We start from the raw sequence: 55060 nt of genomic DNA on the forward strand, positions 1-55060 counted from the left end.
GTGCGGATCAAGGGGCCGGACGCGGCCGGGCTCTATATCAACCTGATCCCGGTCTTCTCGGCGGCGCTGGCCTGGCTGCTGCTCGGCGAGGCGCTGACCCATGGCCAGGCGGCGGGGGCCGCGCTGATCCTGCTGTCGCTCTGGCTGGGGCGCGAGCGGCGCCGCCGCTAAGATTTCCGTTGCGGAAATCTGTTCGGAAATCAACCTCCGCTTGCTAGCATCGGGCGAATCCATCCGCAGGGAGGGCCGCCGTGAAACTCGCAGCACTGCTCGACAGCTGGCAGAAATGGCTGACCTTCATCGTCGCGCTGGCCTCGGCCTATTACGCGGCGGGGAATTTCATCTCGGGCCGCTTTGCCACCAGCAACCAGGCGATCCAGGCGGCCGAGAGCCGGATGGACCTGTTCCGTACCCAGCCGGGCTATGTGCTGACCTATCTGGAGAACGCCTATCCCGGCTATGCCTATTGCGCGGCGCTCTCGGCGGTGCAGGCCTGCATGAGCGCGATCGGCACGGCGACCGATGTCAGCCCGAGCTGCCACCAGTCGGCGAACACCTTCACCGGCGAGCAGGACGGCACCGCCGCCGACGGCACCGACCGGGTCACCACCTCGCCGATGGCCGGCGAGCTGATCGCCCAGGAGATCGACGCGATCGCCCGCAAGGTCGGGCTGAGCGAGGCAGTCCTGGCGGAGAAGGCGCGGAAGATGTCGGAGCAGCCGGAAGGCGGGGGCGCCGGCGCGGGCTCGGGCTGTTCGGGGGACCTGCTCGACGATGGCCTCGCGGTCTGGGAAGCGGGGCCGCCGCCGGCAAGGCCGCACATTCCGGCGCCAACGACCAGCACGTCGGTCACGCCGTCGCGCCGGGGCACCCAGGACTTGGCGGGCAGCTCGAGACAGGCCAGGTCTTCGGCCAGGCGGTCTTCCAGCGCGGCGAGGCTCATGCGATCGCCTTCGCCTCCGAGACATGGCGGAAGCGCGCGGTGCCCGGGTCGCAGACGTAATCCGCGGCGCGGGTCCCGGCCTCGCGCGCCAGCGACGCGACGCCCTCGAGGATGCGGGCGACCTCGTCCCCGGAATGCAGCCAGCTGAGGTTCAGCCGCACCCAGCCGGGCTTTTCCATCTCGTGGCCGGCGCTCAGCCGTCCGAAGAGCTTGTCCGAGCCCTCCTCGTCTATGCCGAGCAGCTGGTGGGCATAGGGGCCGGCGCAGGCGCAGCCGCCGCGGACCTGGATGCCGTGGACGTCCGACAGCATGCGGGTGAAGAGCTGGTGATGCACGTAGCCCTGGCTGCCGCGGATGCGGAAGGACAGGATCGGCAGGGCTGGCGCCCCGGCCGGGCCGAGGAGCTCGATCTGCGGCACCTGCCCCCAGGCCTCGAGCGCGCGGGCGCGCAGCTCCCCGTCGATCGCGTGGAGCCGGTCCGCGGAGCGGCCAGCGGCGGGCTCCGCGTCTCACCTGACCGTGCCGATGTCGAATGCCGGGACCTCGTCGCGGGTGAACCAGTCCGGGCGGTCGTTGCTCCAGCAGAGGCGCCGACCGCCGCCGCCGCGGCGGGCGCGAAGCTGGTAATGCGCGCCGTAGAGCGGTCGGACCGCGCCGTCTCCCCCCGCCGTTCCGGGATGATCCGCCCGACGATCATCCGGGCATGGCGCCCGTCGCCCTCGTCTTCGATCGCGAGGACCTCCGCGAAATACCGCCGGAACGGGGCGCGCTGGCGGAAGCGCTTCAGCTGGCCGAGCACCGTGTCGCGGCCCTCGAAATGCCTCAGGGGCGCGCAGCCGCCCGAGATGTTTTCGGCATAGGTGGCGGCCCGCAGGCCCATGCCGTCCTGCTCGACCGCAAAGGCGTAGCGGACGCAAAGTTCGGGCGTCCCACGGTTTCGGGCGGCCCGGAAGGCAAGGAAGCCCTTGAACTCGCCGCCATTGTCGGCAGGGTCCCTGCTCAGGGCCCGCCAGAGTCTCGGGCCGCCGCGTTGAAGGAGCCGCCATGACCGCCCCCGCCCTCGATCCCGTCCTGCTTGCCCGCCTTGCCGATGTCGCCGTCAAGGTGGGCCTCAACCTCCAGCCGGGACAGGATCTGGTGCTGACCGCCCCCGTCGAGGCGCTGCCGCTGGTGCGCGAGATCGCCGCCTCCGCCTACCGCCATGGCGCCGGGCTGGTCACGCCGCTGCTGTCCGATGACGAAATCGCCCGTGCCCGGTTCCGCCACGGCGCGAGGCGAGCTTCGACCGTGCGCCGGGATGGCTCCACCAGGGCATGGCACAGGCCTTCTCCGAAGGCGCCGCTCGGATGGCGATTGCCGGAGCGGACCCGATGGCGCTGGCCGCCGAGGATCCCGAGAAGGTCGCCCGCGCCAACAAGGCCAATTCGATCGCCTACAAGCCCGCGCTGTCGAAAATCGCCAATTTCGAGATCAACTGGACGATTGCCGCCTTTCCGACGGTTGGCTGGGCGCGGCAGGTCTTCCCCGGCCTGCCTGAGGACGAAGCGGTCGCCAAGCTGGCCGATGCGATCTTCGCCGCCTCGCGGGTAACCGGAAACGACCCGGTCTCGTCCTGGGAAGCGCATAATGCGGCGCTCCGGACGCGGACCGAATGGCTCAACGGCGAGCGTTTCGACGCGCTGCATTTCACCGGGCCGGGCACCGACCTGACCGTCGGGCTGGCCGACGGCCATGAATGGCAGGGCGGCGCATCCGCTGCGCAGAACGGCGTGACCTGCAACGCGAACATCCCGACCGAAGAGGTCTTCACCACGCCTCACGCGCATCGCGTAAACGGCACGGTGCGCGCGACCAAGCCGCTGTCCTACAACGGCGCGCTGATCGAGGAGATCGAGATGCGCTTCGAGGACGGGCGCGCGGTCGAGGCCCGCTCGGCCAAGGGCGCAACGGTGCTCGGGCGGATGCTCGACAGCGACGAGGGCGCGCGGCGCCTCGGCGAGGTCGCGCTGGTGCCGTTCAGCTCGCCGATCTCGCAGACCGGGCTGCTGTTCTACAACACGCTGTTCGACGAGAACGCAGCCTGCCATATCGCGATGGGGCAATGCTATTCCAAGTGCTTCCTCGACGGCGCCTCGCTGTCGCCGGAACAGGTCGCGGCGCAGGGCGGCAACAGCTCGATGATCCATGTCGACTGGATGATCGGCGGGCCGCAGACCGACATCGACGGAGTTCGGGCCGACGGCACGCGCGTGCCGGTGTTCCGCAACGGCGAATGGGCGCGGTAACCCCGCGGGCGGGTCGTCTGCGGACATGATCGACGGGAGGGCGGCGACCGTCCTCGAGGCTGGCGTCGGCCGTGCCCCGCGATCTGCGCAGGGCCTTCGGAAGCGGCCCTGCCGGTCCGGGGCGCGGGAGGACTGGCCTGATGCTCCGAGCCGCGCTCGAGGGCGGCGGCCAGCGACAGCAGCTCGCCCGCCGCGACCCCCTCCGCCGGAACCGTGTCGGTCAGCGCAGGCTTGCCCTCGGTCAGCGTCCCGGTCTTGTCGACGACCAGCACCCCGACCTTGGAGAACCGCTCCAGCGCCTCGGCATCGCGGATCAGCACGCCCGCCTGCGCGCCGCGCCCCGTGGCCACCATGATCGACATCGGCGTCGCCAACCCCAGCGCACAGGGGCAGGCGATGATCAGCACCGAAACTGCGGCAACGAACGCGTAGCTCAGCGCCGGGGACGGGCCGAAGAGCGCCCAGACCAAGAAGGCCAGCACCGCGACCGCGACCACAGCGGGCACGAAATAGGACGCCACCCGGTCGGCCACCGCCTGGATCGGCGCGCGCGAGCGCTGCGCCTTCGAGACCATGCCGACGATCCGCGCCAGGGTCGTCTCGGCCCCGACGCTCTCGGCGCGCATCACGAAGCTGCCGGACTTGTTCAGCGTGCCGCCGGTGACGGGCTCGCCCTCGGTCTTTTCCACCGGGACCGGCTCGCCGGTGATCATGCTCTCGTCCACGGCGGAGCGGCCCTCGGTCACCACCCCGTCGACCGGCACGCTCTCGCCCGGGCGCACGCGCAGCAGGTCGGTCCGGCCCGCCGAAGGCGCAGTTGGTGGTGCCGAGGCCGCGCGGCGAGCGCACGACGGCGACGGGACGTCCCAGCGCGTCATGCACCCAGACGAGCCCCATGCCGGTCTGGCAGACCACCACGCCGTTCGCCGCGGTCAGCGCCAGCCCGTCCGGCCCGGCACGGCCGCCCGAGAACTGGATGAAGAGCCCCGCCTTGTTCACCCGCCCCGAGGCCGCCAGCGGCAGCCGCCAGACCGCATTGGCGCGGGTCACGGCGAGGAACAGCACATGCTCGTCGAGATCGAGCACCAGCCCGTTCGGGCTCGGCACCTTGTCGATCAGGCAGTCGAGCCGCCCGGTCGCGGGCTGCCAGCGCCAGACCCGCCCCGAAGGGTCCTGAAGGCCGGTCTGGCCCTGGTCGGTGAAATAGAGCGCGCCGTCGCGGCCGAAATGCAGGTCGTTGCAGCCCTTGAAGCCCTCGGTATCGGCATCGCGCAGCGCGGCGGTGACCGCGCCGGTCTGCGGGTCGAGCTCCATGATGCCGTTCTGGTAGTCGGCGAGGAAGATCCGGCCCGACGCGTCGATCTTCAGGCCGTTCGGCTGGCCGTCGAATTCGGCGACCTGCGCCACCTGCCCCGAGGGATCGGCGCGGAACACCCGGCCGAAGGGGATGTCGACGAACCACAGGTTGCCCGCCCGGTCGAAGGACGGCCCCTCGATGAAGCTGTCCACGGTCGCGCCGCGGCGGTTGCGGTCCGCCCAGTAGGAGCGCTGTCCGGTGCGCCGCAGCGCCTCGGGCAGCTCCGCGAAAGGCTCCGCGTCGATCACCGCCGGTTCGGGGAAGGGATAGGTCTGCATGGGCGTCATCCGATGGTCAGCGAGGGCAGGAAGAGCGCGATCTGCGGCGCCGCGATCAGCAGGAGCAGGAAGCCCAGGATGATCGCGAAGAACGGCATCGTGCCGAGGATCACGTCCTCGATCGACACCTTCTTCGAGGCGCTGGCGACGACGAAGAGGATCACGCCGAGGGGCGGGGTCAGCTGGCCGAGCTCGACCAGGATCACCACGAAGACCCCGAACCAGATCGGATCGACATCGAAGGCCAGCAGCGCCGGGAAGATCACCGGCACGATGATCGCGATCATGCCGAGGCCTTCCATGAAGCAGCCGAGGATCGCGAAGACCGCGACGAGGATCAGCAGGAAGGTCAGCCGCGAGACATTGGCGCCCGCCAGGTAGTCGACCAGGTCCTCGCCCACCCCCGACAGCGCCGTCGCATAGGCGAAGATCATCGAGGTGAAGACGATGAAGAGGATGCTGCCGCTCATCAGAACGGTGCGGCTGACCGCGTCCGAGAGCAGCTTCAGGTTCAGCCGCCCGTAGAGCCCGGCGACCAGCATCGCGCCGATCACGCCGACGGCGCCGGCCTCGGTCGGGGTGGCGAAGCCGCCATAGATGCTGCCCAGCACGATGACGATCAGGATCAGGAAGGGCAGGATGTCGCGCAGCGCCGAGACGAGTTCCGCCGGGGTCGCCTTGCGGGTCTCCTTCGGCGCCAGCCCGGGGTTCAGGGTCGCGCGGACGGCGATATAGGCCATGTAGCACAGCGCCAGCAGGATGCCGGGCAGCAGGCCCGCCGCGAAGAGCCGCGCGATCGAGGTCTCGGTGAAGGTCGAATAGACGATCATCGTGATCGAGGGCGGGATCAGGATGCCGAGCGTGCCGCCCGCAGCCAGCGAGCCCGCGACCAGGCGGCGGCCGTAGCCGCGCGAGGTCAGCTCCGGCACCGCGACGGTCGACATGGCGGCGGCGGTCGGCGCGCTGCCGCCCGAGATCGCCGCGAAGATGCCGCTGCCGGCGATGTTGGTGTGGAGAAGCCCGCCCGGCAGGCGGCGCATGAAGGGCGCGACGCCGTTATAGAGCCGCGACGACAGGCCCGAGCCCAGCAGGATCTCGGCCATCAGCACGAAGAGCGGGATCGCCGCCAGGGTGAAGCTGTTGGCCGCGCCCCAGCTGACCAGGCCGAGCGCCTTCCAGCCTGCTGCGCCCTTCAGCAGCCAGATGTAGAAGAGCCCGGCGCCCGCCACCGCGAACTGGACCCACATGCCGCCGAGGATCAGCCCGATCAGCAGCCCGAAGGCAAGGATGGCTTCCATCTCAGCGGTCTCCGTTCTTGCGGAAGCTGACGATCAGCTTCTCGACCAGGAAGAGGCCCAGCACGGCAAAGCCCGCGGGCATCAGGAGCTGCGGGATCCAGACCGGCGTGCGCAGCACGCTGGAGGAGACCTTGCCGCGGTCGAGCGAGCTGGCCATCGTGCCCCAGGTCTTCCAGACCAGGATCGCGCAGATCGCCAGCCCCAGCAGCGCAAAGCCGCGCAGCGCCCATTTGCGGGCGCCTTCCGGCAGGGTGTTGTAGAGGAAATCGACGCGGAACAGCGCTTCGCTGCGCAGCGCCAGCGCCGCGCCGAAGAAGGTCAGCGCCACCACGAGATAGCCGGTGACCTCCTCGACATAGCCCAGCGAGTGGTTGAAGAGGCCGCGCAGCGCCGCCTCCCCGCCCACCAGGATGACGAGCACCACCAGCACCAGGCCGGTGGCAACGCGGACGGCCTTTGCCAGGCCGTCGAAGAAGGGACCGGCAGAGGCCGGTCCGGTCGCATCTGCCGGTATCATCGTCACTTCCCGATTGCGTTGCGCACGACCGAGAGCGCTTCGACGTATTCCGGGCCGTTCTCTTCAGCCCAGGATTCCCAGAACGGCGCCAGCTTGGCACGGGCCTCGCCGGCATCGCCGTCGCGCGCCTCGGTGATCGCCATGCCGGCCTCCTGCTGGGAGGCCTTCTGCACCAGCTCGTCTTCCGAGAATTCCCCGGTGATGCGCGGGCCTTCCTCGGCGACGATGCTGCGCAGCGCGGCCTGGCTGGCCTCGTCGAGATCGCCGAAGGCGTCCTCGTTGGCGATGATCACCGAGTTGCCGTAATTCACCGCGAAACGGTAGTTGTAGGGCAGGAATTCATGCCAGTTCTTGGCGCCGCCCGCGCTGGCCGTCACCACGCCGTCGATCACGCCGCGCTCCAGCGAGGTCGGCACTTCGCTGCCCGACAGGGTGATCGGCGCGCCGCCGAATTCCTCGACGAAGCGGCCCTGCTCGGGCGAAGTCACGCGGATCTTGTGGCCCGAGAGGTCCTCGAGACCGTCCATTTCGAAGGTGGTGAAGAACACCTGCTGCGGGTAGCGGTAGCCGCCGAGCAGCACCACGCCCTGTTCGCCGAAGGCCTCGGCCAGGGTCGGCTCCAGCGCTTCGTAGGCCTTGGCCCATTCCTCGTCGCTCTCGATCAGCATCGGCAGGTTCAGCACGCGCGCCACCGGCACGTTGCCCGAGAAGAAGAAATCGGCGGCGAAATCGACGATGCCGTCGCCGACTGCCTGGGTGATGTCCGAGGAGGCGATCTGCAGCGTCTTGCCCAGATGGATGTCGATCTCCAGCTCGCCGCCGGTTTCTTCCGCGACGCGCTCGGCGATGCGGTTCATGCCCTTCACGGCCGCCGTGGTGGAGACCGAGGAATAGGTGTAGCCGGTCCAGTCGGCGGCAGCGGCGGCGGAGACGGAGGCCAGCAGCAGCGCTGCGGCGGTCAGGGTGCGGGTCATGTCAGTCACTTTCTTTGATCTTGATGCGGATCCGGCGGCCGCGGCCGCCGGACGGGCGGATCAGTCGGCCGGAACGGCGGCCGGATCGAAACTCGCAAGCTGCGCGGCAACACAGTGGCGCAGCGCCGTCATCGCCCGGGACACGCCCTCGGTGCCGATGACGAAAGGGTTCGGCCCGTCGGGATCGTCGTCCATTTCGGCGATCTTGACGAAGGTCGAATCGAGGCTCGGGTGGTTCGACAGGAAGACGTCGATGCCCTCGGGCCCGGCCAGGCCGGCGAGGCGGCGCTGGCTCTCGATCATCGCGACGAAGCGGTCGGAGACGGGGCCGAAATTCAGCCCGTTGCCGCCCCAGATCACCGCCTTGTGCATCTCGTCGCCGTCGCGCACCGGCAGCACCGCCGAGATCGTGCCGTCGGTATGGCCGGGGGTGACGAGGATCTGCACGGAGGTGTCGCCAAGCGTCACCAGGTCGCCGTCATTGACCGTCACGTCGCGCTCGGGCGCCGGGCCCCAGAGCTCGTTGTCGAATTGCAGCTCGCCCGTCTCCATCGCCGTCCAGTCGATGTCCGACAGGATGATCTCGGCGCCGTATTTTTCCTGCAGGTAGACCGCGCCGCCGTAATGGTCGCCATGGCCGTGGGCGACGACGATCTTGCGGATGTCCGCCGGATCGCGGCCCAGTTCCTCCAGGCCGTATTCGACGAAATCGCGGATTTCCTCTTCGTTGTTGAGCGCGTCGAAGAGGATGATGCCCTCCGAGGTCTCCAGCGCCCAGGCGCTGACCCAGCCGGTGCCGAGATAGAACAGGTTGTCGAACACCGCGGTCGGCAGCGGCGCGCCCTTGCCGATCAGGCCGGTCAGCGGGTTGCCGCCATCGACCGGCTGCGGCGGCGTGAAGGACTTGCCGATCTTGGCGCAGTGGCGCAGTGCAGGTTCCAGGTCCTCGCCGGCCGCGGCCTCTGCGGCGGCGACATGGAACGCGGACAGCTCGGGATCGCTTTCGGCCAAGGCCGGGCCAGCGAAGGCCACCGTCGCGCCAAGCGCCGCGGCCCGCCAAGCGGATGCGTGTTTCATCGGTATTCTCCTCCTCGGGGTCTTCCATCGCGGCGGGATGTCTCCCCCGCCGCGGTCTTCTTCCCGGTTACTTCCAGGGGGTCTCGTTCCAGATGGACGCGGCCACTTCGGACTGCGCCGCCGCGATGGCCGCGTAATCCGCGCCCTCGGCGAAGACGATCGGGTTGCCCTGTTCGGCCATCATCTTCTGGAAGTCGGGGTTTTCGTTGACCGCGGCCAGCGCCGAGGTCAGCGTCGCCGCGACCTCGGGGTCGAGCCCGGCCGGCGCCACGACGCCGCGCAGCGAGGACATCGTCACGTCATAGCCGAGCTCGGCCGCGGTCGGCACGTCGGGCGCGAAATCGGACCGCTCCCGGCCCTCGGCTCCGGCCACGCGCTCGCGCCAGAGCGCCAGGCAGTCGAAATGCGCCGCGATGGCGCCGTCCGAGCCCCAGAGCGCCAGCATCGGCACGCTGCACTTTCCGGTTTCGGCATCGTCATGCGCGATGTCCTCGGTTGCCGCCGCGCGGTAATCCTCGCAGGCACCGCGGATCGCCGCCGGGTCGCGGAACGCGTCGAGATATTCCTCGAGCGCGGGGCGCGCGAAGGGCGCCATGCCCGCCGAGGCGCCGCCCACCTTGGAAAGCCAGAAGAAATCCGGGTCAGCCCCGATCAGCCTCTCCGGGAAGGGCGCCGGGCGGGTCAGCCAGTACCAGTGCCAGTAGTCATGCGCGAAGCCCGAACGCGCCTCGCGGTACATCTCGCGGGTCGGCGCGATGTCGAGCGCGACGAAGGCTGCGACCCGGTCGGGGTGGTCGGCGGCCATGCGGTGCGCCACCCGCGCGCCGCGGTCATGGGCCAGGATCAGGAAGCGGTCATGGCCGAGCCGGTCCATCAGCCGGAAGAGATCGCCGCCCATCGCCCGCTTGGTGTAGGCCCCCGGCCCGGGATCGGGCTTCCACGACCGGCCATAGCCGCGCAGGTCGGGGCAGATGACGCGGTAGCGGTGCGCCAGCTCCGGCGCCACGCGGTGCCACATCGCCGAGGTCTGCGGATAGCCGTGCAGCAGCAGCAGCGGCACGCCCGCCCCCTTGCTGCGGGCGAAGACCTCCACCCCGTGGCCGAGATCGTGCAGCGCCGCCTCGAAGCCCCGGAAGAACTCCGGCGCCTCCGCCCTGCGGGTCGGCGGCCCGGTTGGCGCGGCCGCGGGAGGTCTCGATATCCTCGAGCGCGCGCATCGCGGCGCGCAGGTCGCCGATCGTCATCGACTCTTCCAGCCCCGAGCCGTCGCGGCCGCGCCGGATCGCCGCCTGGGTCACCGCCAGAACGAAGACCAGCACCGCGGGCAGCAGGTCGATCGCGATCGCCCCGGCCCAGGAGGGCACGAAATTCCCGGCATAGCGGATCACCGCATCTGCCGAGCTGATCGGCGTATAGGTCGTCTCCACCGGCTCGGGCAGGGCCAGAACCTCGGCGGCGGCGGCCTCCAGGGACTGCGCCCTTGCCCCGAGCGCGCCGAGGATCTGGCCGAGCGTGCTCTGCTGGTCGGCGCGGATGTCGTCGGTGCGGCCGTCGAGCTCGGGCAGCACCACCGAGGCCGACAGATCCTGCGCCGCGCGCTCGACGAGGGGCGCCACCGACAGCTGCCTGAGCGATGTGATCACACCGGCAAGCCGAACGGATTCCTCGGAAAACGTGACCGAGCGCGCCTGCACCGAGCCCTGCTCGACCAGGAGCGAGCGCATCCGTCCGAGAATGGCGTTGCCCTCCTCGAAGGCAACGGCGATCGGTTCCTCCTGCGCGGCGATCTGCGCTTCGAGCGCGGCAAGCTCGGCGGATTTCTGGGTCAGCAGCCGGAACACCGCGCCGCGCCCGGCGGTGCCCGAGAGGTTGCCGGCCTGCTCCTGCGCGCCGAGGTCGTCGAAAAGCTGGCGGGCGCGGGCGACGTCGCGGCCGAGACCCTGGGCCAGCACGGCGTTTTCATGGGCGCGCTCCAGCGAGGACTGGTAGTCCGGCCTGGCCCAGCACCCGTGCGAGGAAGCCGCGCGTTCCGCCGCGGCCAACCGCCTCCAGTTCGAAGACCGCGGCCTTCCACAGCACCACCGCCAGCGCCAGCACCGACAGCGCCAGCAGGATCGCCACCACCGGCCCGCCAAGATCGACGAGCCCCGAAAGCCGCTCTGCCGCTGTGCCGATCATCCCAGAAGCTCCACGCCCTCGAGCCGCGACCGGACCTCCGGCAGGCCGCTGCAGGCCCCATCCGCCGCGGAGCGGCAGGTTTCCATGCCGTTGATAAGCACCCGCGGCAGCGACGCGCAGTCGAGCCCGGCCAGATCGAACTGGCGCACCCGCATCCGCCCGGCGGGCAGGTCGCGGAAATCAAGCAGCGTCATCTGCGCCACCGCGCCCCCGGCATCGAAGATCACGGCCTCGAGCACCAGTGCCTCGAGCCCCGGCGCGCTCTCGGCGGCAAAGCTGGCACGGCAGGCGCCCTCCACCTGCTCGAGCGCGTTCAGCTCCACCGTGGCAGGGGGCGTTCCGGCCAGCGCTGCCGACGCGGCCAGCAGAAGCGGGATCGGAAGCGTGCGGATCATCGCGGGTTCTCCGTATCGGTCAGTTGGCGTGGCGGCGCGCCCTCGCGGTCGGAGCGGCCGAATTTCAGCAGGCAGCCATGGGGATCGGAGAGATAGAACTCGTACATGCCCCAGGGGCGCAGCGTGAACGGCCGGAAGCCCGGCACGCTTTTCGCCTGCCATTCGTCATGAAGCGCGTCGATCCCCGCGCCGCGGATGTAGCAGCAGCTTTCCGTCGGGCGCCCGTCAGCGAAATCCGGCGGGCAGAAATGGAGCTCGATCGCGTCGCGGCGCAGGAGCAGGTAGTCCGGCCCCGCCGTCTCGGCGGAAAAGCCGAGCTCCCCTGTATAGAACTGCGCCGTGGCGGCCAGATCCGGCGATCTCAGGATCGGGATAGTGGTGATGTCGGTCATTCGGCGGCCTCCTCGGGCCGGTGAGCCGCCGCCTGGGGAAGGATCCAGGGCCCGCCCCGCGGCGGCGGCGTGTTGATCCGCAGGCGGCAGCCATAGGCGGAGGACAGCGCCGCATCGGTCAACACCTCGCCCGGCGTGCCCGCCGCCGCCACCCGCCCGCGATCCAGAAGCGTCACCCGGTCGGCATGCATGGCGGTCAGGTTCAGGTCGTGCAGCACCGCCACCACGCCGCCCCCGGCGCGGGCATAGTCGCGCGCAATGTCCATCACGACCAGCTGATGGCCGATATCGAGCGCCGAGACCGGCTCGTCCAGGAACAGCCAGCGCGGCTCGTCCGCCAGCAGCGGCTCCCAGATCTGCACGAGCACGCGCGCGAGCTGGACGCGCTGCTTTTCGCCGCCTGACAGGTCGTGGAACCAGCGCCCTTCGAAGCCGCCGAGCCCGACCCGGGCCAGCGCCCGCGCGGGCAGGCTTTCGGCTGCGGTGCCGTCGCCCGGAACACCCGCGGAGGACGGCGCGCGGGCGCAGGAGGCGGATGACGCAGCCGCGGTCGCGGCGACCGCCGAGGTGACGCTGGCCTATGTCCGCACCGGCGAGCCCCGCGTCGACGAGGTCACCCGGGCGGGGCTGGCGGGCCTGTCGGACGTGCTCTATGCGCGCACCTCGATCGAGCCGGCCGATCCGACCGAGGTCGATCTGGAGACCGACGAGCTGAGCTTTTTCCCGCTGATCTACTGGACGGTGACGGCGGACCAGCCGCTGCCCTCGGCCGGGGCCTATGTGCGGCTGAACCGCTACCTGCGGACCGGCGGCATGATCGTGTTCGACACCCGCGACGCCAATGTCTCGGGCTATGGCGGTCCCACGCCGGAAAGCCGCCGCCTGCAGGAGATCGCCGCCGGGCTCGACATCCCGCCGCTGGAGCCGATCCCGGAGGACCATGTGCTGACCCGTGCCTTCTACCTGATCCAGGATTTCCCCGGCCGCTTCGCCGGGCGCGAGGTCTGGGTCGAGGCGGCGCCGCCCGGCGCGGAAGCCGTCGAGGGCATGCCGTTCCGCGACCTCAATGACGGGGTGACGCCGGTGGTGATCGGCGGCAATGACTGGGCGGGCGCCTGGGCGACGGATGACCGCCGCCAGCCGATGCTGCGCGTCGGATCGGGTCTCGGCGGCGAGCGCCAGCGCGAGGTCGCCTACCGTTTCGGCGTCAACCTCGTGATGCATGTGCTGACCGGCAACTACAAATCCGACCAGGTCCATGTGCCGGCCCTGCTCGACCGGCTGGGGAACTGAGCCATGGACCAGATCGTCTTCGCCCCGCTGGTGCCGCTTGCCGTCGTCTGGGTGCTGGGCGCCGCCGCGCTGGCGCTGGTGGCCTTCGCCGCCGCGAACCGGCTGTCGGGCTGGTGGCTGGACATGGCGGATATCGGCCAGCCCGGCCGCGCGCCGCGGCGTCCAGCCCCCGGCCCCGATCAGCCGGCCGCCGCGTTCCATCACGTAATAGGTGCCGCAGGCCAGGAGCTTCGGCTGGGCCCGCGCGATCAGCGGCAGCGCCAGCACCATCACCGATGGCGGATAATCGCCGCGCAGCAGCCGCGGATAGCTCTGCGCCAGCAGCGCATCGAGCGCCGCGAGGTCATCGGGCCGCGCCACTCGCAGCGTTCCCGTGACAGCCATGCAAGGTCCCCCCGAAACGACAAGAGCCGCACCCGAAGGTACGGCCCTGTCATCCAGCGGGAAAGGCGATCTTACTTGATCTTGCCTTCCTTGTACTCCACGTGCTTGCGAACAACGGGGTCGTACTTCTTGATGACCATTTTCTCGGTCATGGTACGGGCGTTTTTCTTCGTGACGTAGAAATGCCCGGTCCCCGCGCTGGAGTTCAGGCGGATCTTGATAGTGGTCGGCTTCGCCATGTCATGTCTCCTTCGGGGGTGCGGGCGCAGGGCCTGCACCTTGAAAAGCTGAGGCCCGCAAATGGACCACGCGCCCGCCGGAGTCAAGCACGGAAATTTCAAAAACCTGCATCTTGCGGAGGAGGCCGCAAAATGCTGCCCTCTGTCAACAGGAACAGGGAGATCCGTGACCCATGACGCTCAGGGCTTTCGGCGGCGCCGCCGTGCTCATCCTCGCCGCTTTCGCCGCCTCCGCCCAGCAGGCCGCCGATGCAGTCGCTCCGGAACCGGCCGCCCCCGCCCCGGCGGCCTTCGCCGGGCTCGGGGCGGCGCCAGCGGCGGCGCCGGCGGCGCGGTCGATATCGCCCTGAGCGACAGCACCATCCGGACCGGCCAGGCCGGCGGCGATGTGACCGACGCTTTCGGCATCCTTGCCCAGTCGGTCAGCGGCGGCGGCGGGTCCGGCGGGTCCTCGGTGGCCGATGCATTCACCGTGGCCGTTCCGACCGGCGAAGACGTGTCGTTGGAAATGAACGTCACGACCGCCGTCGGCGGCAGCGGCGGCTCCTCGCATGACGCAGAGGCAGTCACGCTGACGCTCGACGGCAGCACGGCGGTCTCGACCAGGGGCGTCTCCTCCCACGGGATCATCGCGCAGTCGGTCGGCGGCGGCGGCGGCAACGGCGGCTCGGCCTCCACCATGTCCGCGACCGCCGGGGACGAGAACACGGTCAGCGCAGATATCGGCGTTTCGGTCGGCGGGTCCGGCGCGGGCGGCGGCGCGGGCGGCACGGTCGACGTGACGCTGGCGGATACGGCATCGGTCACCACCGCAGATGACTATGCAAACGCGATCATCGCGCAGTCGATCGGCGGCGGCGGCGGCAATGGCGGCGCGGGCAGCGTCAACAGCAAGCAGATCGGCAGCGGCTTCAGCCTGAATGCGAATGTCGGGGTCGGCGGGTCGGGCAGCGGCGGGTCGGACGGCAATGCCGTCACCGTCGCGATGGGCGATGCGACCCTGCTGCAGACGGGCGGCACCGGCGCGCCGGAAGGCTAGGAATGGCGGGTGGATCGCGCCACCGCGACCAGCAAGACGGAAAACCATTCCGGCAGCCCGACTATTTCAGAAGCCTGCTAGAGGCTCACCGGCGCGGAGGCAACCTCATAGGCACCCTCGTCCCAGTCATTGCGCAGATTCGCCTCGCCATCCGTGCGCCGGTCCTTCAACAGCTGCAGGGGCGCGTCGGCGATGACCCAGCCGGGCTTGTCCATCGCGCCGATCGCCAGCACGCCATCGGCCGGAAGACCGCGGTCCGGCGGGGTGTAGATGCCCGCCTGCCCGGTATTGACGTCGATCAGCGGGCAATAGGTCCGGCCCAGCAGCGTCGCATGGACGGTGACGCACTGGCCTTCGAGCGCGCGGGCCTGGGCGGCGATTCGCAGCCGCCCCTGCCCCGAAGGCGCATCCGTGCAGGAGGGAATCAGCAGCACGTCGCAGTCGAGCGCGCGCACCAGGCGCGGGAATTCGCTGTCATAGCAGATGACGATGCCGATCCGGCCCCAGGGCGTGTCGAAGGCGGCCAGGCTGTCGCCGGGCACCATCGCCGTGTTGCTGCGCTCCCAGGGCGTCAGCTTGCGCTTGTCGACCGGCTCCATGCGGCCGTCGGGCAGGCAGAACCAGGCCCGGTTGCGCAGCTCGCCGCCGACCCGCTCGGGCGCCGAGCCGGTCACGATGGCGATGCCATGCGCGCGGGCAAGCTTGGCGAGATGGTCGCGGTAGCCGGTCACCGCGTCGGCCGCGGCCTCCAGCCAGTCGGCGTGTTCGGGGCTGCCGACCATCGCGGGCTCCATCCCGGCATATTCGGGAAAGACCGCGATCTCCGCGCCCTTTTCCACGGCCTCGCGCACCCACGCGTCCAGCTTTTCATGCAGCGCCGCGGTGCTTTTCAGCGCCTCGACCGGATAGGCCGCGGCCGCGAGCCGGATCACAGCTTTTTCAGCCATACCTGCAGGTCCTTCACAGTTTCCCCGGTCTCGCCGAGATCGGTCCAGCTGAACCGTTCGATGGCGCCGTCGAGCGGGGCATAGCCGCGCTTGCGCCAGAACGGGTCGAGCGGGCGGTACTCCGCCGGCCTCATCGGGTGGTCCGCCGGGCGGATCACGCCCGCGAAGCAGGACCAGGCAAAGCCCGCCGCCCGCGCCTGCGCCTCGCGGTAGTCGAAGAAGCGGTGGCCCAGCCCCCGGCCGCGATACTCCGGCAGCAGCACGGATTCGGCACAGTAGAAGATGTCGTCGACCGCCGGCGCGCCCTCGGGCCAGCGTCGCAGCGCAGCACCGGCGTCGCCACTTCGGCGGCGGGCATCGCCCGGAGCCCGGCGATCAGGTCCTCGACGAACCAGGCCGGGGTCAGCGGCGCATCGCCCTGCAGGTTGACCACGATGTCATGGCCGCCGCCGAGGGTGGCGAGCGCTTCCGCGCAGCGCTCGGTCCCGTTGCGGCAGCTCTCGGAGGTCATCACCACCTCGGCGCCGAAGCCTTCCGCGTGCTCCCGGATACGGTCGTCATCGGTGGCGACGACGACGCGGTCCACGCCGGTGACGGCCATGGCCGCGTCCCAGGACCGGCGGATCAGGCTCTTCGGCTCTCCGTCCGGGCCGCGCAGCTCGACGAGGGGCTTTCCGGGATAGCGGGTCGACGCGTAGCGCGCCGGGATGATGATGATGGAGCTCATTCAAGCCTGCTGAAGTTCGATCCCCGGCGCGTACGCGATGAAGAACGGGTTTGCGTAGTCTTCCTTGCCATATCCCAGCGGCGTGTGGTCGTCAAAGCGCACGACCTTGCCGCCCGCTCCCGCCAGCACCGCATGGCCGGCCGCGGTGTCCCATTCCATGGTGCGGCCGAGGCGCGGATAGAGGTCCGCCTCGCCGGTCGCGACCAGGCAGAATTTCAGCGAGGAGCCCGCGCTCTTCATGTCATCGACGCTGTATTTTCCGATATAGTCGTCGGTGGCCTGGTCGCGGTGCGATTTCGAGGCAACGACGCGCAGCGCAGCCACATCCGGGGTCGACACGCCCATCGGCACGGTCTCGCCGGCCGCGTCCAGGCTGCCGCCGGTTTCCTCGACCGACTGGCCGTCCGCCTTGGTGTAGAACAGCCGCTCCTTGGCCGGGGCATAGACCACGCCGCGGACCGGCACACCGGCCTCGACATAGGCGATGTTGACGGTGAAGTCGCCGCGGCGCTTGATGAATTCCTTGGTGCCGTCGAGCGGATCGACGATCAGGAAGTTGCCCGCCGTCTCGGTATGGGTCGAGGCCTGTTCCTCGGTCACCAGCAGCACGTCCGGGAAGGCCGCGCGCAGGCCTGCCGAGATATGCGCATCCGCAGCCTTGTCGGCCTTGGTCACCGGGCTTTCGTCATCCTTCGCCTCGACGGCGAAATCATCCTCGCCGTAGATGCCCATGATGATGTCGCCGGCCTCGAGGGCGAGACGGCGCATGACGGTTTCAAGCTTTTCGTAATCCATCCGGGGCACTTTCCACACTGCACAGGGTCACATGTCGAAGCGACCCTAGCGCCGCGTTCCGCGGCACGGCAAGCGCTTGCGCGCGCGCGGGACGACAGGTCGCGCTAAAGGAGAAACCACGATGCAGCCGCACCGCGCCGCAAGCCTGTCCCGCAGCCTCGGCCAGCTGCTGTCGGTGATCTTCGCCGTGACCGTCCGCAAGGTCCGCAAGAGCCATGGCAATGCGGTCATCGCGCTGTTCCTGGCGGTGATGCAGACGCTGATGCTGGTCGCGGTGTTCTACGTCATGTTCACCGTGATCGGCATCCGCGGCGCGCAGATCCGCGGCGATTTCCTGCTGTTCCTGCTGTCGGGCATCTTCCTCTACATGACGTTCAACTCGGCGATGGGGGCGGTGATGTCCGCCGACGGGCCGACCTCGCCGATGATGCTCCACGCGCCGATGACCACCATGGTCGCCATCCTCGGCAGCACGCTGGCCTCGCTCTACATCCAGATCCTGTCGCTGTCGCTGGTGCTCGGAGTCTACCATCTGGCCTGGGGCCCGGTCACCATCGAAGACCCGCTGGGCGCGGTGGCGATGCTGCTGCTGTCGTGGTTTTCCGGCACCTGCGTCGGGCTGGTCTTCGCCGGGCTGCGGCCCTGGGCGCCCTTCGCCGTCAAGCTGGTCCACCAGGTCTACAGCCGCGCCAACGTGATCGCCTCGGGCAAGATGTTCCTCGCCAACACCATGCCGGGCCATATCCTGGTCTGGTTCGACTGGAACCCGCTCTTCCACACGATCGACCAGGCGCGCGGCTTCACCTTCATCAACTACAACCCGCATTACAGCTCGGCGGCCTATCCCGTCGCAGTCAGCCTCGTGCTGATGGTCTTGGGCCTCATGGCAGAGTATGTTGCCCGCAGGAACGCCTCCCTCAGCTGGTCTGCCGGAACCTGACATGATCAAGACATCCATCGCGCTCGCTCTGGTCCTCGCGCCGGGCCTTGCCGCTGCCGAGACCGGGCCGCTGCCTGCCCGCTACGACGTGACCGAGGATGCCGCGCTGCATGCCGCACCCGATGCGGCGTCGCCGGAAACCGGCAGTGCCGGTGCCGGAAAGCGACTGGAAATCCTCGGCTTTTCCGAAGACGGCGCCTGGGCGCAGACCGGCCGCGGCGAAGGCGCCGCCTGGCTGCCTACGGGCAAGCTCGCCCGCGTCGAGGGGACGGCTGACGGGCTGCCGCTGCGCTGCCACGGGACGGAACCGTTCTGGGGGCTCAACCTGGCCTCCGCCTTCTTCGCCGAATACGAACGCCCCGAGCACCCCGAAGAGCCGCTGCAGGTCACCGGCCGGGACGACGCGCTGGCCTATTCGGGGCGCGCCCGGCTCTGGACCTTCGTCGGCGACGGGATGCGCGGCCACCTCGTCGTGCGCAACGAGGCCTGCTCCGACGGGATGAGCGACCGGCCCTACGGGTTCTCGGCCACGCTGTCGCTGGCCGAAACCGCCGGGGCGGTGCATCTGCGCCTCGGCTGCTGCACGCTGACCGGCAACTGAGCCCGCCCGCAAAGGGGCGCTGTTGCGCAAATCAACTGACGACCGCATTTCCCCTTTCCCCGGACACACTCGGGCGATGTCGCCGCAGCGCAGGACATGACCGACGGCGACCGCCAGGCGATGATCCGCGGCATGGTCGAGGGGCTGGCCGGACGGCTGGCCGACCAGGGCGGCAGCCCCGAGGAATGGGCGCGGCTGATCGGGGCGCTCGGCGTGCTGGGCGAGACCGAGCGCGCGCAGGACATATACGGAGAGGCCCGCACCGTCTTTGCCGCCGATCCCGAGGGGCTGGCCAAGGTGGACGCCGCCGCGCAACAAGCAGGTCTGGACCAATGATCACCGACGACATCGCCGAATTCGCCGCTGCCCTGCCGACCTTCGGCGCCGTGGCGGGGCTCGACCTCGGCACCAAGACGATCGGCGTCGCCGTCTCCGACACGATGCGCGGCGTCGCGACCCCGATCGAGACCGTCAAGCGCAAGAAATTCACGCTGGATGCCGAAGCGCTCCTGAAGATCATCCGGGCGCGCGACGTCAAGGGGATCGTGCTCGGCCTGCCGCGCAACATGGACGGCAGCGAGGGCCCGCGCGCCCAGTCGACCCGCGCCTTCGCCCGCAACCTCGCGCAGCTGACCGACGTGCCGATGGGATTCTGGGACGAACGGCTGTCGACCGTGGCCGCCGAGCGCGCGCTGCTCGAAGCGGATACATCGCGGCGGCGCCGCGCCGAGGTGATCGACCATGTCGCGGCCGGGTTCATCCTGCAGGGCGCGCTCGACCGGCTGCGCCACCTGAAAGGAGGCTTCGATGGCTGACAAGGTGAAATCCCCCTGCACCGGCGTCTGCACCGTGCATCACGAGGCACGGCTCTGCATCGGCTGCCTGCGCAGCGTCGAAGAAATCTCGCGATGGAAGTTCTTCAGCGATGCCGAGCGCGAGGCGGTGATGGCCGAGCTGCCGTCGCGCGCCGGACGGGTGCCGCAGCGGCGGCGCCGCCTGGACCGGCGCGGACCATGACCGCGCCTGCGCGGCGCTGGAGCAGGCCTTCAGCGGCGATCCGGCCGAGTTCACGGCGAGTTCCGGCGGCAGGCTCTGCGATGTCGGCCTGTTCCCGCTGGAGCGCTCCGGAGAGCAGGTCACCGCCGTGCTGGCGCTGACGGCGGAGCTTTCGGGCGATGCCGCCGCGGCCTCCGAGGCCGCCGCGGATGCGCTCCATGCGATTTCCAACCTCTCGGCAGTCAGCGTGTCGAGTTCGCGCATCCTGCGCCGCCGCGCCGACGATGATCCGATGGCAGAAGAGCTGGCCCGCGGGCTGGAAGACGCCGCGGCAAAGGCAGAGGCTGCCGTAACGGCGCTGAAGCGCGACATCCTGTAGGCCGTCCTGAAACGCAACGGACCGGAGGCACGGCCCCGGTCCCTGATCCTGGATTGCAGCCCCTGTCAGCGGGCGGGGCTGATCAGCGGGCGAGGCCGAGCGCGGCGAAATCGCCGCCCGTCGCCGCATAGAGATCTTCGGTCGAATCGTAGAGCAGCTCCAGCGCGTAATGCGGGTTGTGGACATGGATGCCGTGATCCGCGTTCACCGCCTTCCAGTTATAGGCCGCCTTCAGCAGCCGGGGCGTCCAGGCATCGTAGCGCACGGCGCGCCCGTCCTGCTGGTCGGCCAGCCCGTCGCCATTGGCATCGGCGAAGAAATACGGGTAATGCGCGCCGTCATAGACCACCGGGACGCCCGCCACCTCGGCGGCATAGCGTTCGATGGCAGCCATCAGCACGGCGGAGTTCGCCTTGATGTCCTCATAGATGCCCTTCGAGGTGTCGCCGCTGCCGTCATGGCTCTGGCGCGAGATGCGGATCGCCTTGTCGTCGCCGGTCTGGTGGCAGATCAGGCAGGTATCTTCGGTGACCTCGAGGCTGTGCGGGTCATGGCAGCTCAGGCAGTCGGCGACCGGCTTGGCGTGCAGGAAGCGGCCGGTATACTCCTTGCCGTCATACTGGTAGCCGAGCTTGCCGTAGCTGCCGAAATTCGAGGCCGCCGCGCCCGCGTAATGCGGATTGACGAAGCTCAGCTCGGGGTCGGCCTCGTCCTCGGGCAGATCGCCCACGGCCCGGGTCACGCTGGCGCCCGAGGTCCGTGCCTGGTGGCAGGTCACGCAGGCCGCCTCGGCCGAGGAGGTCACCGGATGCATCACCCCCGAGGGCAGCGCGACCTCGGTGATCTGCCCCATGCCGGGATCGTGGCAGGTGGCGCAATCGACCACGCCGCCGACCGGCACCGGGTTTTCCGGCAGGCCGGGCTCCGAACTGTCGAGTCCATGATAGCTGCGGAAGCCCGCGCCGGAATGGCAGACCGCGCAATTCGGCGGGATCGCGCCCTCCTCGTCCCAGTGGACGAAGGCCTCGGAGCTGGCATCGGAATGGCCCGAGCGGATCCAGGCGGCGATGGCGCGCGCATTCGGAATGGCGATCCGGTCGGGCGAATAGGGCCCGCTGCGCGGCATGACGAAGGTGGAGATGCCGGTCCCGGGGGCGGCCTCCGTCTCCTGCGCCGTTGCGGATGCGGAAACAAAAAACCCGGTGAGGGCGGCGGCAAAAAGCGGGAGAAAAAAGGTCCGGACCGTCATGGCAATATCGCTTGATCCCTCTCGGTTGGGAAGTGTTAACATGCTCGCATCGGTCCGGAGTCGTTTCAAGATGTATCTAAGATACGGATTTAACGTCGGAAAAGCCGAAGTTTGAATTTTGCCGCGTGGCCGGGGGATGTCTGTGCCGGGGTTTTGGCCAAAGGGTTTGACTGTCGCGCCGCCGGGCGTTCCCGGGGATGCCGAACCGGAAACGGTTCTGACCGAAGAGGCCTCTTTCCTGGCCTCGCTGTCCGAGGATCTGCGGGTCGAGCCGCTGGCCGCCGAGGGCGCTGTGCTGGCCCAGGGTGCGCCGCTGCTGCGGCTGCGCAAACCGGCGGGCGTGGTGCTCACCGCGCCGATGGCGGGGCGGATCACGGTGCGGGTGGGGACGCGGTCGGCCAGCATCCCCATCGCGATGCCGCCGAGCGCCAGCCCGGCCATCCCCGCGGTGTTGATGAAGGCGATGCCGCCGCGGCTCCAGCCCTCGGCACGCTCCAGCGGTTCGAAGAAGGCGGACAGCCCGTTGACGAGCTGTCCCATGGCGATGGCGAGCATGGCCGCGGCGGCGGCCGCGATCGCCCAGCGGCGGGAAGAGGTGTCAGCGGGCATGTCCCTGTCTCCTCACGCGGCCGGGCGGCGCGGATGCAGCCAGGCGGGCAGGAAGGCATAGGCATTGCCGATCCCGCTGCCGTCCATCTGCAGGCCGGCGGCGTCGAGCATGGCCTTCAGCCGCCCGTCATTGAAGGCGTCGAAGGTCTCGGTCGCGCCGCCGACATGGGTGCCGCCGACATAGACCTGCGGGATGGTCGCCGCCCCGGTCATTTCGGCCAGCGCCTTGCGCATCTGACTGCCGCGGTTGTCCTGGCGGTAGTCCGGCCCGTCCAGATCGACCGAGCGGAACGGGATGCCCGCCGCCTTGAAGAGCTTGCGCACCGACCAGCAGAACTCGCACCATTCCAGCGCGAAGAGCACCACCGGCTGGTCCGGGTCCGAGATGATCCGGCCAATCTCGGCCAGCGTCGCTGGATCGGCAGGCGCGGCCGCCGCTGCAGGCGCCGCCGCAGGCCCCGCATCGAAGCGGAAGCGCGGCGTCGAGGCGGCGATCGCGGTCTCCTCCTCGTTCATCGCCTCGCCGATATCGGCGAAGAGCGGCGTCGAGAGATAGCGCTCGCCGGTATCGGGCAGCATGGCGAGGATCTTCGTGCCCGGCGGCGAACGCCGCGCCACCTCAAGCGCGGCGGCGAAGGTTGCCCCCGAGGAGATGCCGCAGAGGATGCCCTCGACCCGCGCCAGTTCCCGCGCGCCCTTCAGCGCATCGGCGCCGGGCACCGGGCAGATCTCGTCGATATAGCCGGCATCGATCACGTCCTGCACCAGTTTCGGGATGAAATCCGGGGTCCAGCCCTGCATCAGATGCGGCCGGAAGGCCGGGTGGCTGGCGGCGGGCGAGCCGTCCGGATGGACCGCCTGGGCGATCCCGGAGCCGAGCAGCGGCGAGTTGTCGGGCTCGGCGGCGACGATCCGGGTGCCCGGGCTCTTCTCCCGCAGCCTGCGTGCGACGCCCTTCATCGTGCCCCCGGTGCCGAAGCCCGAGACCCAGACATCCGGGCCGGTGCCGCCGAAGGCCGCGAGGATCTCCTCGGCGGTGGTCTCGCTGTGGATGTCGGGCCCGGCCTCGTTGTCGAACTGCCGCGCCAGGAACCAGCCATGGGTCTCTGCGAGCTCCTGCGCCTTGGCGAGCATGCCCGAGCCCTTCTCCGAGGCCGGGGTCAGCACGACCTTCGCCCCGAGGAAGCGCATCAGCTTGCGGCGCTCGACCGAGAAGCTTTCCGCCATCGTCACCACCAGCGGATAGCCCTTGGCGGCGCAGACCATGGCGAGGCCGATGCCGGTATTGCCGGAGGTCGCCTCGATCACGGTCTGGCCGGGCTTCAGCGAGCCGTCGCGCTCGGCCGCCTCGATGATGCCGAGGGCGAGCCGGTCCTTCACCGAGCCCATCGGGTTGAAGGCTTCGAGCTTCACGTAGAGTTCGACCCCCTCGGGCACCAGATGGTTGACGCGGACGACCGGCGTGTTGCCGACGGTGGAGAGAATGTTGGCGTGGGTCATTGGGGTGGTTTCCTTGGATGATTGGCGTTCGGAAAGCGGGCCGCGGCATCGGCGCGATGCTGCGGGAAAAGCGTCGTTCAGGCGCTCCGGCGCGCGGCGGTTCCGGCCCCGGCCTGCATGGTCGCGGCGACAGCGGTGTAGGCGGCGATCCAGGCGGCGCGGGCGGCACGGCGGCGCTCGGGGTGCTGGCCGACGCCGCCGGCATCCGGCTGGTCTTCGGCCTCTGCTCGGTGCTGCCGGTGCTGGGCGTGCTGACCGTGTTCCTGCCGCGCCGCGCCGAGCTCGGCTGAGCCGGTCAGCGGGTCTTGCGGGGGGCCATCACGTTGCGGATCGAGAAGCTCGAATGGATCCGCAGCACCCCCGGCAGGCGCGACAGCACCTCCTTGTGGATGCGTTCGAAATCGGCGGCGCTCTCGGCCTGCACGCGCAGCAGGTAATCCGCGCCGCCGGTCATCAGGTAGCATTCCTGGATCTCGGGATGCCGCCGCACCGCCGCCTCGAACCGGTCGAAGACCTCCTCGGTCTGGCGCTCCAGCGTGATGTTGATGATCACCGCGATCGACGGCTCGCCGGTCACCGTGCCGGTGACGATGGTATAGCCGAGGATGATCCCCTGCTCCTCCAGCAGCCGCACCCGGCGCAGGCAGGCCGAAGCCGAGAGTCCGACCGCCTCGGCCAGCTCGACATTGCTGATCCGCGCATTCTGCCTCAGCAGCCTGAGGATCTTGCGGTCGATCTGGTCCATTCCCGACATGCGGAACCTTGCGTAAAAGCCGCACGATCTGCGGCCACGGCACGGTAATTGAAACGATCCGTCGAAGAAAGGCGTCTTCTGCCAAATCATCCGTCATAGAGTCCTCTTGTGCCGCCCGCGGGGCGGCGGGACCTCCCCGGTGCGCCGGGCTTCAGCGGGTGATGCAATGAAAGTCGCAATTCTCGGTGCCGGCGTGATCGGCGTGACCTCTGCCTATTACCTGGCCCGCGCGGGCCACCAGGTCACGGTCATCGACCGCCAGGACGGTCCGGCGCTCGAGACCAGCTTCGCCAATGCGGGCCAGGTCTCGCCGGGCTATTCCGCGCCCTGGGCCGCGCCGGGCATCCCGCTCAAGGCGATGAAATGGCTGATGATGCATCACGCCCCGCTGATTCTGCACGCGAAGAACGACCTCGCCACCCTGCGCTGGCTGGGCGACCTGCTGGCCAACTGCACCTCCGCCGCCTATGCGGTGAACAAGTCGCGCATGGTCCGCGTCGCCGAGTACAGCCGCGACTGCCTCAAGGAGCTGCGCGCCGAGCTGGACCTGCCCTATGACGGCCGCCAGCAGGGCACGCTGCAGCTGTTCCGCAAGCAGGCACAGGTCGAAGCGATGGCAAAGGATGTCGCGGTGCTCAAGGCCGACGGCGTGCCCTTCGAGGTGCTCGACACCGAGGGCTGCATCGCCGCCGAGCCGGGGCTGGCCGCGTCGCGCGGCAAGATCGTCGGCGGGCTGCGCCTGCCGGGCGACGAGACCGGCGACTGCTTCCTCTTCACCAACGCGCTGGCGAAGGAATGCGAGCGGCTGGGCGTCGAGTTCCGCTTCGGCACCGGCATCTCCGGGCTGGAGACTGCGGGCGACCGCGTCACCGGCATCCGCACCGAGGCCGGGCTGATCGCCGCCGATGCCGTCGTCACCGCGCTCGGCAGCTATTCGACCGCGCTGCTGAAGCCCTTGGGCATCGCCCTGCCGGTGCGCCCGGTGAAGGGCTATTCGATCACCGCGCCGGTCAAGGATGCCGCACGCGCGCCGGAATCGACCGTGATGGACGAGACCTACAAGGTCGCGATCACCCGGCTCGGCGACCGCATCCGCGTCGGCGGCATGGCGGAGATCGCGGGCTTCGACCTGTCGCTCTCGGCGCGCCGCCGCGAGACGCTGGTCCATTCGCTCGAGTCGCTGTTCGGCGGCGCGGCGGATCTGGCCAAGGCCGACCTGTGGAGCGGGCTGCGCCCGATGACGCCAGACGGCACCCCGGTGATCGGCCGCACGAAATTCTCGAACCTTTGGCTCAACACCGGCCATGGCACCCTGGGCTGGACCATGTCCTGCGGCTCGAGCCGCGTGCTGGCCGACATGGTCTCGGGCCGCCGCCCGGATATCGACGCCACCGATCTGGGGCTGGAGCGCTACCAGCGCCGCCGCACCCGCCGGGCTCCGGCCCTGCCGCAACAGGAAAGCCTGGCCTGAGCCCGCGCCCGGAACCGGGCGCCACGGAACCGCAACCTTTCCGCAGGGGCCGCTCCGGCCCCTGCCGTGTTTTCTCCCTCCGACGGAATGCTGCAGCGCGCCTACGACCAAAGTCGTAGTGCGACCTTCTGCCTGCGTCATTGTGCGACAGCCGATCCGTGATAGCGTTTCCGTGAGGGAGGAGAAAAACATGCTGAACTTCATCATCGGGCTCGGAATTGGCTTCCTGATCATCTCGCCGGTCATCGCCCTGGTCCTGATTGCCGGACTCATGTCCCGCAAGCCGAAGGACCTGCCCCGCAAGGCACCTGCGGACGTCCTGCAATTCGATCTGGCGCGCAGCCGCGCCAAGATGCACGGCAAGGCAGGCCTGACCGCCTGACCATCCTTTGCACCGCGGCCCCTGCCCGGAAACGGCGGGGCCGCGGCTGCGCGCATGCCGCCGGTCCAGTCCGCGCAAGGCCGCCCGGGGCGCCGCTTCGCGCGCCTTCCATCGTCAGGAAAACGGCCCGCACGGCCGTAAATCCGCTCTCCCTTTGCGGCAGCATTCAATCGACACGATTCACCTATGAGGGTATCCTCTGCCCTGCAGCCCCCTGCAGGACATCGAAGAGGAGGAATTCGCATGACCGAGGAATTGCGCCCGGGCTTCCAGATCAAGACCGCCGTGCTCCAGGCGATCGAGGACGACGATGCCGTCGCCGAGATCGTCCAGCGCACCCTTGCCCAGCTCGACATAGGTCCGCCGCGGGACCGGGGCACCGATGACCGCGCGCCCGATCCCGATGACTGCTTCGATCCGGGCTACGACACCGGCGGCGACGGCTGGAGCGACTTGTTCTGACGGCGTGACGGGCCCGGCGCTCAGGCGCCGGGCTGCCGCCACGCGCCGGGCAGGGCCGCACCGAACCATATCGGCCCAGTCCGCGATCCGGGGGCAAGCTCAAGCTGCGCGGCGGCGACGGCAACGACCTCCTCCTCGGCAGTGCCGGAGCCGACGTGATCGACGGCGGCGGCTGGCTGAACGACACCGTGGACTACTCGGCCTCGTCCGAAGGCGTGGTGGTCTTCCTGAACCGGGGGGACAGCGACGCGGGAACAGGCAGCGGCGGCGATGCCGAGGGCGACCTCATCTTCCGCACCGAAAACGCCATCGGCACGGCCTTCGGCGACGAGTTCTGGGGCTCCGACGGCGCCAACACGTTCCATGCCGGCGATGGCAACGACACGCTCAACGGCCGCGGCGGCGCAGACAGCGTCTTCGGCGAGGGCGGCGACGACCTGATCGTCCATGGCTATGGCGGCGGCCGGCTCTTCGACGGCGGCACGGGCAGCGACACCCTCCGTCTTGCCGGAAACACCGGGAATGACCTGCGCGACGAAACCGTGGTGTCGATCGAGAACATTGAGGTCGGGCTCAACACCGGCCGGAACGGCGGCATCCGCTTCAATGCCGACCAGTTTCCCGTGCTGACGTCGATCGCCTCCCTGAACGCGGCGAACTCGGTCTTCGTCGATGTCCGGACAGGCACGGAAACCCTGATCGATTTCTCGGCGGAGGCGGTCGAGATCCGGGGCTTCGACGACCCGGGCGACGAGTTCCGCTTCTTCGGCGATGCCGATGCCGAGACCTTCAAGGGCACCGGGATCCGCGACGAGATCTACGCCGGCGCCGGCGACGACACCGTCGAGGGCAATGGCGGCAACGACGTGATCGAAGGCCAGGACGGCAATGACATTGTCGACGGCGGCGATGGCGACGATACCGTGAGCGGCCAGAACGGCGATGATGTCGTGCAGGGCGGCGCAGGCAACGACCGCGTCTCCGGCGATGCCGGCAACGACACGCTCGATGGCGGGGCCGGCGACGACGTCCTCTCCGGCGGCGACGGCAACGACGTCCTCTCCGACGACGCGGGCACGAACACCCTCGATGGCGGGCGCGGCGACGACCTGTTCCTGGGCGACGGCGGCGCGAATGCCATGGCCGGCGGGGCGGGCACCGACAGGGTCGACTACTCTGCCTCCCATGCGGGCGTGACCTTCACGCTGAACGACAGCGCCGCTGCCGGCTCCGGCGGCCAGGCCGAGGGAGACACGTTCCGCGACATCGAGGACGCCGTCGGATCGGCCTTCGCGGATGGCATCACCGGCAGCGGTGGCGTGAACGTGATCCTCGCAGGCGACGGCGACGACACCATCGACGGCCAGGGAGGCAACGACGAGCTGTCCGGCGGTGACGGCGCCGATGTCATCATCGGCGGCGACGGCCTGGACCGGATCGAGGGCGGCGCCGGGGACGACGTGCTGACCGGCGGGACCGGCTCCGACACCTTCGTCTTCGGCGGCGGCGGCGATGACGTGGTGACCGACATGGAGGGCATCGACCGCATCGACCTGTCGTCCTACGGCGACCTGGACAGCTTCGGCGACCTCGGGATCGCCTACCTCGAGGACGGGGCGGCCCGGATCGATCTGGGCAACGGCTCCATCACGCTGCAGGGCCTCGATTTCGAGCTCGAGGCGGTGCATTTCCTCTTCGGCTGATGCGCATCGCCGAAAGCGCGCGACAGGGAGCTGGCCGGTGTCCGGCCAGCTCGCGCTCTTGTCCGGTCCGGCGCCGCAGCGGCAGTCATCCCGATCCTGCCCTTCTGCTTCACGCGCCGACGGCCGCAGAATACCGCGCGACGGGCCGGGCAGCTGCTTCGGGGAAAGCCGCAGCGCGGCGGCGCCGGAGCATGAACGACCGGAGCGGGGGCTGACGGTGCGACCCTCATGATGGCAGGGCTTGTCCGTCACCGGCCGCTTTAACAGGTTCACCGCCTGGGCTCCGCCGCGCCGCCGCAAGTCCGCTTCGCCTGGCCGGTCGCACCGGGCCCTTCGAGCGCGGCGCTGAAACGACCGGCAGAAAAGGGCTGGCTTGAGGCGCTGGGGGTGCCGGGGGCGACCGGCAGGTTGCGCCCCGAAGCCGGGTGTGGTGACGCGCATTGAATTACCGGTGCGAAGTCCGGGGTCCGCGCCACCGCATGGCTGGTGAGAGCTCCTAAGGAGCAACAGCTGTGTTGTGAAGTCCGATAAGTCACCTGCTAGGGCGTTGACTACTTGGTATACCCGCCCTCTCCAAATGCAGCCGGATCGAGAATGGCGAGACATGCGTACTCGCTGTCACATACTCCCAGTTTCTGGCAGATGTGCCGCGACACGTAATTGTCAGACCGCACGCCGGTATAAAACTCCTCCACGCCAAAAGCTTCGTGGATCTTGCAGGCTGCGAGCGCACCGAGAAACAATGATAGGTTTTGGCCGCGGTCCTGTTCGCGAGTAGCAAGCATGCCCCACCATGAAGTCTTGCCGAAGCGGCTGTCCGGGTGATTGCGCAGGCAGGCACCGGCGCAAGCCGCGACGCCGCCATCGGGGGCTTCAAGGCAGAAATACACTGCTTTGCGCCTCTGCCCGAACAAGACTGGAGACATGGGCGGAAGCACCCCGCTGGCCACCGCAGTTTCTTCAAGCGCATCGAGTATGCGCGCCGGAGTTTCTGGGCCAATCAAATGAAGGCGATACTGGTCCGGCAACTCGAACTCTGCGAGGTATTTCGAACAGATGGAAAGACACTGCTGTCCACCCATGAACTGATCCCATCGATCATTTGAGAACCCCCGCTCCGCATATTCTCCGGCAAACTTCGCTTCCTGCGACTTTGGCACATAGTGATTGGCCGTAGCCCCCTGGAGCGATGCCAACGCGGTCACCTTATCTACTTCGGCAAGGTCAGGCCCATCGATAGACCACATGCGACCTTCGGTACCGAATGCAGGATTATCCACCAACAGCGGGAAGAGGTCATTGGCAGACTTTTGCATGCGCCTTTGAGCGTCAGACCCGAAAAACCGAGGCTGCATCAACAATATTCTCCAATCAGGTAAAAAGGAGACTGCGGCCTTTTTGGATCCAAATCAATCCCAGCTGCGTTCGGCTCACTTTATGGCAACCGAAGTAACGCCAGACGGCAGTTATCTCCGCACCCCTGTCGGCCGCCGGACTGAGAATGCTGCGGAGGGGGGCGAGCGGCTGCTCCAGGGAAGCCGCAGCGCGGCGATGCTGGAGTTTGAACAACTGCAGTGGGGAGCGATCGCGCGACTCTCGGTTTGGCAGAGCCTGTTCGTTGGCGGCCGGAAACTGCGCTCTTCGCCAGTACGGCAGATGAAGATGATCGGCGGGACTTGGGAAGGCCCGGCCGCGGCAGCGTAAGTAACCCGCTCATCGCTACGACCGGCCGCTTTGGCGGTTCGCCGCCTGGGCTCCGCCGCGGCGCCGCAAGTCCGCTTCCCCTAGCCGACCACAGCCGGTCTCTCGTGCCCGACGCCGTCGCAACCGGCCGCAAAGGGCTGGCATGGGGCGTACGGGACGCCGGGGGTGATCGGCCGTTTGCGCCCCGTATGCCGCTATGGTGAGTGCGGAAACCTGTCGGCGCCATGGCTGGGTATTCTCGCTGTCGCAAGGCGGTTCGGAGCCCTCCCCGTTTCCGGCGGCGGCAAGGCCCGGCACCGCTTCCGGCCGGGCGGCTGGTCCCTGGCCGCGATCATGGCTTGCCGAGCCCGATATCCGTGCTGGGGTACTCGGCGAAGGTCGCGAGGTGCCGCTGCACCCTCCGGAGCGCCTGCGGCAGCCCCCATTCGAACCGGGAATGCCCCGAACTCGCCTGCTCCTTCGGGTCGGTATAGAGGTTGTAGACCCAGGGACTCATGCCGACATCCGTCACGGTCGTCTCGTCGAGATTGCGCCGTGCCGCATGCTGCAGCATCACCTTGAAGTGGACCTTGTACTCCATCCAGCGGATCGCCATCAGGGTGTTCTCGGAATACATGAAGACCGCGTCGCGCCGGGACTCGCCCTCGTCTGCCAGAAGGAAGGACGACTGGTCGATGCCGTCGATGAACCGCTCCGCGGGAATGCTGTCCGTCACCCCGGCCAGAGCCAGCGAGGTGTTGAAGAAATCGGTCAGGTCGAACAGGCCGTCGCTCTCGCGGCCGGGCGCGATCATGCCCGGCCAGTAGGCGATGCCCGGAACCCGAACGCCGCCTTCCCAGGTCGTCCCCTTGCCGCCGCGCCACGGCTGGAAGCCGTTGTCGGGGTAGAGGTCCTCGTTGGCGCCGTTGTCGGAGGTCAGGAAGACGAAGGTGTTCTCCAGTTCCCCGGTTTCCTCGAGCACCCCGATCAGGCGCGCGATGATGTCGTCGACCTCGAGGATGGCGTCCTTGTAGGGAAATCCCGCGGGGCTCCTGCCGGCATAGCCCTCGGCCGGGTAGCTGTCGTTGTGGACGCGGGCGAAGGCATGTTCGAGGAAGAACGGGACGTCGTCCGCAGCGGCGCGGCGGATGAAATCCTCGGAGAAGTCGGCGAATTTCTGGTCGATCTGCGCGAGCTGGCCGATCGAGGTGATCTCTTCGGCGACTTCCAGCGGCTGGCCCTTCAGGCCCCTGGTGATCGCCGCCTCGGAGAGCTCCCGGAGCGCGGCCAGCCGGTCCGGACGCAGCACCATGTCGGGATAGAGCCGCGCGTCGAGCTGTTGCGACATGTCGCTGATCACCGACAGGATTCCGTAGAACTCGTCGAACCCGGCCTCGTGCGGGCGCGAGCCCTCGGCTTCGCCGAGATGCCACTTGCCGGCGAGTGCCGTGCGGTAGCCCGCATCGGAGAGGAGCCCCGGAAGCGTCGCCTCGATCTCCCAGGGATTGGTGGTCGGGTTCTCGCCCGAAAGCGTGGGGCGCGTCAGGCCGCTGCGGGTCGGGATGCGCCCGGTGAGGATCGCGGCACGCGTCGGGGTGCAGGTCGGCTGGGCGTAGGTGGAGGTCAGCCGGAGCCCCTCCCGCGCCAGCAGGTCCATTTCCGGCGTCGGCGCACCGACAGCGATGCCGCCGCCGTAGGAGCCGGGATCGCCCCAGCCCATGTCATCGACGAGCAGCAGCAGGATGTTCGGCTTGCCGCCGGTCCGTTCCGCCAGCGCAGCGAGCTTCTCCGCCGCTTCGGCCTCCTGCGCGGGACGGGGAATGTAGGGCTCGAGATAGGGTTCGCCCTGCACGGTCAGGTCGAAGGCGTTGCCCGTCTCCTGCGCGGCGAGCGGCATGGCCAGGACGGCCAGGGCCGAAGCGAGCGGAAGAATGCGCTGGTGCATGCTGCACCTCCTCGAATCTGGAGAGTAACGTTCTGTCGCAATGAATTGATAACATGCGGAGATGACGTTTCGTCCAGAATGTCACGCGGCGCCATTGCTCCGCGTCCCCCGGGGAGCGTCGGCATGCGCCCGGAGCCAGGAGCAACAGCATCGCCGGCCGTCCAGCGCCGGGCGCAGCCGTTCCGCGGGCAAGCCGCCCGGAACCTCCTGGACGGCTTCCCCCGATGACCCCGATGATTCAAGAGATGGCAGTGAGCGCGGCAATACGTTGCGTGCGCGCTCCACCCGTCAGCGAACGGAAAAAGCTGCGGGCCGGCCCTGGCAGGCGCTGCTGCGGTAGCAGCGCGGCGACATGTGCCTTTGAAGGGCCGGACCCTGGAACAGAGGCCAGGCGGCTGACTGGCGGCTTTTGCGGTTTGCTACTCGTGCCCCGCCGCAGCGCTGCGAGTCCGCTTGAAGCAGCCAGCCTCACCAGACAATCCGACCAGTGCGCCGTCGCGACTGGCAGGAAAGGATGGCCAGCCATACGCAGCCCGACGGAGTACAGCTACCCCGGGCCGTTCAGCACGGCCCGGGGCGGGGATCAGGACGTGATCAGAGGAACGCCTGCGCCACGAGGGCCGAGCCCACGTAGGTGCCGGTCATCACCAACACGGCGACCACGGCGATCTTCCAGCCCGAGGCCTTGGCGATCTCGAGCTCGCGCTTGGCGATCGCGATGCCGGCATAGGCGAGGCAGGGCGTCGCCAGCGTCAGGAAATTCACGTGGCTGACCTTGTCGAGGATCCAGGCGCTGCCCGGGGTCCAGGGCATGGTGGCGACGATGCCGACGGCGGAAATCCAGGCCACCGAGGGCAGCTTGAACGGCGCGAACCTGGTCAGCAGCATGCCGGCCATGCACATCACCCAGAGGATGATCAGCCCCGCCAGCCCCTGCGGCACGGTGTTCTCGGTCGCCACGGTGTTGCCCACCAGCGCGATCACGCAGACCACCGCCAGCGCCGCGGCATGGGCGCCGAGGCCCAGCCTGGGGTCTTCGGTCAGATCGATGTCGTCAGTACGGATGTCGCTCATGGCTCAGGCTCCGGCTTTCGAGGGCTCTTTGCGGCCCAGCAGGTCGTAGAGTTTCTCGGTCAGGGGCAGCGCCACGAAGACGCAGAGGTAGAGACCGGTGGCATAGGTCAGCACATTCGACGCGCCGGCGAGCGCGAGGATCTGCTCCTCCATATCCGGCACCGCATGCACCAGCGCCCCCGAGCAGGCCGCCATCATGCTGCCCGAACCGATGCCGCAGGCCATGGCCAGCGCCTCGATCGAGAAGGCCCCGGTGGTTGCAAGGATCGAGGCGAGGATCGCGAAGATGAAGGTGCCGAAGAGCGTGCCGATCACGTATACGCCCATGACGCCCGCGCCTTCCTGGCTCTTCAGGCCATACTTGTCGGCGATGATCGCGATATTGGGCTCGCGCGCCACCGAGAAACAGGCACCGATGGACTCGCGGCCCATGCGCAGCACCAGCACGGCGACCGGGAAGGCCAGCACGATGGTGCCGAGGTTGCCCAGCTCCTGCAGGATGAGCGCGGGGCCGGCGTCGATGATCTTGTCCATGGACGGGCCGATGATCGTGCCGAACTTCGCGATGAAGGGCATGATCGCGATGACGATCAGCGGAGAGGCGGCATGCACCTCGCGGTCGCGGATCAGGGCGCGGGCGCCGGCGATGACATTGGGGTTGATCAGCAACCCCATGACGAAGGCATAGAGCAGCGGCAACAGCAGGATCGAGCCGATGCCGATGGGCACGGCGATGACCCCGACAAGCTCGGCAATCACGGTGATGGCCAGCACGCTGCCATGCAGCCGCCAGTCGAGAAGGATGTCTTTTGTTGGCATGAGGGGACCTCTCTGTTGTCGCCCCTTGGGGGCGCATTGGCCGGGACCGGGCGGCAGCCCGGTTCGCGGCGGAAGTTGAAGGCGGCAGTCCGCCGATCAGCCCGGCGCGTAGCCGAAGCCCTGCGCGGGGTTGGCGGCGGTCTCGACCCAGACCGACTTGGTCTGGGTGTAGGCGGCCAGTGCCTCGCGGCCGGACGAGCGGCCGTAGCCCGAGCGCCCGAAGCCGCCGAAGGGCGACATGACGTTGATCGTCTTGTAGCTGTTCACCCAGAAGGTGCCCGCCCGGACCTGTGCCGCCATGCGGTGCGCCCGGCCGACGTCCTGCGTCCAGACCGCGCCCGCCAGCCCGTAGGGCGTGGCATTGGCCAGCGCGATGGCCTCTTCCTCGGTGTCGAAGGGCAGCACCGAAACCACGGGGCCGAAGACTTCCTCGTTGGCGATGGTCATCTGCGGCGTCACCTGGTCGACCACGGTCGGCGCGAAGAAGAATCCGCCGCTTGCCGCCAGTGCCGCGGGCTTCGCGCCGCCGCTGGTGATTTCGGCGCCCTGGCTGACCGCCTCGCGCACCATCTCGTCGATCTTCGACCATTGCCGCAGGTTGTTCACCGGCCCGATCTGCGTCGCCGGGTCCATCGGTGCGCCGACGGGGATGTTGCCAGCCGCGAAGCTCAGCTTCTCGACCATTTGCGCATGCACCGAGCGGTGCACCAGCAGGCGCGAGCCCGCCACGCAGCTCTGGCCGCAGGACGCGAAGATCGCGGCCTGTGCGCCGGTGACGGCGCGGTCCAGGTCGGCATCGCCGAAGACGATGTTGGCCGATTTGCCGCCCAGTTCCAGCACCGAGGGCACCAGCCGCCTGGCCGCTGCGCCCGCGATCTTGGCCCCCGCCTCGGCAGAGCCGACGAAGACCACCAGCGCCGTCGCCGGGGTCTCGATCATCGCCTGGCCGGAGCCCGGACCATCGCCCGCGATGACGTTGACGAGGCCCGTCGGCGCGCCCGCCTTCTCGCAGAGGATGCCGACCACGATCGACGACAGCGGCGTCAGCTCGGAGGGTTTGATCATCACACCGTTGCCCGCACAGATCGCCGGGGCGACCTGCCAGCAGCAGGTGAAGAGCGGCGCGTTCCAGGGGGTGATCTGGCTGACCACGCCGAGCGGCTCATGCCGGGTGTAGTTGAGATGGGTCGAGGGCACCGGGATCACGTCACCGGTGATCTTGTCGCACCAGCCGGCATAATACTCGAACATCTCGGCCATGCGCGCGGGCTCGCCGGTGGTGTCCCGATCGGACGGCCCGAGGAGAGCGCCTCCAGCTCCGACAGCGCAGCGGCATTGGCACGCAGCTCGCGGCCGATCTCGAACATGATGCGGCCGCGCTCGGAGGCGGTTTTGGCGAACCATTCCTTCTGCGCGCGGGTCGCGGCCTCGGCGGCCTGTCCAACGACCTCGGCACCCGCGTCCCTGTAGCGGGCAAACACCTCGCCCGTCGCCGGATCCGTCAGCTCCAGTTCGTGCCCGGTGCCCGGCACCAGTTCGCCGCCGACCCAGGATTGCACCTCGGAGGAGCCCGTGAGGTCCTTCAGCAGCTCGGCCACGCGGGCCGCGGTATCGATGATGTCCTTGGCCATCACATCTTTTCCTTCTGGCTCAGGCGGTCCACTGCGGGATCGCCCATATGCATGAAATCGTCGCCGTCCTTGAGCCCCGAGTTCTCCTCGGCCCAGAGATCTGCCACGAGGTCGGCCACCGGCATGGCGCAGCCGACGCTTTGCGCCAGCTCGCGGGCGAGCCGCACGTCCTTGCGCATCAGTCCGGTGCTGAAACCGCTGTCGAAGCTGCGCGGCAGCACCCAGTTGGGGTAGTGGATTTCCGAGATGGCGCTGCGCCCGGTCGCAGAGTTGATCACCCGCAGCGCGTCCTCGGCGCCGACACCGGCGGCCTCGGCGAGCCGCAGCGCCTCGAGCGTCGTGACCATGTGGCTGGCAACCAGCATGTTGTTCACCAGCTTGGCGACATTGCCCGCGCCGCTGGGGCCGACATGCAGGATCTTCGACGCCATCGCCTCGAGGGCGGGCATCGCCGCGGCGACCCATTTCTCGTCGCCGCCCAGCATCACCGAAAGCTGGCCCGATGCCGCGCCCGACGGCCCGCCGCTGACCGGCGCGTCGAGGAAGCCATGGCCCGCCTCGGCGAGCGCTGCGGCGAGCTTACGGCTGACTTCGGCCTCGGATGTGGAGGTGTCGATGATGACCCTGGACCCGGCTTCCGCGCCCAGCAGGCCCGCGCCCCGTGCCGGCCGGGCCCACGGCCTGCCGCGCCACGCTCGCCGAGCTGATCGAGGCGCTGTCCCGGGCCGAGCGGCCAAGCCGCCTGCCCGGAAAAATCCGGTTCCATGCCCGGGCGCCGCGGCTCATCGCCGACGAGATCGGCTACCTGCCGATCATCCGCGGCGGCGCAAACCTTCCGAGGACTTTCGCGGCCGCACCGCGGCCGTCCGCCATGGGCTCGGACCAATGGCGGCATCATGGCGAACTCCCCCTCCGATCTTCCGGCTGGCCAACGCCGCTGCGGGAAAGGCGCGTTCGCCATGGCCTGCCCCCCCCCGACCGCGGCTTGGCCGAATCGGGCGACGTATGCTGCACCATGCCGCCGCCGCCCCGATCGCGGGCGCCGACTACTTTTTGCGCGCCCATGCGGACCTCGTTCCCGAGCATGTCCGCGCCAACGACCCATCATGCCGCCGCCGAATCGCAGGGGCAGGCCGCCGAACATCCGAAATGGAGCTGCCGGTCACCACCCACGGCCGATCGCCGCCCCCGCCAAAATGGGGCGCTTTGCTTCGCCACGCCCACCGAATCCCCAACCGGCAGCGACATTCGGCACATGAAACAGATGGCGTGCGCCGACGCTTGGGCGGCACCCAACTCCAGATTCGCGTCACTGTTTCGCCGTCCGCTGAGCGAAGGCGGCCGGATCACGCCACCGGTCCGGAGGACTTGGGCGGCGGGGAAGCCTTCCGCATCACCTCCGCCTCTTCGCAAGGGATGTCCCGGCAGGGCCTTGTTGCGCAAATCGAGGGGATTCATCTTGCGCGCGCCTCGTCCTCCAGCGCCCGCTCCGCCGCCGCGCGCAGATCCTCCGCGGGGGGCTCCTCTGCCGCCGCCCTGCCGCCATAGCCGCCCTTGATCGCCGCAGAGAGATAGCGCAGCGGGCTCTTCACCCCGCCCTGCCCCGCGACGAAATCCAGCCGCTCGGCGACGTAATCCTCGCCATGCTCGGCGATCCATTGCCGCGCCAGCCGGTCCTGCACGCCCAAGTCCCGCAGCCGCTGGTAGACCCCGCCCTGGCGCAGCCCCTCGCCGTCATCGATGTCGAGCATGGCGAGCTGCGGGTTCTCCTTGATCAGGAAGCGGATATCGGTGACCGCGCGGCCCTGCTTCCTCACCTCGGGCGTCACCAGGATGTTCGAGGTCCGGTTCACCTCTGCCACGGCCGGCTTGATGATCTTGGCGTTGAGCTGCTTGTAGACCTCGTAATAGGCGCTGCCCTCGACCCCCATCAGGCGGCGGAACAGGTCGAGCGGCCACCAGCCGGTCGAGCCGGTCCGCACGAAGCGGTAGCAGTTTTCGTAGAGCGCCAGCGCATGGCCGGAAGTGAAGCGCTTCTGGATGTTGAGGTTGATCAGCGCGAAGACCTTCGGGTCGTGCAGCTTCGCCGCCAGCGCCGGGGAATAGGCGTATTCGCAGACCCCGCCCTTCAGCTTGGCATAGCTCAAGAGCGCCGAGACCCCCCATTCATGCTCGCCATCCTCGGCCAGCATGTCCCATTCCGCGACCGTCTCCGCCAGCCCGCGCAGCGAGGCCTTCAGCGTGTCCATGTCGTTCGAGTTGTAGCCGATCATCAGGCACAGCGTCTTGGCGTCGATCCGATGGGTCTGCGCCGTGGTCAGCGTGTCATAGGCATTCAGCAGCAGCACGTTCGACAGCTTGCGCTGCAACAGCGTCAGCTTGCCCGACACGTGGATCGCCGCCACGTTCTTCTTCACCGAATCCCGTCTGAGGGATCCGGTCAGCCTTGTCCTGTCCGGCGCCATCTCTGCCCGTGCCATCCGTTGCCTGCGAGTCTTCCGCTCGAGCGGGCAGATTATCCCAGTCAGGCACCCGCACCAAGCCCTTCCTCAGGTACCCGTTCCCGGGACACGGGCGCCGCGCGTCGGCCCGCTCCCGCAACCGGGCACCTTTCGGGGGATCCGCCCCCTGCATCCGGGCACCTTTTGTCCTGCTTTCGGCACCGGAAACGGACACCTTTGGCGCTGAAACCGCCTGAAAGCGACTCGGAAAGGGCGTTTTCGGGCTCTCCCGCATCCGGATGCCCATGCCACCGGGAATCGGTTCCGATACTCCCGCATCCGGGTGCCCTTGCTCCCGCAAACAGGCGCCCTTCGTCCCGGAAGCGGACACCCGGACCCAGCTTCTGCCTTGGAATCACGCGACTTCTCAGAGCCAAAGACTTTATACAGAGTCAAAGATTCTACAGTTTGTCCTGCCTTGTTTTCAGCTGATCAGGGGGCCATTTCGCCGCGAAACCTGCCTTCCATGCCGAAGTTTCCCCGCGAAACCCTGCCGTGCATGCAAAACCGCACCGGTTTTTCCGAGTCACCTCAGCCTCTTGCCTGGTTCAGGCGCTTTCGAGGACCCGAAAGCTCCTTCGGGACAGGCACCGGAAACATGCAGGTGCCCGGATACGGGCTTCCCTGCGCGAAAAGATTCCCATGAGAGGCGTCATGTGCGATATTCACCGCAAATCGCGAGAAACAGCGCACATCCCGAGGCAGACGAGACATATGGCCAAGAAGCCCGATCTTCCGCCCCCGCCCTATCTGGGCCTCGATCCCGAGGCCGCGGCGGCGAAGCTCCCCGATCCTACCGACACGTCAAGATTCGCCAAGGCCGCCGCCTTTGCCGCCCGCGGCCGCGACGACCTGGCCCGCCGCGGCTACGCCCCAGACGGCAAGAAGCGGCTGCGCAAGTTCTCCACCTGGGAGATCACCCGCTACCTGATCCCGGTCGCTCCCGCCCATCTGCGCCGCGTTCTGAAGAACAATCCCGACCTGCCGCAGGGCGAAGGCATCGGCGGCTCGAAATGGTTCACCCTCGAGGAGGTGCTGCGTCTGCGCGCCCATCTCGCCGAGGGCGGCACCAAGGACTACCTGCCCTACCGCCCCGCCGGACTGCCTGCCAAGGTCGTCGCGGTGGCGAATTTCAAGGGCGGCGTCGGCAAGACCTCGACCGCGGCGCATCTGGCCATGTCGGCGGCGCTCGACGGCTACAAGGTGCTGGTGATCGACCTCGACAGCCAGGGCTCGATGACCTCGATCATGGGCGGCCAGGTGCCCGATGAATGGAAGACCGTCTTCCCGCTCGTCGCCCGCGACTATGCCCGCTCGGTCGCGCAGGAGAACGCCGTCCGCGAGGCCCGCGGCGAGGCCCCCCTGCCCCTCGACGAGACCCTCTCGGCTGCCGCGCAGACCAAGCCAGAGGATGTCATCCAGCCGACCCACTGGCCGAATATCGACCTGATCGGCGCGCAGCTGAACCTCTACTGGGCCGAGTTCCAGATCCCGGTCTGGCGGATGGCGCTGCGGCAATGGCCGCTCTGGGACGCGCTCGGCAATTTTCTCGCCGATGACGGCATCCTCGACAAATACGACATCATCCTGCTCGATACCCCCCCGGCGCTCGGCTACCTGACGATCAATGCGCTGGCCGCCGCCGACATCCTGCTGGTGCCGCTCGGGGCGAGCTTCCTCGAATTCGACTCCACGGGGCGGTTCTTCGACATGCTCTATTCCACCTTCGCCTCGATCGAGGACGGCGAGAACTCGGCGCGCCGCGCTGCCGGGCTCGACGAGGTGAAGTTCGAATGGGACGTGGTGCGCACCATCATCACCCGCTTCGACACCGGCCAGCAGGCCGACCTTGCGAACGTGATCCAGGCCTATTTCGGCGATTTCATGAATGCCCACCGCCAGGATTTCACCGCCCTGGTCGGCCAGGCCGGCGAGCAGGTGAACGGCATCTACGAGGCCGATTACCGCCAGTTCAACCGCGAGACCTATGTCCGCGGCCGCGAGGCCTTCGACCGCACCTATGCCGAGCTGAAGGAGATCCTGATCGGATCGTGGTGGCGAGACGCGCAACTGGCCCGCGCGGCCGAGTGACGGAGACTTAGCACATGGCAAAACGCACCCGGCTGACCGCCCCCTCCGCTGCCGAGCTCTCCGAGCTCGAGGCCGGTTTCGCGGCGAAACCCTCGGCTCCGGCCTCGCCGCGCGGCCCCGGCATGATGCCCCCGATCGCTCAGGTCGCCGCCGACGCGGCGGCCCGCACCGATCCGCGTAGGGCACGGCATTGACGCTGCGCACCAGCTCGCGCGCCGGGCGCATCGGCGCCTCGGCGGTCATCGCGCTCCGCAGCGCCGCGGCGACCTTCCAGACCGCCAGCGACAGCGCCCCGAAGCTCAGCGCCGTCAGCACCAGCCCGACCATGATCCTGCGCAGAAATCCCATCCGTCACCTTGTGCTGCGGCGGGCGGCGTCCCGGCCCGTCGTTTCCGTCCGAGGCGCGGAAGCCCGCGCCATCGCAACGCTAACGGATGATTCCATACATTCCGTCGCGGGTCGCGCCCCTTTTTTTGCCCTCTGCCCCCGGTTGCGGCGCAATCGCGTCAATTCCCCGGCTTTCCGGGCGCGGCGCCCCGCCCTACCCTTGCCGGGCGGCGAAGGAGACAGCCATGCAAGACGACCCCTGGGCGGGACTGCTCAATCCCGGCGAACGCATCCTCTGGCAGGGCCAGCCCGACGCGAAACCGGATTTCCGCGCGCTGAAGCCGCTGAAGCTGGCGGTCGGCGCGGTCTTCGCCGCGATCGGCATGTCGGTCTGCGGCATGGGGCTGGTGCGGATCGGCGGCGGCGAGGCGGCCGGGCTCATCCCGGCGCTGTTCGGCCTGGTCTTCGTCGCCGCGGGTGCGCAGGGGGCGGGGCAGGCGGTCGAGCTGATCGAGGAGGCGGCGCCGGAGCCGCTGCCCGAGCCGGTTGCCGACAACCGCCAGGCGGATGCGATCTCGGCGCTGGTGAACCTGGGCTATTCCATGTCCGAGGCCGCGACCGCCGTCGCCCGCGCCGCGCAGGACGATCCCGAGGCCGGCACCGCCCATCTGATCCGCGCCGGGCTGAAATCGCTGGCGCCGAAGGGATAGGGCGATGCAGAAATTCCTGACGCTGCCGGACATCTTCAGGCGCTGCGGCATCGCCCCGGCGGACGTGAATGTCATCCTGAATTCTCCCGGCGACACCGAGATGCCGATCCGGCGCGCGCTTCTGTCGGTCGCACGCAACCGGCCGGATGCTTTCCGCGAGTACCAGTCCTCCCATGGCGGCCCGGCAACGCGCGCGCTGCTGAACGGGCGGCGCCATGTGGCCAGCTTCGGCCTTTTGGACGAGAGCATGACGGAGCAGAGCGCGCGGCAGATGATACTGCTCGGATTCTACGAGAAGGGTGATCCGGAGATGCTGCCGGTTGACGAGATCAGGAATGCGCCGGAGATGCGCTGGTTTCAGGACGCGTATGGCTTCCGCTACGCGGAAGGTGTTTCCGGAGAAGAAATGGCGCGGTTCGACCTCCGTCCCGCGCCGCAGATGGACAGCTATCTGTTCCGCCTGATTTGTTTGGTCCGGTTGACGCCAAGCTATGTGCGGAAGGGTGAAAACCTGGAAGTGCCAGTTTCGGGCATTCTGGACGAGCCGGGGGCGGGGGCGGGATGAGCGATCCCCTCCAGATGACCCCGGAAGAAACGCCGGAGGACCGCGACCGCGCGCTCCGGCCGCGCCAGCTCGAGAATTTCATCGGCCAGGCCGAGGCGCGCCGCAACCTTGCGGTCTTCATCCAGTCCGCGCGGCAGCGCGCCGAGGCGATGGACCACACGCTGTTCCACGGCCCGCCCGGTCTCGGCAAGACCACGCTGGCGCAGATCGTCTCGAACGAGCTCGGCGTCGGTTTCCGCATGACTTCGGGCCCGGTGCTGGCCAAGGCGGGCGACTTGGCGGCGATCCTGACCAATCTCGAGTCCCGCGACGTGCTCTTCATCGACGAGATCCACCGGCTGAACCCGGCGGTCGAGGAGGTGCTCTATCCGGCAATGGAGGATTTCGAACTCGATCTGGTGATCGGCGAGGGGCCTGCCGCGCGCACCGTGCGCATCGAGCTGCAACCCTTCACGCTGATCGGCGCGACCACGCGGCTGGGGCTGCTCACCACGCCGCTGCGCGACCGTTTCGGCATCCCGGTGCGGCTGCAATTCTACACGGTCGAGGAGCTGACGCTGATCGTCAGCCGCGGCGCGCGGCTCCTGCAGGTGCCCTGCGATCCGGACGGCGCGGTGGAGATCGCGCGGCGCGCCCGCGGCGAGCTGCGCCGCGGCAAGGTCGAGGCGCGGCCGATCAAGGGCACGCTGCCGCGCCATCCCGATCCCGCCGAGGACCGCGCCGCCGCCGAGGCGCTGGCCGCCTCGGAAAAGGACCGCGCCGAGAACGTGATGATCGTCGACCTGATGCGCAACGATCTCAGCCGGGTCTGCCGTCCGGGCACGGTCGAGGTGCCGGAGCTCTGCACCGTCGAAAGCTATGCCTCGGTGCATCACCTGACCTCCGCCGTCACCGGCGAGCTGGCCGAAGGCGAGGACGCGCTGAGCCTGCTGGCAGCGACCTTCCCGGGCGGCTCGATCACCGGCGCGCCGAAGGAACGCGCGATGGAGATCATCCGCGCCATCGAGGCCCGCGACCGCGGCGTCTATTGCGGCGCGATCGGCTATCTGGGCTTCGACGGCGACATGGATCTGAACATCCCGATCCGCACGGTGATGATCGGCAACGGCCGCGCGATCGTGCAGGCCGGCGGCGGAGTGACGCTCCTGTCCGAGGGAATGTCGGAATATTCCGAGACTCTGGACAAGGCGGCCCGTATCTTCGACGCGCTTGCCCCCTTTGCCCGCGAAGACCGATGATCCTGCTTCTCGACAACCATGACAGCTTCACGCACAACGTTGCGCGCTATTGCGCGGAGCTCGGGCATGACGTGCGGGTTGTCCTCAGCGACCGGATCGCCCTTGCCGAGATCGAGGCGATGGCCCCGGCCGCGCTGATCGTGTCGCCCGGCCCGGGCCGGCCCGAGGATGCCGGCGTGTCTATGGCGGCGATCCGGCGGTTCTCGGGGCGGCTGCCGATCCTCGGCGTCTGCCTCGGCCACCAGGCGATCGGCGCGGCCTTCGGCGGCCGACCGCGGCCTTGCCGCGCTGGCCCGCGACGCGGCGCGCGCGCTGCAGGCGCTCTGCGGCTTCGGCAGCGTCATGGTCTACCAGTTCCAGCCCGACGCCTCGGGAAAGGTGATCGCCGAAAGCCGGCTCGACGGCGAAAGCCGCTATGACGGGCTGATGTTCCCGGCCTCGGACATCCCGGTCCAGGCCCGCGCGCTCTACAAGCGTTCGCTCCTGCGGCTGATCGCCGACGTGGCCGACGAAGGCAGCCCGGTCCTGCCCGGAATCACGCCCGGGGGCCGCCCGCTCGACCTGTCGCTGGCCGTCACCCGCGCGGTCTCGCCGATCCATATCGAATACCTGAAGAACATGGGGGTCGAGGCCTCGATGTCGGTCTCGATCATGAAGGAGGGCGAGCTCTGGGGCCTGTTCGCCTGCCACCATGACAGCCCGCGCTACATCGATTACGAACGCCGCACCGCGATCGAGATGTTCGCGCACATGTTCTCCTACGAGCTGATCCGCTTCGAGGATGCGCAGCGCAAGAAGGCCGAAAGCGACGCCTCGCGGCTGCAGACGCTGCTGATGGCGCAGATGGCCGACGGGCGCGACCTGGCGACAAGCCTGATGGCGGTCTCCGAGGAGATCGGAAACGTCATCCCGCATGACGGCATCGTGCTGTTCGAGAACGAGAATTTCCATGCCCGCGGCCGCACGCCGACCGAGGAGGAATTCCGCTCGCTGGCGCGCTTCCTCGACCGTTCGATCGGCTCGGGCCCGTTCTCGACCGACCGGCTGGGGGCGCTGCACGAACCGGCCCGCGACCATGCGCGGCGCTGCGCCGGCATTCTGGCGATCCCGGTGTCGAAGCGGCCGCGCGACTACCTCGTGCTCTGCCGCCGCGAGATGCGCGCCGCCGTCGACTGGGCCGGCGAGCCGTCGAAGCCGGTCGAGGTCGGGCCGAACGGCACCCGGCTGACCCCGCGGCGCAGCTTCGAGATCTGGACAGAGACGGTGGAGGGCCGCTCCGCCCCCTGGTCGGCCGAGGAACAGCACACCGCCGAGCTGCTGCGCGTGGTGCTGCTGGAGATCTTCCTGAAGATCACCGATGCGGCCAATCTCGAACGCAAGCGCGCGCAGGAGCGCCAGCAGCTGCTGATCTCCGAGCTGAACCACCGGGTGCGCAACATCCTCAACCTGATGCGCGGGCTTCTCGCGCAGTCGAAGAATTCGGCCCGGACGCTCGAGGAATTCACCGAAAACCTCGACGGCCGCATCCAGGCGCTGGCCCGCGCCCATGACCAGCTGACCTCGGAGCAATGGGAGCCCGCCTCGCTGCGCGCGCTGATCCAGTGCGAATTCGAGGCCTATGCCGCCTGCGCCGCGCGGGTCGAGATCGAGGGGCCGGACGCGCTGGTCGCGCCCGCGGCCTACACGACCATGGCGCTGGTGCTGCACGAGCTGGCGACGAATTCCGTGAAATACGGCGCGCTGCGCGAGGCCGCCGGAAAGGTTCTGGTGCGGCTGGAAGCTGCGGAGGACGGCGCGCTGCGGTTCTCCTGGACCGAACGTGGCGGCCCGCCCGTCAAGCCGCCCGCACGGCGCGGCTTCGGCACGATGATCATCGAGAACTCCATCCCGCACGAGCTGAAGGGCGAGGCGGAAATCGACTACCGGATCACCGGGATCGAGGCGCGCTTCCTGCTGCCCGCCTCCGCCATTGCCTCGATCGAGGGCGCCGCGGCGCTGCCGGCGGCAGGCGGCGCCGCGACGGAGGCCGGGGATTTCGCGCTCTCGGGAAGCGGTCTCGTGCTCGAGGACACGCTGATCATCGCCATGGATGCCGCCGGGATCCTCGAGGATCTGGGGGCGGAGGACGTCAAGATCTTCTCCGGAGTGAAGGCCGCACTCGATTATCTGGGCGGCACCGCGGTGGATTTCGCCGTGCTCGACGTCAACCTGGGCGAAGAGCAGTCGGTCGCCGTGGCCGAGACGCTGGCGGCGTCGGGCACGCCCTTCGTGCTGGCCACCGGCTATGGCGCCGCGCCCGAGCTGATTGCCGCCTATCCGCCCTGCGTCGTGGTGCAGAAGCCGTTCTCGGCTTCCTCGCTGCGCACCGCCATGGCCCGGGCCTTCGACGCACGAAAGTGAACGCTTTAACTCGCGGAGGCTCTTGGAAAGCCCCGCGAGTTTCAGTTAAAGTGTTCACGTTTCCGTGTGGGAGGGCTGACATGTCCGTCATCGACAGCAAGGCGCTGCTTGCCGCCCAGTCGGCGTCGGCTCTGCTGGGCTTTCTGGCGCGCAGGACAGGCCTGCGTGCTGACGTGCTGCACCGCGACGGTCTTGCCGTGGCGGCGGGTGGCGACCGAGCAGGCGCCGCGGCCTGGGCAGAGGCCTGGACCGGCGCGGACCATGACCGCGCCTCCCCTGCCCGCGCCGAAGCGCGCCGCGCCCGCCGCCAAGGCCGGGCCGAAGCCGCTCTCCGTCGACGGCACCCGCATCGGATCGCTGCGCCGCACGCCCAAGGGGGTCAGCATAGACCTCGGCGACGGGGCATTCGCGGATTGGGTCGAGGCAGAGGCGCCCGGCCTGGTCAAGGAGCTTCACGCGCGCTGGAAAGCGCACGGCGAAGGCTGAGGCAGAAACGACAGGCAGGAACAGGAGGCACGACAGAGGCAAAGAAAAGGTCCCGCAAAGACGACGCTCCACGAGACCCTGACTTGTTTTTCGCACTCTCAAGCTAGAGGTCGGAGCCCACCGCCGCAAGTCCAATCGGATTTGGGGAGCGGGCTTTTTTGTCTTCGTGACAGAAATCATGACTTACATGCCGATAACGCCCTTCCGGCGAAGGGTGGATGCTGTCCATTTGGACGCTCATCGCGAGGCTGCGGCCGCGCGCAACGCGGAAGCCGTGGACAAATGGGAAGCCCTGCGCACCCTCGCCGCTGCCCGCACCGATTACGGGCTCTCGGACCGCGACCTGTCCGTGCTTCAGGCCCTGATCAGCTTCCATCCCTCAGCGATGCTCGGCGAGACCGCCGAAGCGCCGGTGGTCTTTCCCTCGAACCGGGCCCTCTGCGAACGGCTGAACGGCATGCCCTGCTCCACCATGCGGCGGCACTTGGGCAAGCTGGTCTCCGCAGGCGTGATCCGCCGCCGCGACAGCCCGAACGGCAAGCGCTACGCCCGCCGCTTCGGCGCGGAGAAACTCGCCTTCGGCTTCGACCTCACGCCGCTGCAGCACCGCCTCCCCGAATTCCGCTCGGCTTCGGCCCGTCTGCAGGCCGAAGCCGAGGCGCTGGCACAGCTCCGCCAGACCGTCAGCCTGATGCGCCGCGACGCCGCCGAACTGGCCCTCTACGGCCCGTCCCAGTGCCCTGCCCCTTTCTGGGCCGAGCTCGGCGCGCTCGCCGATGAAACCGCCAGACTGCTGCGCCGCAAACCCGAAACGTCGCTCCTGCAGAGCCTGCATCGCCGGTTGTCCGACGCCCTGGCCCATGCCTCGGCCCTGCTGCATCCGCCTGCAACGGAAGAACTGAACACCAGCCACGCCCCTTATGAGCAGCACATAGAACCCAAAGATAGAATTCAGATAGAAACTGCTGCTGAGCCGGTCTGCTCGCACAGCAAACCTGCCGAGGTTTCAATTGCAGAGACATCAACGGACAAGCATGGCGACAACAGACCCCGATGCCCCTCGCCCCCATCGGTCACTCTTGACGACGTTCTTGCGGCATCGCCCGGCATGGAAACCTATGGCGGGACTCCTATCCGGAGCTGGCCGGATCTTGTCCACGCCTCCGAAACCATCCGCCCGATGCTCGGAATACCGCAAGCAACGTGGAACACCGCAAGATCGGTCCTCGGCGAGATCGGGGCAGCGATATGCCTTGCCTCCATCCTGCAACGCTTCGCCTCGATCCGCAGTCATGGCGCCTATCTCGCCAAACTCTGTGCGATGGCGTCAAAAGGCGATCTCTGCCTTGACGGAATGGTAACCTCCGGGCTCGCTTTGGCCAGAAGGCCGAGTTCACAACTGTGAACGTTGCGAGTAGACTCGTTTGGAACTCCGAGGTCATGTCCCGAATGCGGTAAAAATCCCCGGAAGCGGGATCCGGGCCTGTAGAATCGGCTCTGTTCAGGCCGCGAGATAAACGGACATTGCCGCGAGGGGCTGAGAGAGTTTCCCATCCGCCGACCTTGCGCATAGGCTGCCCCGCAGCGGTTTCCGCGCAAGGCAGCACCGTCCAGGTCTTGATCCGGCGGCGGAATTCCCCGTTCAGGGGCGCTATCACGTTGGCCGTTCCGGCAGATTTCCACTGCGACGGATCAAGCGGGTGAAACTGAAGAGGCGACCGCGCGGCACTTGGGCCGCCATTTGCGCAGGAACATCTTCCGCCTGGCTCGATCCCGGCGGCTGTGCCCGCGCAGCTCATGTCGTGGCAGTCCTCGGTCAGCTCGTCATGCAGGCGCTTGCGGGTATCCGCGAGAAGGTTCCTGTGCTTGTGGACAGTACAGCACTGGATAGGCGAATTCCTCGCCCCCCTCTCGGGACATTGCTACGCATTGCCCTGCCCGGGCAGCGGATCGCCGCCAGCACCAATATGTTCGTGGCCTTGCGACCCAAGCGCCTCTTGATGCCGGTGACGTCCAGGATGAGCCTGATGATATCTTCCTGGGCCAGTTCCCTGCGTACCAGGCGTCCCAATCGACCTTCACCTTCCTCCAGGGCCGGCTGACCACGTCCTTGCTGACGGCCCCTTCGAACAGGCCGAACAGCGCCGCTTCACCCGGCGAGTATTGGTCCCCGCCAGATACACCGCCGCGACCAGAGCCTCGGCCTTCTTCGTCAGCCGACTGTAGCGCGGCAGCGTCTTCGAGCGCCATTCGGTGACCTTGCCAATCTCGTCCTCAATTCTGGCGCGCGGAAGCTGCACCGTCTCGGTTCTGAATGTGCCAGTCAGCGGTCGGTCCCGGTACCCGTGGCGGTAACTCTTCGGCGCACCGTCGCCGCGGCCATAGCGGCAACTCCCGATGAAGGCCTCTCATTCTTCATCGAACATTGCCTCTATGGTGGCGCGGACGTTCGCCCGAAGGCTATCCTCGCTCGGGTCGAACCCGGCCTATCTACCAATAGCGCAAAGCTCCCAGCGTCGTAAGCTCGGTCATGGCGTTCTGGCCTGCCTTCGGACCGGTGGCAGGCAGGCGCTCACTCTCCTTGGGGGTTGCAGTCGCCGGTTAGGTGAGCTTCAGGTCACCCGGGGATTGCGCCGCCATCCAATTTTCACCACTTCCGAAACACGACCAACCCCGAAGGTCAAGTTCACAGCTGTGAACCCGGATCAACACTTTCAGACTATATCTCGCACAGGTTCTGCAACTTCGCAAAGCTACGCTGATATATGTCAGATTCATCAGGATGCAGCGGATCGACAGCGATCCTGAAACGTTCATAGCATTCCTGTGGGACCTGCCCTGTGGTCCGTCGAGGCAATCGGGCTGCCGACCCGCTGTCGCCGTGGCTTCTCCGCGGCCTAAGCGAGGCGGCCGTCGAGCTGATCCTGATGGAGATGCGGCAGGTCAAGGTGGTGCCAAAGGCGGCACACTACATAGAGCAGTCATTGCACGGAGCCCTGCGCAATTTAGGGATAAAGCGCGGTCCTGTCGGTAAGGCAGGGCAAAGGGCTCTACGAAGCACGGGGCCGCGAACTGATCGCGGAGAACTTCGCGCTTGAGACGTCCGCGTCGGCCATCCTGAAGGTCCTGGCGATGCTGCGCGACAGGCTGTCTGCACTGGAACTCCGGGTGCTCGAGTTTCCCTGGCAGGACGAGGCAGGCCGACTGAGGATGACGATGCGCGGCGTCGGCGCCGTGATCGCTTTTGCATGCGCGCGGCGATCAGCGACCCGGCCCGGTTCTGCTCGTCGCGAGATGTGGGGCCATGTGTCGACCTGACGCGCGGTGGGAACAATCCGGCGAGCGCGACATCGCCGAACGGATCACCAAGGCAGGGGATGCCGGATTGCCGACGGCACTCTTCAACGCGGTCACTGTGATGATGCACCACGCGAGGCCATTCTGGCCCAAGGCATGGGGCACCCGGGTTGCCAGAGACCGCGAGGCTTGAAGCGTACAACGGTAGCTGTGGCACAACGGATTGGGGGGGTGCTACATTGGATGTGGCTGGATGGCACCGAGTTCCGCCTGCGCGCGATCCGGTCCGTCTGCCCCCTAACACTCGAGCCTCCAACCGACAAAGGAAAAGGAACAATCCACCTCCTGGCGGGGTCCGCCCTGCCTCGACGAAGTTCAGACCGGGACGCGGCTTTCGGAGACGCCAGACATGTGCCTGCCACCGGACCTTCAGTCCGAGCGCGTTTTCCAGATGCGCGCTCGGGCACCGATCTAACCGACATCATGTAGGCGGCCTGCGCGCCGACCACGGACGGAAGCATTTCACCGGTGGGGGGCAGGAAACGATGGCGCTGCGGAAGGAGCACATGGAGCTGCATAAGACCAATGGGGCCGTCGGCGCGGGCAGCGCTCCGATGGTTCGTATCTCTGCGCCGCCCGCGCCTCGCGTTCCACAGCCAGCCTCGCAATTGCTGCAGCCTTGCTGCGCAGATTCTGGATTGACGTCCGGTGCCGCGAGACGGAAGCCTCATGTATCGGTGCGCGATGGCCCCTTCGTCGTTGCTCTCCAGAATGAGCGCGCCGACGAGGCGGACAATCGCAGCATCGTTCGGGAGTGAGGGGCCCGAAATTCACAAGACAAGGGCATGACGGCCACCCGTCCGAAGGAATGCCCGAACCCCGACGATCCCGGCGCGGCGCTTGATCTCGCGTTGCATTCGTTCCAGCGGGTTGCGGATGCGATCCGGTGCCGGTGCACCTTCGAGCGTTTGCGCCGGTCTGCGCGGCGGCGAACTGTCCTGGGCCAGAACGGACGGTGCCCCATGCAGTCCGCGACGTCCTTGCGGCGCTTCTGAGCAACCTTGCCGCCGCGCTTTTGGGGATGGCTCGCGATGCCGCATTCCAAATCTCTGTTACGGGTGCGCAGGAGAAGACCGCGCTGCTCTGGCAAGAGGCCGTGGCTGAAGCCCGCGGGCATGACGCGCCAACGCATATTCTGAAGACCCAGCCCGGCGTGCTGCCGAACGGCATCAACCTTTCGGACAGCGTCGAAAACGAGTTCTTCTGAATGACCTTCTGCCGCGAGATGAGCACCGGGACTGCGACGGTGGCGATTGCCGATTTCAAGGGCGTGTGCAGTCTCGTGGTGACGCGGTTTGGGCGGCGCTGAAGCGCGGACACGCGGCCTCTGCATGACGCCGCTGTACATTGTTCTGACGGCGCATAAAGCGATGCGGGCGGGGGAGACCGGGGAGCGCATTTGGCCGCGCTCCTCGAGGGGCTTCTTGAGGACTTGGCATCGGCGGAATTGGACGGCGTGCGCGAGCGGGTCAGGCTGCTTGAGCCTGGTCTCGGGGTCGGGCGGAGGGGGCCAGTGTGCGGGCCGCGGCAGTGGCAGTTACCGGACACTTTTCTGCGTGGCATAGGGCGGCGGTTCTCGGGGATATTTAAGGATATAGCGCCGCATCGAACCAATTGGCAAACATTCCCGGCCTGTCTTCGGCAGAAGATCTCGGCCTGCTTGGCGCTGGACCTGGCCCGGCTCCGGCGCGCCAAAGGCCCCGGGGAAGCGCTTGACATGCTGTCCGCGGACGGCAAATGTGCGCCTCACGTCAGGGGAGTCCCGCCGAGGGGACTGAGAGGCTGACAGGGGGAAACCCCGGTGACGCGACCCTTCGAACCTGACCCAGTTGATGCTGGCGTAGGAAGACCGGAGGTGCTTGTCCTGACCAGGGGACGGTCCTTTCGGGCCGTCATGGCCCTTCCAGGGGCGTGAAGGCCCCTTTCTGCTTCACGTGCCAATCGGGTCTCATCCGCAGGAGGAGACCGAGATGAAAGACACCGTTCCCGCAATCACCACCGGGCCGCTGCCCGGATCCCGCAAGATCCATGTCACGGGAGAGCTGCACAAGATCCGGGTGCCGATGCGCGAGATCGCCGTGACCGGCGAAGCGCCCCTCTGCATCTATGACAGTTCCGGCCCCTATACCGATGCCGGGGTGACGCCGGACATCGCCGCCGGGCTGGCGCCGCAGCGCAGCTGGCTCGCCGGGCGCGCCGATCTGGAGGAAACCGGGGGGCGCGCGGTCACCGCAGCCGATAACGGATTTGCCTCCGGGTCGCGGCTGGTGCCGGACTTCCCGGTCCGGCGGCCGGGGCGATCGGGCGCAATGCGCCGCTGTCGATGGCGGCGTCGCTGTCGATGATCCGCAGCCTGCGCAGCGGCGGCGGTCTCGCTCTGGCGCTGGCCCAGGAATTCCGCTTCGGCTACCGGGCGGTGATCGCCGGGGATCTGGCCGAGGGGATCCGGGCGCGCATCATCGACCGCGATGCGGCGCCGGCCTGGCAGCATGGCAGCCCGGGCGGGGTGCCGGATCTGCATGTGTCCGAGATGCTGGCGCCGCTCGGCGGGGACGAGCTGGCGCTCGGACAGGTTTACTGAGGACGGGCAGGGCCCGCGAAGGAACGGAAGACGCAATGGAGCACGTGGTGGTGATCGGGGCCGGACAGGCCGGGTTCAGCCTGTCGGCAAAGCTCAGGACCGAAGGATTTGCCGGGCGGATCACGCTGATCGGCGACGAGCCGGAGCCGCCCTACCAGCGCCCGCCGCTGTCGAAGAAGTACCTGCTCGGCGAGATGGAGAAGGAGCGGCTCTATTTCCGTCCGCCGTCCTTCTACCGGGAGCAGGGCATCGACCTGCGGCTGGGCGCGCCGGTCACGTCGGTCGACCGCAGCGCGCGCACCGTGTCGCTCGGGGAGGAGACGATCTCCTGGGACACGCTGGCGATCTGCACCGGCGCGGAGCCGGTCCGGGTTCCGGCGGAGCAGGGGGGCGGCCTGGGCGGCGTCTACGCGATCCGCAAGCTTGCCGATATCGACGCCTGCGGGGACGAATTCGCGGCGGGGCGGCGGCTGGTGGTGATCGGCGGCGGCTATGTCGGGCTGGAGGCGGCGGCGGTGGCGCGGTCGAAGGGGCTCGAGGTGGTCCTGCTGCAGCGCTCGGAACGGATCCTGCGCCGCGTCGCCTCGGCCGAGACTGCCGCCCATATCCATGCGCTGCATGACAGCCGCGGCGTCGATATCCGGGTGAATGCGCCGATCGCGAGGCTGACCGGGACGGGGCGGGTCGACGGGGTGGCGCTTGCCGACGGCACGCATGTCCCGGCGGATTTCGTGATCGCCGGGATCGGCGCCAATTGCGTGCCGCATCTGGCGGTCGAGGCCGGGCTGTCGGTGGCGGGCGGCATCCTGGTCGACGCCTTCGGGCGCAGTTCGGACCCGGCGATCTGGGCGGCGGGCGATTGCGCCGAGTTCGCGTTCCGCGGCGCGCCGACCCTGCTGGAGAGCGTGCAGAACGCGGTGGACCAGGCGGAGACCGTCGCGCGCAACATCATGGGGGCGGGGCTGGCCTACGAGCCTGCGCCCTGGTTCTGGTCGGACCAGTTCGACCTGTCGCTGCAGATCGCCGGGCTGAGCCGCGGCCATGACCGGGTGGTGCGGCGTCCGGGCGCCCGCGAGGGCTCCTGCTCGCATTGGTACTACAAGGGCGCCACGCTTCTGGCCTGCGATGCGATGAACGATCCGCGGGCCTACATGACGGCGAAGCGGCTCCTGGAGGCGGGGCGGAGCCCGGCGCCGGAGCTGGTGGCGGACCCGGCGGTGGAACTGAAGAGCCTTCTGCGCTGAGGCCCGGGCTTGCCCCTGGCGGCTTTCCGTCTGGGGCATCTTGATTTTGTGTCATGGCCTTGGGTTTGCGGCATATTTTGATGCTGCGGCGCGGCTTCCGCTGGGTCACGCTCATTTTTTGCGTTTTTCGTCGAGAATCGAGTTGCGGCAGCGGGTCCGGCGGGCCGGCACCCCTGCCGCGCAGCTACACCGGCACGCCCGGCGTGACCGACATCCATGCCCGGTTCGTGCCGCTTCTCGACGATGCCGAACCGCTGGCCACGCTGATCGGCTTCGAGCCCGGTGCGGGCGGCGACCGGATGGCCATCACGCTGGAGGAGGGCCTGTCCGGCCGGCTGGTGGTGCGCCAGGAGGGCGGCGATGCCTATGTCTATCTAGCTGAGCCGGGCGTCACCGACCTCGGCTTCGCGCGGCCGCTCTTCCGGCTTGCCGCCACGGATGCGGCGGCGCTGGTGGCGGAAAATTTCGGCGGTGCGGATTTCGACGCGGCGCTGGGACGGGATATCGAAGGCGGCGGCGATCCCGACCAGCTCGAGAGCGGCTGGGGCGATGACCGGCTCCTGGGCCGCGGCGGCAGCGACACGCTGGGGGGCGGGCCGGGCAATGACCGGCTTTCCGGCAACGACCAGAACGATGTCTACGACTTTGCCCCGGGCTTCGGCGACGACACGCTCGCGGATGACGGCTTCGCCTTCTATTCCGGCGCCGACCGCATCCGCTTTGCCGAAGGGCTGGCGGCCGCGGATCTCGAGGTGCGCGCCGAGGGCGAGGATCTGGTGCTGTCCTTCGCGGGCCAGCCGGGCTCGATCCGGCTGGAGCGCACGCTGACCAGTTCGCGCAACCGCGTCGAGAGCTTCGAATTCGCCGATGGCACGGTGCTCGGCCATGGCGAGGTCGCGGCCATGGCCTGGGTCCCCGATGCCTCGGACCAGGCCTTCCGCGGCAGCTACGATGGCGAGGTTCTGGCGGGCGGCGGCGGCAATGACAGCCTCCATGGCCGCGGCGGCAGCGACACGCTGGCGGGCGGGCCGGGCGCCGACCTGCTCTCGGGCAATGACGACAGCGATGTCTATGACTTCTCCCCGGGCTTCGGCCAGGACACGGTCGCCGATGACGGCTTCGCCTTCTATTCCGGTGCCGACCGCATCCGCTTCGCCGAGGGCCTGGACCTCGCGGATCTGCGGGTCCGCGCCGAGGGCGCCGATCTGGTGCTGCGCTTCGAGGGGAGCGAGGACCGCATCCGCATCCCGGCGACCCTGACCAGTTCGCGCAACCGCATCGAAAGCTTCGAATTCGCCGACGGCACGGTGCTCAGCCATCAGGAGCTGACCGCTCTGGCCTGGGTCGCGGACGAAGAGGACCAGCGCTTCGAGGGCAGCTACAGCGCCGAGCTTCTGGCGGGCGGCGGCGGCAATGACAGCCTCTACGGCCGCGGCGGCGCCGACACGCTGGAGGGCGGCACCGGCAATGACTGGCTCGCGGGCAATGACGACAGCGACCGCTACGAGTTCGAGGCGGGCTTCGGCCAGGACACGGTCGCGGACAATGGCTTCGCCTTCTATTCCGGTGCCGACCGCATCGCTTTCGGCGCAGGGCTCGACCCGGCCGATCTGCGCGTGGAGGCCACCGACCGCGACCTGATCCTGTCCTTTGCGGGCCGCGAGGACCGGATCGCGATCCCCGAGACGCTGGTCAATTCGCGCAACCGGATCGAGGCGGTCGAGTTCGCCGACGGCACGGTTCTCGCCCATGCCGATCTGGCAGCGATGGCCTGGATGCCGGGGGACGGCGACCGGGCGGTCTGGGGCGGCTACGATGCGGACGCGATCCCGGGCGGCAGCGGCAACGACACGCTGCAGGGGCGCGGCGATGCCGACACGCTGGACGGCGGCACCGGCAACGACCTGCTCGTCGGCGGCGATGCCAGCGACACCTATGTCTTCGCGCCGGGCTCCGGCCAGGACACGGTGTCCGACAACGGCTTCGCCTTCTATTCCGGTGCCGACCGCGTCCTGTTCGGGGCCGGGCTGGATCCGGCCGATCTGCAGGTGCGCCCCGACGGCGACGACCTGCTGCTGTCCTTCGCCGGGACCGAGGACCGGGTCCGGCTCGACCGCACGGTCAGCGGCGGGCGCTACCGGATCGAGACGGTCGAATTCGCCGACGGCACGGTGCTGGACCACGCGGCGCTGGTCGCCATGGCGGCTGCCGATCCCGGGGACGGCGTCTTTGCCGGCGGTCCGG

52 protein-coding genes and 12 pseudogenes (2 of these 64 running past the window's edge) are annotated in these 55060 nt (G+C 68.5%); 32 read left to right on the plus strand and 32 right to left on the minus strand.

Features of this window, described 5'->3' with window-relative positions:
- Nucleotides 1-171, plus strand: the 3' portion of a protein-coding gene (locus tag C7T91_RS32225) for a DMT family transporter (RefSeq protein WP_236637997.1). The gene continues 57 nt to the left of window position 1, outside the view; 171 of the gene's 228 nt are visible here — the last part of the coding sequence; the start codon falls outside the window, past its left edge; the stop codon is at nt 169-171.
- 292 nt (nt 172-463) lie between these two features.
- Here the strand turns inward: C7T91_RS32225 and C7T91_RS05610 are convergent, their stop codons facing one another.
- Nucleotides 464-943 carry a hypothetical protein gene (locus C7T91_RS05610; protein WP_108258324.1) on the minus strand — a complete coding sequence of 160 codons (480 nt, stop codon included), beginning with the start codon at nt 941-943 and terminating at the stop codon, nt 464-466.
- Nucleotides 940-1362, minus strand: a complete 423-nt coding sequence (locus C7T91_RS05615; protein ID WP_108258325.1) for an aminotransferase class V-fold PLP-dependent enzyme — start codon at nt 1360-1362, stop codon at nt 940-942. Before C7T91_RS05615 ends, C7T91_RS05610 begins: the two co-directional genes overlap by 4 nt.
- A gap of 284 nt (nt 1363-1646) precedes the next feature.
- Between C7T91_RS05615 and C7T91_RS05620 the strand changes: the two genes are divergently transcribed.
- Nucleotides 1647-1991 (plus strand): hypothetical protein, encoded by a 345-nt coding sequence (locus C7T91_RS05620; RefSeq protein WP_108258326.1) that lies wholly within the window; start codon nt 1647-1649, stop codon nt 1989-1991.
- On the opposite strand, the gene C7T91_RS34815 is transcribed toward C7T91_RS05620, so the two are convergent.
- Nucleotides 1943-2146: a hypothetical protein gene (locus C7T91_RS34815; protein ID WP_236638061.1), complete on the minus strand. Its 204-nt coding sequence runs from the start codon at nt 2144-2146 to the stop codon at nt 1943-1945. The genes C7T91_RS05620 and C7T91_RS34815 overlap by 49 nt on opposite strands.
- Between C7T91_RS34815 and C7T91_RS05625 the strand changes: the two are divergent.
- Nucleotides 2048-3228 (plus strand): annotated as a pseudogene (locus tag C7T91_RS05625) (aminopeptidase). The gene C7T91_RS34815 and the pseudogene C7T91_RS05625 overlap by 99 nt on opposite strands.
- 95 nt (nt 3229-3323) lie before the next feature.
- Here the strand turns inward: C7T91_RS05625 and C7T91_RS05630 are convergent.
- From C7T91_RS05630 to C7T91_RS38350, 12 genes and pseudogenes are all read right to left on the minus strand, one after another.
- Nucleotides 3324-4022, minus strand: a pseudogene (locus tag C7T91_RS05630) (HAD-IC family P-type ATPase); the annotation flags it as partial.
- 58 nt (nt 4023-4080) lie between these two features.
- Nucleotides 4081-4872, minus strand: a pseudogene (locus C7T91_RS05635) (SMP-30/gluconolactonase/LRE family protein); the annotation flags it as partial.
- A complete protein-coding gene (locus C7T91_RS05640; protein ID WP_108258327.1) occupies nt 4869-6161 on the minus strand; it encodes a TRAP transporter large permease in 1293 nt (430 codons plus the stop codon). The pseudogene C7T91_RS05635 and the gene C7T91_RS05640, both read right to left, overlap by 4 nt.
- Before the next feature lies 1 nt (nt 6162).
- A complete protein-coding gene (locus C7T91_RS05645; protein WP_108258328.1) occupies nt 6163-6678 on the minus strand; it encodes a TRAP transporter small permease in 516 nt (171 codons plus the stop codon).
- A gap of 2 nt (nt 6679-6680) precedes the next feature.
- Nucleotides 6681-7652 carry a TRAP transporter substrate-binding protein DctP gene (gene dctP, locus C7T91_RS05650; protein WP_108258329.1) on the minus strand — a complete coding sequence of 324 codons (972 nt, stop codon included), beginning with the start codon at nt 7650-7652 and terminating at the stop codon, nt 6681-6683.
- A gap of 60 nt (nt 7653-7712) precedes the next feature.
- Nucleotides 7713-8729 (minus strand): MBL fold metallo-hydrolase, encoded by a 1017-nt coding sequence (locus tag C7T91_RS05655; RefSeq protein WP_108258330.1) that lies wholly within the window; start codon nt 8727-8729, stop codon nt 7713-7715.
- A 67-nt stretch (nt 8730-8796) separates the two neighbouring features.
- Entirely contained in the window at nt 8797-9747 is a 951-nt protein-coding gene (locus tag C7T91_RS05660) for an alpha/beta fold hydrolase (protein WP_108258331.1), read from the minus strand.
- A 941-nt stretch (nt 9748-10688) separates the two neighbouring features.
- Nucleotides 10689-10907 carry a hypothetical protein gene (locus tag C7T91_RS33295; RefSeq protein ID WP_201741964.1) on the minus strand — a complete coding sequence of 73 codons (219 nt, stop codon included), beginning with the start codon at nt 10905-10907 and terminating at the stop codon, nt 10689-10691.
- On the minus strand, nt 10904-11302 hold the full coding sequence (locus tag C7T91_RS05670) for a hypothetical protein (protein ID WP_108258332.1): 399 nt from the start codon (nt 11300-11302) through the stop codon (nt 10904-10906). The genes C7T91_RS33295 and C7T91_RS05670 overlap by 4 nt, the downstream gene beginning before the upstream one ends.
- Complete coding sequence (locus tag C7T91_RS05675; RefSeq protein WP_108258526.1) at nt 11299-11694, minus strand: bleomycin resistance protein; 396 nt, start codon at nt 11692-11694, stop codon at nt 11299-11301. Before C7T91_RS05675 ends, C7T91_RS05670 begins: the two co-directional genes overlap by 4 nt.
- The gene (locus C7T91_RS05680; protein WP_330848810.1) at nt 11691-12062 is read right to left on the minus strand and encodes an ATP-binding cassette domain-containing protein; all 372 of its coding nucleotides are present in this window, start codon (nt 12060-12062) and stop codon (nt 11691-11693) included. The genes C7T91_RS05675 and C7T91_RS05680 overlap by 4 nt, the downstream gene beginning before the upstream one ends.
- A gap of 18 nt (nt 12063-12080) precedes the next feature.
- A pseudogene (locus tag C7T91_RS38350) lies at nt 12081-12164 on the minus strand (heme ABC transporter ATP-binding protein); the annotation flags it as partial.
- Here C7T91_RS38350 and C7T91_RS05685 point away from each other — a divergent pair.
- A pseudogene (locus tag C7T91_RS05685) lies at nt 12142-12987 on the plus strand (DUF4159 domain-containing protein); the annotation flags it as partial. The pseudogenes C7T91_RS38350 and C7T91_RS05685 overlap by 23 nt on opposite strands.
- 455 nt (nt 12988-13442) lie before the next feature.
- On the opposite strand, the gene rpmG reads toward C7T91_RS05685, so the two are convergent.
- Nucleotides 13443-13610, minus strand: a complete 168-nt coding sequence (gene rpmG / locus C7T91_RS05695; RefSeq protein WP_072857731.1) for a 50S ribosomal protein L33 — start codon at nt 13608-13610, stop codon at nt 13443-13445.
- Nucleotides 13611-13783: 173 nt separating this feature from the next.
- Between rpmG and C7T91_RS33300 the strand changes: the two genes are divergently transcribed.
- Complete coding sequence (locus tag C7T91_RS33300; RefSeq protein WP_201741965.1) at nt 13784-13960, plus strand: hypothetical protein; 177 nt, start codon at nt 13784-13786, stop codon at nt 13958-13960.
- Nucleotides 13961-13998: 38 nt separating this feature from the next.
- Nucleotides 13999-14649 carry a hypothetical protein gene (locus C7T91_RS05700; RefSeq protein ID WP_201741966.1) on the plus strand — a complete coding sequence of 217 codons (651 nt, stop codon included), beginning with the start codon at nt 13999-14001 and terminating at the stop codon, nt 14647-14649.
- Between the two features lie 77 nt (nt 14650-14726).
- Here C7T91_RS05700 and C7T91_RS05705 read toward each other — a convergent pair whose 3' ends face one another.
- The 4 genes and pseudogenes from C7T91_RS05705 to cysQ all read right to left on the minus strand — a co-directional run bounded on the left by C7T91_RS05705 (nt 14727) and on the right by cysQ (nt 17118).
- Nucleotides 14727-15596: a carbon-nitrogen hydrolase family protein gene (locus C7T91_RS05705; RefSeq protein ID WP_108258335.1), complete on the minus strand. Its 870-nt coding sequence runs from the start codon at nt 15594-15596 to the stop codon at nt 14727-14729.
- Nucleotides 15578-15940: pseudogene (locus C7T91_RS34825) on the minus strand (GNAT family N-acetyltransferase); the annotation flags it as partial. The pseudogene C7T91_RS34825 and the gene C7T91_RS05705, both read right to left, overlap by 19 nt.
- A pseudogene (locus C7T91_RS05715) lies at nt 15913-16323 on the minus strand (cytidylyltransferase domain-containing protein); the annotation flags it as partial. The pseudogenes C7T91_RS34825 and C7T91_RS05715, both read right to left, overlap by 28 nt.
- The gene (gene cysQ / locus C7T91_RS05720) at nt 16324-17118 is read right to left on the minus strand and encodes a 3'(2'),5'-bisphosphate nucleotidase CysQ (protein WP_108258336.1); all 795 of its coding nucleotides are present in this window, start codon (nt 17116-17118) and stop codon (nt 16324-16326) included.
- 121 nt (nt 17119-17239) lie between these two features.
- Here cysQ and C7T91_RS05725 point away from each other — a divergent pair, with 121 nt between their 5' ends.
- From C7T91_RS05725 to C7T91_RS05750, 6 genes are all read left to right on the plus strand, one after another.
- Complete coding sequence (locus C7T91_RS05725; RefSeq protein ID WP_108258337.1) at nt 17240-18058, plus strand: ABC transporter permease; 819 nt, start codon at nt 17240-17242, stop codon at nt 18056-18058.
- Nucleotide 18059: 1 nt separating this feature from the next.
- Nucleotides 18060-18659 (plus strand): COG3650 family protein, encoded by a 600-nt coding sequence (locus tag C7T91_RS05730; RefSeq protein WP_108258338.1) that lies wholly within the window; start codon nt 18060-18062, stop codon nt 18657-18659.
- 96 nt (nt 18660-18755) lie between these two features.
- Nucleotides 18756-18995: a hypothetical protein gene (locus tag C7T91_RS05735; RefSeq protein WP_108258339.1), complete on the plus strand. Its 240-nt coding sequence runs from the start codon at nt 18756-18758 to the stop codon at nt 18993-18995.
- Nucleotides 18992-19474, plus strand: coding sequence for a Holliday junction resolvase RuvX (ruvX, locus tag C7T91_RS05740; RefSeq protein ID WP_108258340.1), 483 nt, complete (start codon nt 18992-18994; stop codon nt 19472-19474). Before C7T91_RS05735 ends, ruvX begins: the two co-directional genes overlap by 4 nt.
- Nucleotides 19467-19676, plus strand: a complete 210-nt coding sequence (locus tag C7T91_RS05745; RefSeq protein ID WP_108258341.1) for a DUF1289 domain-containing protein — start codon at nt 19467-19469, stop codon at nt 19674-19676. The genes ruvX and C7T91_RS05745 overlap by 8 nt, the downstream gene beginning before the upstream one ends.
- A 127-nt stretch (nt 19677-19803) precedes the next feature.
- Entirely contained in the window at nt 19804-20034 is a 231-nt protein-coding gene (locus tag C7T91_RS05750; RefSeq protein ID WP_108258342.1) for a hypothetical protein, read from the plus strand.
- A gap of 82 nt (nt 20035-20116) precedes the next feature.
- On the opposite strand, the gene C7T91_RS05755 is transcribed toward C7T91_RS05750, so the two are convergent.
- Nucleotides 20117-21283, minus strand: coding sequence for a cytochrome c3 family protein (locus C7T91_RS05755; RefSeq protein WP_201741968.1), 1167 nt, complete (start codon nt 21281-21283; stop codon nt 20117-20119).
- A gap of 166 nt (nt 21284-21449) precedes the next feature.
- Here C7T91_RS05755 and C7T91_RS32230 point away from each other — a divergent pair, with 166 nt between their 5' ends.
- Nucleotides 21450-21953 (plus strand): hypothetical protein, encoded by a 504-nt coding sequence (locus C7T91_RS32230; RefSeq protein ID WP_161555753.1) that lies wholly within the window; start codon nt 21450-21452, stop codon nt 21951-21953.
- Here C7T91_RS32230 and C7T91_RS34830 read toward each other — a convergent pair.
- Nucleotides 21905-22258 carry a glutaredoxin domain-containing protein gene (locus tag C7T91_RS34830; RefSeq protein ID WP_330848819.1) on the minus strand — a complete coding sequence of 118 codons (354 nt, stop codon included), beginning with the start codon at nt 22256-22258 and terminating at the stop codon, nt 21905-21907. The two genes, C7T91_RS32230 and C7T91_RS34830, sit on opposite strands and share 49 nt — an antisense overlap.
- Nucleotides 22259-22360: 102 nt before the next feature.
- A pseudogene (cysK, locus tag C7T91_RS05765) lies at nt 22361-23392 on the minus strand (cysteine synthase A); the annotation flags it as partial.
- A gap of 56 nt (nt 23393-23448) precedes the next feature.
- Between cysK and C7T91_RS05770 the strand changes: the two are divergent.
- Nucleotides 23449-23682, plus strand: coding sequence for a hypothetical protein (locus C7T91_RS05770; protein WP_145962788.1), 234 nt, complete (start codon nt 23449-23451; stop codon nt 23680-23682).
- Between the two features lie 5 nt (nt 23683-23687).
- Here the strand turns inward: C7T91_RS05770 and C7T91_RS05775 are convergent, their stop codons facing one another.
- Complete coding sequence (locus C7T91_RS05775; protein ID WP_201741969.1) at nt 23688-24137, minus strand: Lrp/AsnC family transcriptional regulator; 450 nt, start codon at nt 24135-24137, stop codon at nt 23688-23690.
- Nucleotides 24138-24312: 175 nt separating this feature from the next.
- On the opposite strand from C7T91_RS05775, the gene C7T91_RS05780 reads away from it, so the two are divergent.
- The 4 genes from C7T91_RS05780 (at nt 24313) to C7T91_RS05795 (ending at nt 28164) form a co-directional block, all read left to right on the plus strand.
- The gene (locus tag C7T91_RS05780) at nt 24313-25617 is read left to right on the plus strand and encodes a D-amino acid dehydrogenase (protein ID WP_108258346.1); all 1305 of its coding nucleotides are present in this window, start codon (nt 24313-24315) and stop codon (nt 25615-25617) included.
- Between the two features lie 190 nt (nt 25618-25807).
- The gene (locus tag C7T91_RS05785) at nt 25808-25999 is read left to right on the plus strand and encodes a hypothetical protein (RefSeq protein WP_108258347.1); all 192 of its coding nucleotides are present in this window, start codon (nt 25808-25810) and stop codon (nt 25997-25999) included.
- 243 nt (nt 26000-26242) lie between these two features.
- Nucleotides 26243-26461: a hypothetical protein gene (locus C7T91_RS05790; protein WP_108258348.1), complete on the plus strand. Its 219-nt coding sequence runs from the start codon at nt 26243-26245 to the stop codon at nt 26459-26461.
- A 104-nt stretch (nt 26462-26565) separates the two neighbouring features.
- Entirely contained in the window at nt 26566-28164 is a 1599-nt protein-coding gene (locus tag C7T91_RS05795) for a calcium-binding protein (protein WP_269100191.1), read from the plus strand.
- 551 nt (nt 28165-28715) lie between these two features.
- Here C7T91_RS05795 and C7T91_RS31395 read toward each other — a convergent pair.
- The 7 genes and pseudogenes from C7T91_RS31395 to C7T91_RS05830 all read right to left on the minus strand — a co-directional run.
- The gene (locus C7T91_RS31395; protein WP_145962789.1) at nt 28716-29480 is read right to left on the minus strand and encodes a hypothetical protein; all 765 of its coding nucleotides are present in this window, start codon (nt 29478-29480) and stop codon (nt 28716-28718) included.
- Nucleotides 29481-30199: 719 nt separating this feature from the next.
- A complete protein-coding gene (locus tag C7T91_RS05800) occupies nt 30200-31792 on the minus strand; it encodes an arylsulfatase (RefSeq protein ID WP_108258350.1) in 1593 nt (530 codons plus the stop codon).
- Nucleotides 31793-32386: 594 nt separating this feature from the next.
- Nucleotides 32387-32866, minus strand: a complete 480-nt coding sequence (locus tag C7T91_RS05805; RefSeq protein WP_108258351.1) for a hypothetical protein — start codon at nt 32864-32866, stop codon at nt 32387-32389.
- Between the two features lie 3 nt (nt 32867-32869).
- Nucleotides 32870-33685 carry a DUF3100 domain-containing protein gene (locus C7T91_RS05810; protein ID WP_108258352.1) on the minus strand — a complete coding sequence of 272 codons (816 nt, stop codon included), beginning with the start codon at nt 33683-33685 and terminating at the stop codon, nt 32870-32872.
- 96 nt (nt 33686-33781) lie between these two features.
- Nucleotides 33782-35316: pseudogene (locus C7T91_RS05815) on the minus strand (aldehyde dehydrogenase family protein).
- A complete protein-coding gene (locus tag C7T91_RS05820; RefSeq protein ID WP_236637999.1) occupies nt 35316-36053 on the minus strand; it encodes an NAD(P)-dependent oxidoreductase in 738 nt (245 codons plus the stop codon). The pseudogene C7T91_RS05815 and the gene C7T91_RS05820 overlap by 1 nt, the downstream one beginning before the upstream one ends.
- A gap of 720 nt (nt 36054-36773) precedes the next feature.
- A pseudogene (locus tag C7T91_RS05830) lies at nt 36774-37796 on the minus strand (replication initiation protein); the annotation flags it as partial.
- Between the two features lie 735 nt (nt 37797-38531).
- Here C7T91_RS05830 and C7T91_RS05835 point away from each other — a divergent pair.
- The 9 genes from C7T91_RS05835 to repC all read left to right on the plus strand — a co-directional run bounded on the left by C7T91_RS05835 (nt 38532) and on the right by repC (nt 47039).
- Nucleotides 38532-39908, plus strand: coding sequence for an AAA family ATPase (locus tag C7T91_RS05835; protein ID WP_108258354.1), 1377 nt, complete (start codon nt 38532-38534; stop codon nt 39906-39908).
- Between the two features lie 14 nt (nt 39909-39922).
- Nucleotides 39923-40102 (plus strand): hypothetical protein, encoded by a 180-nt coding sequence (locus C7T91_RS05840; RefSeq protein ID WP_201741970.1) that lies wholly within the window; start codon nt 39923-39925, stop codon nt 40100-40102.
- A 378-nt stretch (nt 40103-40480) separates the two neighbouring features.
- Nucleotides 40481-40945 carry a Holliday junction ATP-dependent DNA helicase RuvA gene (locus C7T91_RS39100; protein WP_407943249.1) on the plus strand — a complete coding sequence of 155 codons (465 nt, stop codon included), beginning with the start codon at nt 40481-40483 and terminating at the stop codon, nt 40943-40945.
- A 4-nt stretch (nt 40946-40949) separates the two neighbouring features.
- Nucleotides 40950-41510, plus strand: coding sequence for a hypothetical protein (locus C7T91_RS05850; RefSeq protein ID WP_108258356.1), 561 nt, complete (start codon nt 40950-40952; stop codon nt 41508-41510).
- Nucleotides 41507-42748 carry a Holliday junction branch migration DNA helicase RuvB gene (gene ruvB / locus C7T91_RS05855; RefSeq protein WP_108258357.1) on the plus strand — a complete coding sequence of 414 codons (1242 nt, stop codon included), beginning with the start codon at nt 41507-41509 and terminating at the stop codon, nt 42746-42748. The genes C7T91_RS05850 and ruvB overlap by 4 nt, the downstream gene beginning before the upstream one ends.
- The gene (locus tag C7T91_RS38355) at nt 42745-43167 is read left to right on the plus strand and encodes an anthranilate synthase component II (RefSeq protein ID WP_330848811.1); all 423 of its coding nucleotides are present in this window, start codon (nt 42745-42747) and stop codon (nt 43165-43167) included. Before ruvB ends, C7T91_RS38355 begins: the two co-directional genes overlap by 4 nt.
- Nucleotides 43091-45148 carry an HWE histidine kinase domain-containing protein gene (locus C7T91_RS05865; protein WP_330848812.1) on the plus strand — a complete coding sequence of 686 codons (2058 nt, stop codon included), beginning with the start codon at nt 43091-43093 and terminating at the stop codon, nt 45146-45148. Before C7T91_RS38355 ends, C7T91_RS05865 begins: the two co-directional genes overlap by 77 nt.
- Nucleotides 45149-45409: 261 nt before the next feature.
- Complete coding sequence (locus C7T91_RS05870; protein ID WP_108258359.1) at nt 45410-45634, plus strand: hypothetical protein; 225 nt, start codon at nt 45410-45412, stop codon at nt 45632-45634.
- 166 nt (nt 45635-45800) lie between these two features.
- Entirely contained in the window at nt 45801-47039 is a 1239-nt protein-coding gene (gene repC, locus C7T91_RS05875) for a plasmid replication protein RepC (protein WP_145962790.1), read from the plus strand.
- Between the two features lie 299 nt (nt 47040-47338).
- On the opposite strand, the pseudogene C7T91_RS05880 reads toward repC, so the two are convergent.
- Nucleotides 47339-48131, minus strand: a pseudogene (locus C7T91_RS05880) (transposase); the annotation flags it as partial.
- A gap of 1815 nt (nt 48132-49946) precedes the next feature.
- On the opposite strand from C7T91_RS05880, the gene C7T91_RS33315 reads away from it, so the two are divergent.
- From C7T91_RS33315 to C7T91_RS05910, 5 genes and pseudogenes are all read left to right on the plus strand, one after another.
- On the plus strand, nt 49947-50198 hold the full coding sequence (locus C7T91_RS33315; RefSeq protein ID WP_108258361.1) for a hypothetical protein: 252 nt from the start codon (nt 49947-49949) through the stop codon (nt 50196-50198).
- Nucleotides 50199-50961: 763 nt separating this feature from the next.
- A pseudogene (locus tag C7T91_RS05895) lies at nt 50962-51282 on the plus strand (phosphomethylpyrimidine synthase ThiC); the annotation flags it as partial.
- A gap of 32 nt (nt 51283-51314) precedes the next feature.
- Nucleotides 51315-51572 (plus strand): enoyl-CoA hydratase/isomerase family protein, encoded by a 258-nt coding sequence (locus C7T91_RS05900; protein WP_108258363.1) that lies wholly within the window; start codon nt 51315-51317, stop codon nt 51570-51572.
- A 35-nt stretch (nt 51573-51607) separates the two neighbouring features.
- On the plus strand, nt 51608-52816 hold the full coding sequence (locus C7T91_RS05905; RefSeq protein ID WP_108258364.1) for an NAD(P)/FAD-dependent oxidoreductase: 1209 nt from the start codon (nt 51608-51610) through the stop codon (nt 52814-52816).
- Between the two features lie 203 nt (nt 52817-53019).
- Nucleotides 53020-55060, plus strand: partial view of a calcium-binding protein gene (locus C7T91_RS05910; RefSeq protein ID WP_161555754.1) — the 5' portion only. It continues 335 nt past the right edge of the window; 2041 of the gene's 2376 nt are visible here — the first part of the coding sequence; the start codon lies at nt 53020-53022; its stop codon lies beyond the right edge, outside the window.

The sequence above is a fragment of the Mangrovicoccus ximenensis genome, assembly GCF_003056725.1.
In the GTDB taxonomy this organism is placed as follows: domain Bacteria; phylum Pseudomonadota; class Alphaproteobacteria; order Rhodobacterales; family Rhodobacteraceae; genus Mangrovicoccus; species Mangrovicoccus ximenensis.

Excerpts from the sequence above, each read along its gene's own strand:
- C7T91_RS05610 (WP_108258324.1), bottom strand. The coding sequence starts at position 943 with ATGAGCCTCGCCGCGCTGGAAGACCGCCTGGCCGAAGACCTGGCCTGT.
- C7T91_RS05620 (WP_108258326.1), top strand. The coding sequence starts at position 1,647 with ATGGCGCCCGTCGCCCTCGTCTTCGATCGCGAGGACCTCCGCGAAATA.
- C7T91_RS34815 (WP_236638061.1), bottom strand. The coding sequence starts at position 2,146 with ATGGCGGTAGGCGGAGGCGGCGATCTCGCGCACCAGCGGCAGCGCCTC.
- C7T91_RS05640 (WP_108258327.1), bottom strand. The coding sequence starts at position 6,161 with ATGGAAGCCATCCTTGCCTTCGGGCTGCTGATCGGGCTGATCCTCGGC.
- C7T91_RS05645 (WP_108258328.1), bottom strand. The coding sequence starts at position 6,678 with ATGATACCGGCAGATGCGACCGGACCGGCCTCTGCCGGTCCCTTCTTC.
- dctP (WP_108258329.1), bottom strand. The coding sequence starts at position 7,652 with ATGACCCGCACCCTGACCGCCGCAGCGCTGCTGCTGGCCTCCGTCTCC.
- C7T91_RS05655 (WP_108258330.1), bottom strand. The coding sequence starts at position 8,729 with ATGAAACACGCATCCGCTTGGCGGGCCGCGGCGCTTGGCGCGACGGTG.
- C7T91_RS05660 (WP_108258331.1), bottom strand. The coding sequence starts at position 9,747 with ATGTGGCACCGCGTGGCGCCGGAGCTGGCGCACCGCTACCGCGTCATC.
- C7T91_RS33295 (WP_201741964.1), bottom strand. The coding sequence starts at position 10,907 with ATGATCGGCACAGCGGCAGAGCGGCTTTCGGGGCTCGTCGATCTTGGC.
- C7T91_RS05670 (WP_108258332.1), bottom strand. The coding sequence starts at position 11,302 with ATGATCCGCACGCTTCCGATCCCGCTTCTGCTGGCCGCGTCGGCAGCG.
- C7T91_RS05675 (WP_108258526.1), bottom strand. The coding sequence starts at position 11,694 with ATGACCGACATCACCACTATCCCGATCCTGAGATCGCCGGATCTGGCC.
- rpmG (WP_072857731.1), bottom strand. The coding sequence starts at position 13,610 with ATGGCGAAGCCGACCACTATCAAGATCCGCCTGAACTCCAGCGCGGGG.
- C7T91_RS33300 (WP_201741965.1), top strand. The coding sequence starts at position 13,784 with ATGACGCTCAGGGCTTTCGGCGGCGCCGCCGTGCTCATCCTCGCCGCT.
- C7T91_RS05705 (WP_108258335.1), bottom strand. The coding sequence starts at position 15,596 with ATGGCTGAAAAAGCTGTGATCCGGCTCGCGGCCGCGGCCTATCCGGTC.
- cysQ (WP_108258336.1), bottom strand. The coding sequence starts at position 17,118 with ATGGATTACGAAAAGCTTGAAACCGTCATGCGCCGTCTCGCCCTCGAG.
- C7T91_RS05725 (WP_108258337.1), top strand. The coding sequence starts at position 17,240 with ATGCAGCCGCACCGCGCCGCAAGCCTGTCCCGCAGCCTCGGCCAGCTG.
- C7T91_RS05730 (WP_108258338.1), top strand. The coding sequence starts at position 18,060 with ATGATCAAGACATCCATCGCGCTCGCTCTGGTCCTCGCGCCGGGCCTT.
- C7T91_RS05735 (WP_108258339.1), top strand. The coding sequence starts at position 18,756 with ATGACCGACGGCGACCGCCAGGCGATGATCCGCGGCATGGTCGAGGGG.
- ruvX (WP_108258340.1), top strand. The coding sequence starts at position 18,992 with ATGATCACCGACGACATCGCCGAATTCGCCGCTGCCCTGCCGACCTTC.
- C7T91_RS05745 (WP_108258341.1), top strand. The coding sequence starts at position 19,467 with ATGGCTGACAAGGTGAAATCCCCCTGCACCGGCGTCTGCACCGTGCAT.
- C7T91_RS05755 (WP_201741968.1), bottom strand. The coding sequence starts at position 21,283 with ATGACGGTCCGGACCTTTTTTCTCCCGCTTTTTGCCGCCGCCCTCACC.
- C7T91_RS05770 (WP_145962788.1), top strand. The coding sequence starts at position 23,449 with ATGCTGCGGGAAAAGCGTCGTTCAGGCGCTCCGGCGCGCGGCGGTTCC.
- C7T91_RS05775 (WP_201741969.1), bottom strand. The coding sequence starts at position 24,137 with ATGGACCAGATCGACCGCAAGATCCTCAGGCTGCTGAGGCAGAATGCG.
- C7T91_RS05780 (WP_108258346.1), top strand. The coding sequence starts at position 24,313 with ATGAAAGTCGCAATTCTCGGTGCCGGCGTGATCGGCGTGACCTCTGCC.
- C7T91_RS05785 (WP_108258347.1), top strand. The coding sequence starts at position 25,808 with ATGCTGAACTTCATCATCGGGCTCGGAATTGGCTTCCTGATCATCTCG.
- C7T91_RS05790 (WP_108258348.1), top strand. The coding sequence starts at position 26,243 with ATGACCGAGGAATTGCGCCCGGGCTTCCAGATCAAGACCGCCGTGCTC.
- C7T91_RS31395 (WP_145962789.1), bottom strand. The coding sequence starts at position 29,480 with ATGCAAAAGTCTGCCAATGACCTCTTCCCGCTGTTGGTGGATAATCCT.
- C7T91_RS05800 (WP_108258350.1), bottom strand. The coding sequence starts at position 31,792 with ATGCACCAGCGCATTCTTCCGCTCGCTTCGGCCCTGGCCGTCCTGGCC.
- C7T91_RS05805 (WP_108258351.1), bottom strand. The coding sequence starts at position 32,866 with ATGAGCGACATCCGTACTGACGACATCGATCTGACCGAAGACCCCAGG.
- C7T91_RS05810 (WP_108258352.1), bottom strand. The coding sequence starts at position 33,685 with ATGCCAACAAAAGACATCCTTCTCGACTGGCGGCTGCATGGCAGCGTG.
- C7T91_RS05835 (WP_108258354.1), top strand. The coding sequence starts at position 38,532 with ATGGCCAAGAAGCCCGATCTTCCGCCCCCGCCCTATCTGGGCCTCGAT.
- C7T91_RS05840 (WP_201741970.1), top strand. The coding sequence starts at position 39,923 with ATGGCAAAACGCACCCGGCTGACCGCCCCCTCCGCTGCCGAGCTCTCC.
- C7T91_RS39100 (WP_407943249.1), top strand. The coding sequence starts at position 40,481 with ATGCAAGACGACCCCTGGGCGGGACTGCTCAATCCCGGCGAACGCATC.
- C7T91_RS05850 (WP_108258356.1), top strand. The coding sequence starts at position 40,950 with ATGCAGAAATTCCTGACGCTGCCGGACATCTTCAGGCGCTGCGGCATC.
- ruvB (WP_108258357.1), top strand. The coding sequence starts at position 41,507 with ATGAGCGATCCCCTCCAGATGACCCCGGAAGAAACGCCGGAGGACCGC.
- C7T91_RS38355 (WP_330848811.1), top strand. The coding sequence starts at position 42,745 with ATGATCCTGCTTCTCGACAACCATGACAGCTTCACGCACAACGTTGCG.
- C7T91_RS05865 (WP_330848812.1), top strand. The coding sequence starts at position 43,091 with ATGGTCTACCAGTTCCAGCCCGACGCCTCGGGAAAGGTGATCGCCGAA.
- C7T91_RS05870 (WP_108258359.1), top strand. The coding sequence starts at position 45,410 with ATGACCGCGCCTCCCCTGCCCGCGCCGAAGCGCGCCGCGCCCGCCGCC.
- C7T91_RS05900 (WP_108258363.1), top strand. The coding sequence starts at position 51,315 with ATGGCGGCGTCGCTGTCGATGATCCGCAGCCTGCGCAGCGGCGGCGGT.
- C7T91_RS05905 (WP_108258364.1), top strand. The coding sequence starts at position 51,608 with ATGGAGCACGTGGTGGTGATCGGGGCCGGACAGGCCGGGTTCAGCCTG.